The 57,671-nt window shown below is 35.9% G+C and carries 50 protein-coding genes, 1 pseudogene and 1 riboswitch (2 of these 52 only partly in view); of the genes and pseudogenes, 13 read left to right on the plus strand and 38 right to left on the minus strand.

The window, feature by feature from the left end; all coding sequences use genetic code 11:
• The 32 genes and pseudogenes from ribB to BLW74_RS01455 form a co-directional block, all read right to left on the minus strand.
• On the minus strand, positions 1-354 hold the 5' portion of the coding sequence (gene ribB / locus BLW74_RS01305; protein WP_089689666.1) for a 3,4-dihydroxy-2-butanone-4-phosphate synthase. 294 nt of this gene lie to the left of the window's left edge; the window shows 354 of its 648 coding nt (coding positions 1-354); the start codon lies at positions 352-354; the stop codon falls past the left edge of the window.
• Between the two features lie 92 nt (positions 355-446).
• A riboswitch (FMN riboswitch) is annotated at positions 447-572 on the minus strand.
• A gap of 124 nt (positions 573-696) precedes the next feature.
• On the minus strand, positions 697-1,227 hold the full coding sequence (locus BLW74_RS01310; protein ID WP_089689667.1) for a hypothetical protein: 531 nt from the start codon (positions 1,225-1,227) through the stop codon (positions 697-699).
• A gap of 14 nt (positions 1,228-1,241) precedes the next feature.
• Positions 1,242-1,595, minus strand: coding sequence for a DUF2200 domain-containing protein (locus BLW74_RS01315; protein ID WP_089689668.1), 354 nt, complete (start codon positions 1,593-1,595; stop codon positions 1,242-1,244).
• 9 nt (positions 1,596-1,604) lie between these two features.
• On the minus strand, positions 1,605-2,381 hold the full coding sequence (locus tag BLW74_RS01320; protein ID WP_089689669.1) for an alpha/beta fold hydrolase: 777 nt from the start codon (positions 2,379-2,381) through the stop codon (positions 1,605-1,607).
• 125 nt (positions 2,382-2,506) lie between these two features.
• Complete coding sequence (locus BLW74_RS01325) at positions 2,507-3,319, minus strand: hypothetical protein (RefSeq protein ID WP_139265676.1); 813 nt, start codon at positions 3,317-3,319, stop codon at positions 2,507-2,509.
• A gap of 629 nt (positions 3,320-3,948) precedes the next feature.
• The gene (locus BLW74_RS01330; protein WP_089689671.1) at positions 3,949-4,452 is read right to left on the minus strand and encodes a DinB family protein; all 504 of its coding nucleotides are present in this window, start codon (positions 4,450-4,452) and stop codon (positions 3,949-3,951) included.
• Positions 4,453-4,484: 32 nt separating this feature from the next.
• Positions 4,485-4,868, minus strand: coding sequence for a 5-carboxymethyl-2-hydroxymuconate Delta-isomerase (locus BLW74_RS01335; RefSeq protein ID WP_089689672.1), 384 nt, complete (start codon positions 4,866-4,868; stop codon positions 4,485-4,487).
• A gap of 132 nt (positions 4,869-5,000) precedes the next feature.
• Complete coding sequence (locus tag BLW74_RS01340; RefSeq protein WP_089689673.1) at positions 5,001-6,605, minus strand: serine hydrolase; 1,605 nt, start codon at positions 6,603-6,605, stop codon at positions 5,001-5,003.
• A gap of 130 nt (positions 6,606-6,735) precedes the next feature.
• Positions 6,736-7,110, minus strand: a complete 375-nt coding sequence (locus tag BLW74_RS01345) for a VOC family protein (protein WP_089689674.1) — start codon at positions 7,108-7,110, stop codon at positions 6,736-6,738.
• Entirely contained in the window at positions 7,107-7,667 is a 561-nt protein-coding gene (locus tag BLW74_RS01350) for a dihydrofolate reductase family protein (RefSeq protein WP_089689675.1), read from the minus strand. Before BLW74_RS01350 ends, BLW74_RS01345 begins: the two co-directional genes overlap by 4 nt.
• A gap of 47 nt (positions 7,668-7,714) precedes the next feature.
• Positions 7,715-8,194: a hypothetical protein gene (locus BLW74_RS01355; protein ID WP_139265677.1), complete on the minus strand. Its 480-nt coding sequence runs from the start codon at positions 8,192-8,194 to the stop codon at positions 7,715-7,717.
• A gap of 115 nt (positions 8,195-8,309) precedes the next feature.
• Positions 8,310-8,969, minus strand: coding sequence for a DUF2461 domain-containing protein (locus BLW74_RS01360; RefSeq protein ID WP_185116332.1), 660 nt, complete (start codon positions 8,967-8,969; stop codon positions 8,310-8,312).
• A gap of 240 nt (positions 8,970-9,209) precedes the next feature.
• Complete coding sequence (locus tag BLW74_RS01365; RefSeq protein ID WP_139265678.1) at positions 9,210-9,725, minus strand: hypothetical protein; 516 nt, start codon at positions 9,723-9,725, stop codon at positions 9,210-9,212.
• A gap of 252 nt (positions 9,726-9,977) precedes the next feature.
• Complete coding sequence (locus BLW74_RS01370; RefSeq protein WP_089689679.1) at positions 9,978-11,072, minus strand: hypothetical protein; 1,095 nt, start codon at positions 11,070-11,072, stop codon at positions 9,978-9,980.
• A 34-nt stretch (positions 11,073-11,106) separates the two neighbouring features.
• Positions 11,107-11,760 (minus strand): DUF4919 domain-containing protein, encoded by a 654-nt coding sequence (locus BLW74_RS01375; RefSeq protein WP_089689680.1) that lies wholly within the window; start codon positions 11,758-11,760, stop codon positions 11,107-11,109.
• 51 nt (positions 11,761-11,811) lie between these two features.
• The gene (locus tag BLW74_RS01380; protein ID WP_139265679.1) at positions 11,812-12,984 is read right to left on the minus strand and encodes a T9SS C-terminal target domain-containing protein; all 1,173 of its coding nucleotides are present in this window, start codon (positions 12,982-12,984) and stop codon (positions 11,812-11,814) included.
• A 401-nt stretch (positions 12,985-13,385) separates the two neighbouring features.
• Positions 13,386-13,793, minus strand: coding sequence for a helix-turn-helix transcriptional regulator (locus BLW74_RS01385; RefSeq protein WP_089689682.1), 408 nt, complete (start codon positions 13,791-13,793; stop codon positions 13,386-13,388).
• A gap of 202 nt (positions 13,794-13,995) precedes the next feature.
• On the minus strand, positions 13,996-14,487 hold the full coding sequence (locus BLW74_RS01390; protein ID WP_139265680.1) for a hypothetical protein: 492 nt from the start codon (positions 14,485-14,487) through the stop codon (positions 13,996-13,998).
• Between the two features lie 29 nt (positions 14,488-14,516).
• Entirely contained in the window at positions 14,517-15,821 is a 1,305-nt protein-coding gene (locus tag BLW74_RS01395) for an AAA family ATPase (RefSeq protein WP_089689684.1), read from the minus strand.
• 226 nt (positions 15,822-16,047) lie between these two features.
• A pseudogene (gene groEL, locus BLW74_RS22205) lies at positions 16,048-16,224 on the minus strand (chaperonin GroEL); the annotation flags it as partial.
• Positions 16,225-16,234: 10 nt separating this feature from the next.
• Positions 16,235-17,611 (minus strand): AAA family ATPase, encoded by a 1,377-nt coding sequence (locus BLW74_RS01400; protein ID WP_089689685.1) that lies wholly within the window; start codon positions 17,609-17,611, stop codon positions 16,235-16,237.
• Positions 17,612-17,946: 335 nt separating this feature from the next.
• A complete protein-coding gene (locus BLW74_RS01405; protein ID WP_089689686.1) occupies positions 17,947-18,561 on the minus strand; it encodes a hypothetical protein in 615 nt (204 codons plus the stop codon).
• A 184-nt stretch (positions 18,562-18,745) separates the two neighbouring features.
• On the minus strand, positions 18,746-19,738 hold the full coding sequence (locus BLW74_RS01410; RefSeq protein ID WP_089689687.1) for a phosphotransferase: 993 nt from the start codon (positions 19,736-19,738) through the stop codon (positions 18,746-18,748).
• Positions 19,739-19,800: 62 nt separating this feature from the next.
• On the minus strand, positions 19,801-20,145 hold the full coding sequence (locus BLW74_RS01415; RefSeq protein WP_227413144.1) for a putative quinol monooxygenase: 345 nt from the start codon (positions 20,143-20,145) through the stop codon (positions 19,801-19,803).
• 328 nt (positions 20,146-20,473) lie between these two features.
• Positions 20,474-21,247, minus strand: coding sequence for a hypothetical protein (locus BLW74_RS01420; RefSeq protein ID WP_089689688.1), 774 nt, complete (start codon positions 21,245-21,247; stop codon positions 20,474-20,476).
• 141 nt (positions 21,248-21,388) lie between these two features.
• Positions 21,389-23,014: a chaperonin GroEL gene (groL, locus tag BLW74_RS01425; protein WP_089689689.1), complete on the minus strand. Its 1,626-nt coding sequence runs from the start codon at positions 23,012-23,014 to the stop codon at positions 21,389-21,391.
• Between the two features lie 53 nt (positions 23,015-23,067).
• Positions 23,068-23,427, minus strand: coding sequence for a four helix bundle protein (locus BLW74_RS01430; protein ID WP_089689690.1), 360 nt, complete (start codon positions 23,425-23,427; stop codon positions 23,068-23,070).
• 34 nt (positions 23,428-23,461) lie between these two features.
• Positions 23,462-23,740 (minus strand): co-chaperone GroES, encoded by a 279-nt coding sequence (locus tag BLW74_RS01435; RefSeq protein ID WP_034696138.1) that lies wholly within the window; start codon positions 23,738-23,740, stop codon positions 23,462-23,464.
• A 116-nt stretch (positions 23,741-23,856) separates the two neighbouring features.
• Positions 23,857-24,648, minus strand: a complete 792-nt coding sequence (locus BLW74_RS01440; RefSeq protein WP_089689691.1) for a TerC family protein — start codon at positions 24,646-24,648, stop codon at positions 23,857-23,859.
• A complete protein-coding gene (locus BLW74_RS01445; protein WP_089689692.1) occupies positions 24,635-25,846 on the minus strand; it encodes a cation:dicarboxylate symporter family transporter in 1,212 nt (403 codons plus the stop codon). Before BLW74_RS01445 ends, BLW74_RS01440 begins: the two co-directional genes overlap by 14 nt.
• A 43-nt stretch (positions 25,847-25,889) precedes the next feature.
• Positions 25,890-27,176 carry a CitMHS family transporter gene (locus BLW74_RS01450; protein WP_089689693.1) on the minus strand — a complete coding sequence of 429 codons (1,287 nt, stop codon included), beginning with the start codon at positions 27,174-27,176 and terminating at the stop codon, positions 25,890-25,892.
• A gap of 27 nt (positions 27,177-27,203) precedes the next feature.
• Positions 27,204-27,896: a DUF2490 domain-containing protein gene (locus BLW74_RS01455; protein ID WP_089689694.1), complete on the minus strand. Its 693-nt coding sequence runs from the start codon at positions 27,894-27,896 to the stop codon at positions 27,204-27,206.
• Between the two features lie 295 nt (positions 27,897-28,191).
• Here BLW74_RS01455 and BLW74_RS01460 point away from each other — a divergent pair, with 295 nt between their 5' ends.
• Both BLW74_RS01460 and BLW74_RS01465 read left to right on the plus strand, forming a co-directional pair.
• A complete protein-coding gene (locus BLW74_RS01460; RefSeq protein ID WP_228424722.1) occupies positions 28,192-29,160 on the plus strand; it encodes a sensor histidine kinase in 969 nt (322 codons plus the stop codon).
• The gene (locus BLW74_RS01465; protein WP_089689695.1) at positions 29,153-29,851 is read left to right on the plus strand and encodes a LytR/AlgR family response regulator transcription factor; all 699 of its coding nucleotides are present in this window, start codon (positions 29,153-29,155) and stop codon (positions 29,849-29,851) included. The genes BLW74_RS01460 and BLW74_RS01465 overlap by 8 nt, the downstream gene beginning before the upstream one ends.
• A gap of 58 nt (positions 29,852-29,909) precedes the next feature.
• Here the strand turns inward: BLW74_RS01465 and BLW74_RS22765 are convergent, their stop codons facing one another.
• From BLW74_RS22765 to BLW74_RS01480, 3 genes are all read right to left on the minus strand, one after another.
• Positions 29,910-30,044, minus strand: a complete 135-nt coding sequence (locus tag BLW74_RS22765; protein ID WP_262484685.1) for a hypothetical protein — start codon at positions 30,042-30,044, stop codon at positions 29,910-29,912.
• Positions 30,045-30,507: 463 nt separating this feature from the next.
• A complete protein-coding gene (locus BLW74_RS01475; RefSeq protein ID WP_089689697.1) occupies positions 30,508-32,895 on the minus strand; it encodes a M1 family metallopeptidase in 2,388 nt (795 codons plus the stop codon).
• Positions 32,896-32,963: 68 nt separating this feature from the next.
• Positions 32,964-33,542, minus strand: a complete 579-nt coding sequence (locus BLW74_RS01480; protein WP_089689698.1) for a HupE/UreJ family protein — start codon at positions 33,540-33,542, stop codon at positions 32,964-32,966.
• A gap of 151 nt (positions 33,543-33,693) precedes the next feature.
• Here BLW74_RS01480 and BLW74_RS01485 point away from each other — a divergent pair, with 151 nt between their 5' ends.
• On the plus strand, positions 33,694-36,912 hold the full coding sequence (locus tag BLW74_RS01485; protein WP_089689699.1) for a S8/S53 family peptidase: 3,219 nt from the start codon (positions 33,694-33,696) through the stop codon (positions 36,910-36,912).
• An 81-nt stretch (positions 36,913-36,993) separates the two neighbouring features.
• Positions 36,994-37,509 carry a DUF6702 family protein gene (locus BLW74_RS01490; protein WP_089689700.1) on the plus strand — a complete coding sequence of 172 codons (516 nt, stop codon included), beginning with the start codon at positions 36,994-36,996 and terminating at the stop codon, positions 37,507-37,509.
• A gap of 248 nt (positions 37,510-37,757) precedes the next feature.
• Here BLW74_RS01490 and BLW74_RS01495 read toward each other — a convergent pair whose 3' ends face one another.
• A complete protein-coding gene (locus BLW74_RS01495) occupies positions 37,758-38,351 on the minus strand; it encodes an acyl carrier protein phosphodiesterase (RefSeq protein WP_089689701.1) in 594 nt (197 codons plus the stop codon).
• Between the two features lie 122 nt (positions 38,352-38,473).
• Positions 38,474-39,823: a DNA repair protein RadA gene (gene radA, locus BLW74_RS01500; protein ID WP_089689702.1), complete on the minus strand. Its 1,350-nt coding sequence runs from the start codon at positions 39,821-39,823 to the stop codon at positions 38,474-38,476.
• 137 nt (positions 39,824-39,960) lie between these two features.
• Between radA and BLW74_RS01505 the strand changes: the two genes are divergently transcribed.
• The 3 genes from BLW74_RS01505 to yidC all read left to right on the plus strand — a co-directional run bounded on the left by BLW74_RS01505 (position 39,961) and on the right by yidC (position 44,368).
• The gene (locus tag BLW74_RS01505) at positions 39,961-40,530 is read left to right on the plus strand and encodes a YceI family protein (protein WP_089689703.1); all 570 of its coding nucleotides are present in this window, start codon (positions 39,961-39,963) and stop codon (positions 40,528-40,530) included.
• Between the two features lie 252 nt (positions 40,531-40,782).
• Entirely contained in the window at positions 40,783-42,390 is a 1,608-nt protein-coding gene (locus BLW74_RS01510) for a CTP synthase (protein ID WP_089689704.1), read from the plus strand.
• Between the two features lie 178 nt (positions 42,391-42,568).
• The gene (gene yidC, locus BLW74_RS01515) at positions 42,569-44,368 is read left to right on the plus strand and encodes a membrane protein insertase YidC (protein ID WP_089689705.1); all 1,800 of its coding nucleotides are present in this window, start codon (positions 42,569-42,571) and stop codon (positions 44,366-44,368) included.
• Positions 44,369-44,500: 132 nt separating this feature from the next.
• Here the strand turns inward: yidC and BLW74_RS01520 are convergent, their stop codons facing one another.
• Positions 44,501-45,085, minus strand: a complete 585-nt coding sequence (locus BLW74_RS01520; protein ID WP_089689706.1) for a ribonuclease HII — start codon at positions 45,083-45,085, stop codon at positions 44,501-44,503.
• Between the two features lie 547 nt (positions 45,086-45,632).
• Here BLW74_RS01520 and BLW74_RS01525 point away from each other — a divergent pair.
• The 6 genes from BLW74_RS01525 to BLW74_RS01550 all read left to right on the plus strand — a co-directional run.
• Positions 45,633-48,638: a SusC/RagA family TonB-linked outer membrane protein gene (locus tag BLW74_RS01525; RefSeq protein WP_089689707.1), complete on the plus strand. Its 3,006-nt coding sequence runs from the start codon at positions 45,633-45,635 to the stop codon at positions 48,636-48,638.
• Positions 48,639-48,662: 24 nt separating this feature from the next.
• Positions 48,663-50,279 carry a SusD/RagB family nutrient-binding outer membrane lipoprotein gene (locus BLW74_RS01530; protein ID WP_089689708.1) on the plus strand — a complete coding sequence of 539 codons (1,617 nt, stop codon included), beginning with the start codon at positions 48,663-48,665 and terminating at the stop codon, positions 50,277-50,279.
• A 406-nt stretch (positions 50,280-50,685) separates the two neighbouring features.
• The gene (locus BLW74_RS01535; RefSeq protein WP_089689709.1) at positions 50,686-53,646 is read left to right on the plus strand and encodes a SusC/RagA family TonB-linked outer membrane protein; all 2,961 of its coding nucleotides are present in this window, start codon (positions 50,686-50,688) and stop codon (positions 53,644-53,646) included.
• A 4-nt stretch (positions 53,647-53,650) separates the two neighbouring features.
• Positions 53,651-55,111, plus strand: a complete 1,461-nt coding sequence (locus tag BLW74_RS01540; RefSeq protein WP_089689710.1) for a SusD/RagB family nutrient-binding outer membrane lipoprotein — start codon at positions 53,651-53,653, stop codon at positions 55,109-55,111.
• A 56-nt stretch (positions 55,112-55,167) separates the two neighbouring features.
• Positions 55,168-55,614, plus strand: coding sequence for a lipocalin-like domain-containing protein (locus BLW74_RS01545; RefSeq protein ID WP_167358360.1), 447 nt, complete (start codon positions 55,168-55,170; stop codon positions 55,612-55,614).
• Positions 55,615-55,945: 331 nt separating this feature from the next.
• Positions 55,946-57,671: the 5' portion of a SusC/RagA family TonB-linked outer membrane protein gene (locus tag BLW74_RS01550; RefSeq protein ID WP_089689712.1), read on the plus strand. The gene runs 1,283 nt beyond the window's last position; the window shows 1,726 of its 3,009 coding nt (coding positions 1-1,726); its start codon is at positions 55,946-55,948; the stop codon falls past the right edge of the window.

The raw sequence follows: 57,671 nt of genomic DNA on the forward strand, positions 1-57,671 counted from the left end.
GATGGTAGTTACACGGTCTTTTGCAGAAACTCCTGATTCCACACCTTCTCTGGCTTCAATGGAAATGGTAAATGCAGTTTGATTTTTTGAATTGTTGTTTTCCACCATCGGACGAAGGTTCAGATGGCGGCTTTTTTCCTCAGAAATACATAAGCAGACGATACCGCTGCATTCGCGGATCAGAAGTGCCATGTCCTGTTCTGTAATGGTGGAAGCGGGAAATATGATGTCGCCTTCGTTTTCGCGGTTTTCATCATCTACTAACAGAATGCCTTTTCCCTGTTGTAATGTCTGAAGTGCTTTTTCTACACGTTCTTTGGAGGTAGCTCCGAATTGTTCTAATAATTTTTCCATGTTATTTTACTTTTAAAAGTTAAAATAGTCTTCGGTACATGGAAATGAAATACAACGCAACAAGAGTCCACAAGGAATCTTATTGGTCATCTCATTTTCTTCTCCCATCCAGACTTTAACTGTCGGTTCCGGAATTTCACCAGATCAGTCCTTTCCGAAGAAAGGAGTCGCGGACTGTAACCGCCGGTAGGGAATTGCACCCTGCCCCGAAGAAAACTTATACTAAGTTTTACTGTATGTTGTAATTTAAATTTTTATTTCATTGAATCGTATTTAACGCACAGACCGCTAATTTCGGGAAGTTTTTTGAATTGGGAAAAAGAATGGTGTACTTTTTACCCTTTAAAAAGGATAGCTGAAATTCTTATATTGCCTGTCAAAGGAGCTTAGATCATGGTCATCATTTCTTCTGTTGAACGTTCCTGCAGACAGATTAATCTCTCCCAGTCCGAAATAGTACCTTTCGCTTTCATACAGCCTTATCTGATAATGTTTCACAATATCTATCATCATATCAGACTGATACGAATGTTTTATCTTTTCTTTGTTTAGCCAGAAGAAAGAATGGTCTGAATTTATTCCTCCTGTCTTGATCTGAGCATGTTCAAAATCAAGCTGGCTTATTATTTCTTCAAATTCACGAATGAAGTTTTGTAATTCCCTTGTATCGTCGATAAGCCATTTTTCTGTTCTTCCAAAGGTAATAAGAATATTGTCATAATAATATGCGGGTTCCTGAGTAGCACGGGAGAAAATTTCCGGATGAAAATAAAAATATTTCTGATCCCGCATTTTATTGTTGATGAAGTTGAGAAAACCGCTATAGTCCTCATCCAGCATGATAGCTCCGTAAAAATAATTCCACTCGTACATTGAAATTTTATTTTTTAAATTTTTCTTTTAATTTTTTCCATCTTCTTTCCTTTCGCCAGCTCATCAATCAATTTATCCAGATAGCGTATATTTCTCATTAGTTCATCTTCTATTTCTTCCACACGATATCCGCAAATGACTCCCTTTATTAATGAAACATTGGGATGGATTCGAGGTGCCTGTTCAAAGAACGTTTTACAATCGGCTTTATGATCAAGAACTTCCTTCAGGGTTTTTTCATTATATCCCGTAAGCCAGAAGATGATTTCATCTACCTCTTCTTTGGTACGGCCCTTTTTTTCAGCTTTTTGAATGTAGTGGGGATACACACTGGAAAATGGTGTAGTAAAAATTCTGGTATTCTGCATTGTTAAATATCAAATCAGCTTTTGGATAACTTTATCAAGAATGGCATTAAATTCATCCGGCCTTTCCAGCATAGGATAGTGCCCAACGCCTTCCATGGTAACATAATCATAGGTTTTCAAATACTTTCTGTTGTTTTCCAGATGGGTAGGAGAAGCATCGGAATTGATGGCGGTTACAGGAATTTGAATCTGTTTTGCAAATGGCCTGAAATCTGTCTTGTATAAAGGACGGAGAGTATTAATTGCCAATTCGGGCTCATGCTGTAGAAATTCACTTTGTACTCTTTCTTTTACGGCAGGCGGCGTGCCGTCTGCGAACAGAAATTGCGGCAGGATGTTTTCCACAGTGTATTTGAAATCATTTTTATACTGAGAAAGGACTTCTTCAGCCTGTTCCGGGGTAAAAGATTCTTCCATATTTTTCATGGTGTCTATAAGAATTAATGCCTTTACCCGTGGAATTTTTAAAGATGCTTCCAAAACATAAGCTCCGGACATGGAATGTCCTACAAGAATGATCTCATTTGAATTGACGGCATCTGCTACAGCTTTAATATCATCTGCATATCCGGCGCTTGTCCATTCCTTTCTTGAAGAACCGGATTTTCCGTGTCCTGCAAGATCCATTTGTACAATGTTGTACTTGCTGTTTAAATATTTTTGCTGAATATCCCACCATGCGGTATTACCAAGCCATCCATGCATGAAAATGAGAGTGGTATTTCCGCTTCCGGATTCTTTGTAATGAATTCTCTGACCGTCTGATGATACTGCATATTTTTCCATATAAATTGGTAAGTATTGGTGATTTTTAACGTTGTAATTTACAAAATGAGCTGTAAATAGGATGATTTTATTGCTTGTTACCGTATGAAAAAATAACACCACATTGAAGCAGTGTTTATTATGGGTTATTTTTTTGATTTGATGCTGAAAATAATGGCACCGTACGGATTTCCGGAATTATCCCTGATCTCACATTTGAAATAAAGAAGATTCTTTAAATATCTTTGGTGAAATACCTCCGTCAGAAATGTAATTCCCGTGGGAAGTGCATTGGAAGCATATCCTTCAAAACTTTCTATCTCATACGATATTTCATTCCCAAGGAAACTGAAGATCTCTTTTAAAATACAGTGCGTTATGAATACAAATGGAACTATAGGATGGTTTTCAAAATGTCCTTTGCATTGATCAGGCGTAAAAGGCTCTGTAACAATGGTAAAATGATGAGGTGTTTCTGTATTGAGTATTTTACTTTCAGGAAGGTTTTTGTCATGATATTCTACCGGAACTGCAGTGAAAAGATCTTTGTAAAAAACTTCAAATGCTTCTCTGGTAATAATATAGTAATCCAGTTCTGCAGAAAACAGCGGATCCCCGGAATGACGATCTGTTATCTGGAGGTGAGATTTTCCTTTTCTTTCAGATTCTAGAAAGCTTTCACTGGTAATTATAACTGATTTTGGTTCCCTGTAAGATAATTTTCTGATCCTGATTTTTTCGCCAAGGAAATAGATTTTCTCTTTACTGTCATCATTCAGTATTTTATACAGGCTGAGGCTTCCCAGTGAAAATAGTAATTTGATCAGCTGCGAATAATTTTCATTCTCAAAATTCCACTCCCTGATCTCTGTTTCGATCTTATGATCTCTGAAAATGCTGTTTTCGGGAATTGAAAAGTACGGTGCTGATTCCCCAAGGTAAGGGATGATGTTTTCCATGATGTCCGTTGTTGTCATTTGAATGAGGGTATTGGGTTATTAAATTTGTTTTCATTGTGGATAACTTTTTCATCATAGTGTATAATAACATTTGTGGATATCTGCAGGTTTGTGTTTTTTGATTTTTAATTGAGCATTCAGGAATGGTCAATTAAATATATCAATATGGAAGTCTGTTTTGTTAATGTGTTTTTAATTTATTGAATATAATTTAGTTATATATTTTATTTCTTTAATCTGTGATTTGTTTTTAATGCAATTTATAAAAAAATACTTATAATGAATGATGAATGTTGTTCGTTATTTGAAAAGTAATACTGTAAAAAAGTGTTGATAAGTTATCCCCATAACTTATCAACACTTTTTTCTATTGTGAAAATCTAATGAAAATGGATAAGTCTTGTAAATTAAAGATAATTAGCTGTTTACAAGATTTGTTTCAATGGTTTAAAAACTTATCCATAGTTTATCCACAGAAGGAAATTAGGAAATGAAAAGTTATCCACAAATAATTGAATATGTGGATAATTGTTGGTTTTTAATTTAAATTATTTAAAATCAGTAATTTAAAAGGATGTTGATTGGTGCTCTGAAATTCTCTTTCAAAGTTATCCACAAAATTGTTGGTTTTATTGCTGGTCTTTATAAATATTCCAGAAGTTGAAATCCGTCATAGGAGCGTCAGTAATTCCGATATTTCTTCCCATGGTCACGATTTGTCCTCTGTGGTAAGTTCCGTGGAGGATCGCATGCTGGATATATTCATACTTGGAAAAATCACATTGAAACCATTGTGATTCAATCTTTACATTTTTTAAGAGATCTTCTTCGGATAAGCTTTCCACATAGTCTGCCAGCATTTGTGAATTGGTTCTTATCGCGTTGAAAACATCTTCTTTGCTGTTGGTCTCTGCAGTTTTGGTAACATCAAAATCATTCTTTTCAGCAATGTAGCTCCACCAGTATTCCTGAGTTTGCCAGATGTGGTGTAAGGTTTTTAAAATGGTCGGAAAACTGGAAATGGTTTCCTGGTTCAGTTGTTCGTCAGACTTTGTGGATAACCAGTCGATGTATTTGTTGACTACCCAGTTATTGTACTGTACGGTTTTGCTGACTAATGCTTTTAGGCTCATAATATTAATATTTAGTGGTTTGAAAGAGGGTGCTATAATCCGAAATGCCTGTCTTTATCTATATTCTGTGGATTAATGAGTGCTTTGTTGCTGTAAGTTGCCGTTTCAAAATCACTGATGTTCACAGAAAGAAAAGAGATCTCCGGCAGTAATTCTGAAAGCCTTGTACTGATCTGTTTGGAAAGATGAGCTTTTTGTTCCGTACTTCGCCCCTGCATAATGTACCCAAATACATGCAGAAAGTTTTTTTTGTCTTCTCCTAATCTGTAATACTGATAGGGCTGCAGTCTTACTTTGATGTCATTGGGAGCAAACAAGCCTGTTGCATTAGCCACGTCATAAACGGCTTCCATTAATTCATCGGGTGTTCTTTCCTGAAGAATATCCTGAGAACAATCTATAATAAAATGAGGCATAGATTATATTTTGTGTTTTGATTTTGTGTGAGTTAAAAATAATAAAAAATATCAACGGTTATTAAAAATAAAAACCGTTCTGAAAACAAAACGGTTTTAAAATATGTATTTTTTACTTTATGAATGTCTGTTTTATGGATTTGATTTTTTAATACTGTATTGCGGTTGTGCAATGTTAGTCATGTCAAGAATAATATCATAAACTCCATCTTCATGAATGGGAAAATCATAGGCATCAAAGGCAATACTTTTATTATCATTATTCAGTCCAAGGTTGTATCCCCAGTCATTATTAAACCTGAATTTCATATTTCCTTTTTTCAGGGTATAATTTTTCAAAAAATAAATATTGGGATTTTTAGGATCTGTCTGCAGAGGAATATCTTTTCCATCCCAGCCGCTCGGAGTGGCATTTCCAATAATTCCCCAGGTAGGATTATCTGTATTTCTTTTAGCTGTTTTTACAGTTCCGTCCCAGAAATGAATGATAACAGTATCTATTTTCCCGTTTTGATCAGGCTGGAAGGTACAGGTGAATTTCTCATCCAGCTGAAATGACGTTTTGCTTAATGGTAATAAAGCGTTTCTGGGATAACTGCCTTCTTTGAAAATAAGCTGCCCATCAATACTTTTAATATAAAAATTTGATTTTTCTGAAGAATAGACACCTTCCAGCTTGTTTAGATCTTCCGCACCTACTTTTGCAATAGCTGGAATACTATAAGGTTTATTGTACAGTATTTTTTCAACTTGAGGAATAATAAAATCGGAGTGCGAAAGTTCTGAAATTAAAATCACACAAATATCGTCATCCAGAACTCTGTAATATCTGCTTCTGTAACCAGGTCCTCCGCCATCATGACCCACTCGTTTTTTGTCAAAATCCTTCGAAATCTGGAAACCTAAACCATAATGATCTTTAAGGTAAGGAGTAAATGCTTTTTCTGTTGTTTCTTTTTTCAGCAGCGTGTAGTTTTTTAGCGCTTCATTAAATTTAAAAAGATCTTCCACTGTTGAATACATGGCTCCGGCACCGAAAGGATGGTCGGTCTTAAAACGTAATGCTTCGTTATATCTTTTATCCGATAAAAATTCATATCCAAATGCTTTGTTTTCATCCGTCAAATCATTGAAATGAAATCCACTATGGTTCATTTTCAGGGGTTTCAGAATACTATTTTTAATGACTTCATCGTAATCCAGACCGGTTACTTTCTTAATGATATAGCCAAGAATATAATATCCGGAATTGGAGTAATCCCAATCTTTACCCGGTGAAAAATTCAAAGGTTTTGCTGCAATATATTTTATAAATGTTGCTTCATCTACCGTGTACTCAGAGTTGGTATCATTGGGAATTCCTGACGTGTGGGACAGCAGATGGGCAATGGTAATGCTGTCGCCTTTCGGAAAGTCAGGATAATATTTTGACAGTTTGTCATTCAGGGATAGTTTTCCCTGTTCTTCCAGCTGAAAAATAACAGTTGCCGTGAACATTTTTGTAGTAGAGAAAACCCGATAAAGGCTGTTATTGGTATTTTTCTCTTTTTTCTGAGCATTCCTGTAACCATAGCTTTTTTCGAAAATAATTTTTCCTTTTTCAGCAATCAGAACAGAACCACTGAACAATCCCGCTTTTTCATAGGTTTCGAATAATTGTTCCAGTTTTTTAGATTTCTGTGAAAAAAGAGGATTCATTGCAAGCAATAAAACGATGCAGCTTATAATAGATTTCATGTACTTTTTTTAAATAAGACACTTTTAGGTGTGATAATATTACATGGGATTTGAAAAAAATATTCTGTGTTGATATCAATTTTTAATCAACTCTTTTTATAGGCTTTAATTCCGCTTCGGAGAGAATATTTTACTTTTTGCTTTTTAGCTGGAATACATTTCCTTCAGGATCAGTTCCGTCACAAAGCCAGAACGGGTAGTTTTCAAAGGTTTTGATATCTCTCATGGTAACATTTTTTGAAATCAGCTCATTTCTTGCGGATTCTATGTCAATGTCAATTTCAAAAACAAGTTTAGTATTATTGTCGAAAGTATAATCTGCTTCTAATTTTTCAAGATACTGATCTCCGATTGTATGCAACCCGATGTAAAGTCCTCCCGCGTCCAACAAAGCCCAAACCGGATCTTCTTCGATCACTTTCAGATTAAAGTTTTTCTCATAAAAATCTTTGAGCAACTGTACATTTTTCACATACAAAATGATGGTGCTGAGCCGAGCATTCATATCTTTTCATTTTTAGTTTGAGCCTCATAAATGAGCTGTACAACACCGGATCTGAAAACATGGGTTTTCACCAGTTTTAAGTGTAATCGTTCCGTCAAATCTTCAAAAAGAGGCTTTCCCTTCCCGAGAGCAATCGGATGAACAGATATTCTGTAGATGTCGATAAGATTTTCCTGAATAAATGTTTTGATAAGGCTTGCTCCTCCATACAGCCAGATATCTTTTCCTCCCTGGTTTTTTATTTCCGAAACGTTTTCCACAATGTCTGAACTGATAAAAACAGCATTTTCATCTTCCCGGTTTTGACTGGAAAAAACAAATTTATTCTTTGAATGAACTGCTTCCCACAGTTTCTGTTCTTCCGGACCTGCATTATCTTCGGGCTGATAATTTCCCCATGCGTCATAGCTTACTCTTCCGTAAAAAATAGTGTCTATTCCTGAGAGAAACCCGTCAAAATCCATATCATCATCCATAATGCACCAGTCGGTTTCTCCGTTGGGTCCTTCGATAAAACCGTCTAGGGTAGTGGCCAGATCTAAGATTATTTTTTTCATATTAAGGATAAGTGATTTGTTTTTACAGATATTAAAAATATAAAAAGTTAGTGGGAAAACCGTAAAGTATGAATTGCTTTTAAAAGTTCAGTCTGACTTTCTTTGTTCAGGTTTTTTCCATATAAATTGAATCTGATTTTTCCCAAAGATCCAGTTTTGAGGCTGTCAATATAAATTCCTGTCATCCCTTTTCCAGTCTGTTTGGGTTCCAGTATTTTTGCTTGATACCCATCAATTTTTTTATAGGTTAGTTTACTTAGGATAAAATCTTCAATGTTTTCATTTTCATTAATAATAACAAAATTAGTAGTGTCAGATGTCGGGTTTACCATGAGAAGTTCTGACAAATCTTGTCTGCTGATAATAGGTTTTGAAGGTTCTTCCAGAGGGTTAGAATAAGGTCCGTAATCATAGAAAATAGAATCATTGTTTTTCGTGACAATAATTCCTGCGTTGCTGTCATAAGCCTTCGTGCTTATCGTCCTCCAATCTTTAGGAGCCTGAAATTCAAAACTGCGAAAATCCATGGATTGTTTTTTGGAAGAACTTTCTGAACAGCTTAACAATATAAAAGAAACGCAAAGGAATAATACATTACTTTTCATGGTTGTTATATTTGTTTTTAAAACATCAGCTTGATTTTTAAAACAAAGGTTCTCCATTCATATCCGTGGTAAGAATTTCAGTCATATAATCAAAAAAAGGACGCATCGCCAGCAAAGTCAGGATTGCTTCTTTTTGAAAACTGTCAGATAAAACTTCTTTATCAGTGAACTTTCTCATCATTAGGAATTGCTTTTTTCTGATTAAATCTATAGCCGGATGATTTTTATCAAAACCTCGTGGTGCTGTTTTTACTGAATCTCCTTGAAGCTCTCCAAAATATTTTACAAAAATTTTGTCTGAGATAATTTTTTCAATTTCTGTACTGCTGATTTCAAATTCTTTGCGGATACGAAGTAAATCCTTGGCTTCCGGACCCCAAAAACCACCTCCCACAAAGCTGTTACCCGGTTCAAGCTGAATATAATATCCACCTCTTAACATAGGCTTCGCACGGGAGTATCCAACTCCGAAATTAGTTTTATAAGGGAGCTTGTTTTTGGAAAAACGGACATCATTGTAAATTCTGAAAATGTGAATTCCATTGAGCTGATCATGCTCCTGAAGCTCATGATAGATCTGGGTAAAAAAAACTTTGTTTTCTTTTACAATAGCGTCGTATTCTGGCTTGTGTTCCGCAAACCATTCCCGATTGTTATTTTCTTTCAGATGGGTAAGAAATTCAAAGGCTTTTTTCATATGTTTTATTTTTTGGAAAACTATATTCTTCGTTTTTCAAGATGGCTTTTATCACATCAGCAATTTCAAATAATTTTCCATTGTAGCTGTTCCCCAATAGAATAATGGTCAGTTTTTCATTCAGATCAGAAATTCGCGAATTTTAGCAAATCAGTTGTCGTTAAGAAAGTGCCGCCAACCCAAAAATCTGGTTTATCTTCTATCATTTTGTTATTAAACCCTTTGGCAACAAATTTTCCATCATTTCTTTGGCGAATCCTCAGAGATACCGGAGGTTATGATGATTCCGTAATCTTTATCTTTAATCTTATATTGAGCGGATAATTCTTTTTGCTTTATAATATCAATTTTTTTGAAAACCTTATCATCAATCATTGCCAGTTCTCCTTCAAAATTATTGGTAAGAATTTTTCCGTTAAGGATATACTGAAAAGTATTGTCATCTCCTTTAGAATCTAATAATTTCGAAAATTCTCTCGATTTAGATTTGAAATATCTCTGAAATCTTTTTTTACTGAAGCCCCTTGTTTCAATATAGACGGCTCCGTCTTTTCCTTCTTCTCCTACGATATCCTTCGCTTCGTTGGGATCATAAACGGTCATTAAAGTAATCAGATTTGAATCAAATCTTAAGATTTCTGGTTTACTCACTTTTACACTGTCAATATACGTTACAGGATTACTGCCCAACTTTTCCAGCCCGGACTGAGCAAAGCTCATCGCAAAGCCAAAAAATGTAAAAAATAGATATTTCATAAATTGAAAGATTAGTTTTTTTATTTTAAGTGTGCTAATTTACATAAATGTTACTCAGATTTTGTGAATGCAAAAGAGGAAAGTGAGGCCGATAAATTCTCAGATGTAAATGTTTAGTGGTCCACAAATAATTTAAACTTGACGATTTCACCTGAAGATTCTACAAGGATCCAGTAAAAATGATCTTCTTTATTGATAACTTGATACCTGTATTGATCTCCTTTTTCTGCTAAGTTTTAAATGGTATGAATCTTATTTGATTCTGCTTAATGCCACTACATTTTGATGACCTCCGATTGCTTCAAATACTTCATTCTGAGATTGTACCTGCGACCATCCTTTGCTGGCTAGTTCTGCTCTGATTTCTTCCTCTGATTTATTTTTAACGACATGATAAAATGCAAAATCAACAACTTCAGCAGGTACTCTTTCAATGACGTATTTTGTGAGTGCAGAGACTAATCTGAAGTAAACGAAAAGACCTGTGAGCCCAAGCTGTACAATCCATATGATGATCCATCCAATCCATCCCAAATTTATTTTGTTGACTGTAAAGCCGTGTAAAAATCGTATTTTCAGAAAATTCCAGAATCCAATTCTTTCAAGATTATTGGTATTCAGAATGATCTCATATTGAAAATATTCATTAGAAACATATGTGAGCAAAATCATTCCTCCCAGCAGATACAGGAGTTTGGTAAGATCAGTATAATTTGAAAATCTGATGAGATATTTCATGGTAAAAACAAGCGCTGCTGCGACAAGAAACTCAAACAATCCAATAAAGTAAAGCCCTTTCATTGAAAGCAATGCGAAGAGAAATCCTATGATTAAAGCACTGCATATACCTCCAATCAACGGTATCATTATGTTGGGAGTTCTTACCGATCTGGGTTGTGGTAACGTTTCAGGGATTAGATAGTCATCCCAGTTATTTTTCCTTTCTATTTCCTTTTCGAGATCTTTAAGCGCCTGTATATTGAATGTTTTTAAGGTCTCCTGATAAGCATAAATAAATAATTTAACCCGTTTAGAATTTTTACCATTATCCCATATTTCGTTCCCTAAAGATTCGCTTTTTACGGAGACCTCACCATTTTTATAGTTGGCGGTGATAATTTCTGTCCAGCGTTCATTCATCCAGCCTACATCCTTACGCTTCGCTTCTATGCTGTGGTCATCTTTATAAACCAGGTCCCAGCCCAGTTTTTCGATTGTTTTTTCTGCAATGGCAATGAAGAGTGTTTCGTTGACAAACGTTCTGAATTCTTCCCTGTATTTAGGAGTAAAACCAATACTGTGCTTTTTGGTTATTGTGTCTTCGTAGGCTGTAAAGATATTTTTCATTTGTAGTGTTCAGGTATTGCTGGCAGGCTGAGGATTAAAAAAAATATCCGCCCACTAATTTTACAAAAACTTCCCGATCTCCAATATGATAAATTGTCAGGATGCTTCCGTCTGAAAGTTGTTTCATTTTTTGGCTGAATTCTGCTCTTGGCCCTGAAGCAGCCAGTTTTTCAAGTTGCTCTAAAACTTCTCCGGCGGTTAAAACACAAATTGCTGTCTCTTCACTCTTCCCGTCACCACTTTTTTCTATGGTTTGAATAATCAGATCCTTTTGTTTAGAGCAGAGTTCTTCTTTTTGTTTTTCATCCAGGGCACGATAAATATTCATCATATCATCCAGCAAATTCTTATGGAGAGGATTGACGGCATATTTTGATTCGGCTTCAGAAACCATTTTTTCTGCTTTGCTTTTTGGCAGTCTTTTTTGAGCTGGTTTCCAGAATGTCCCGGATTCACTGTTATAATTCCCAATGGTATACTTTATTTTTACGAATTTGCTTCCGTAATACAGCTGGTTCATTTGTTCCTGTGTCAATTCAGAAGGATTTACTTTAAACGTGTTCAGAAGTTGATAAAAGTTTTCCTGTGGATTTTCGGTGACCTTCTTTTTAATCAGATCTGTATTTATTTGGGCATACCATACCTGAAAGGCTAAAATTAAAAGACCTGAAATGATATATTTTCTCATTGTTTTATGATGTGAATTTAATGGTTACTGATGTCATAAATGTAGGTAAGGTTACCTGAAAATTCTAATCTGCTGCAACACCCCTTTCTCATTTTTATAAGTAAAAATGTAAGTTCCGCGCTGTACTTTAGATAAATCTATGGTTTTGTTATAGTAGGCAAAGCCTTTGCTTACCTGCCTGCCATCTGTGGAGTAAACAGTGAATTCAAACTGGTTGCTGTTATTTTCATTACTGATGACAAAACCGTCTCTGGATGCGCTGGTATATACTTTTGTTTCCGGCACACGGTTTTCGCTGGCTGTATTGGCGAGTATATTCTCGCTGATATCTGCTGCCTGTATGCTTTTAATAGCTGATTTGGTTAAAGATGTGGTACTTCCTCCAATGATGTACAGTTTATCGTTATAAACTTCCGCTGCAGCATGTCTTCTGGGAATCATATTGGATGTTAGCTGATGTACCTTATGGGTGGTGGTATCAAAATAAGCCAGAAAAGTTTGATTGTTATAACCTCCTGCTATAAAAATCTTATCTCCGGATACCGCTAGTGAATGTCCGGAAATCCCGGCAGGCATTGTATATTGATTGGTCCAGCGATTGGAGTTGAGGTCAAAGACATTAATCAGGCGGGATGAAGTTCCGTTAAAACCGCCAATTACATACAGCTTATCATTCACAATTTTCCCTTTTGCTTCTCTGGCAGTGGGCATATCGGGTAGTGGGTGCCATGTATCTGAAGCGATATCATAATACTGGAATCTATTGGAAAATACAGTAGTGGCGGCGCCATTGAGCCCGCTGCCGCCGAATACATATATTTTTCCGTTATGGATGGCAGAGCCTGCATTTCCTGTGTAGGAACGGTTAACAGCCCCTTTTGTTACTTTTTGCGTTTCAAGGTCTACAATCTCAAGATGGCTGTTTCCCCAGCCGTTAAAAATGTAAATTTTATGACCGTAAGTCTCCGAATTAGCAAATTTCCTGGGGCTCAGCGTAGCATTAAGAACACTCCATTTGTTATCCGTAATATTATATTTTTCGATGTAATTGGCCATACCTCCGGTTTCCTGATATCCATTGCTCACATAGATATTATCATCCACAATGACACTGGTGATGGCACCTCTGCCCACCGACATATTGGCGAGACTTTTAAAAGAAAGCGTTTGTGCATGGGCTAGTATTGAGCCTAAAAAGGAAAGGAATAATAATTTTGTTTTCAAGGATATTAGTGTTTAATATTTAAGTTTCTTTCGTTGAATATGATGGTTTAAAGATAAGAAAAAGTCGAAAAGAATTTTCTAAAAAGCCTATTACTTCAATCATGTTCTGTAATCTACTACAGACCTAGCTATCCATTTAGGTAAGTGGTTGCATAAGGGGCGATACCCAGTTGATTAACGCACTACAGGCCTCTCCAAAGGGTGTTAAAGGGACTTTGTGAAGTGGCTTCAGTTAGCTTGGAAGAAATGGTAGATGGTTGTGATAGTGGCTGGAGAGGGTTGTAGAAGAGGGTAGGCTGCTATCCGAAGTCTCCTGACTTCGGATTTTGTTTTTTTAATGCGCAAAGTCGGGAGACTTTGTGGAGCAGGGAAATGAAATTAGTGAAGTATTTATACCAATCTTATTTTTGAATTAGCTGCTCCAGTCTGGCCATCATTTCATCTTTTTCTTTCAGCATTCTTTCGTACAGCGCAATTTTTTCTTCGTGCAGTTGTAAAACCTTATCTATAGGATGAAATGAAGGATTATGATTTATACCATTAAGTATAGAACCATTATCAAATGTGTTAGCAATAATATTTACTGCTTGTTCCTCATCCATATTCTCAATGGCTTCCACAGGAACTTTTAGAATCTGGGAAATCTTTTCTAAAATATCCTCTTCAATAGTTTCTTTCTGTTCCAAAAGCGAAATCTTCTTCTGGTTCCAGTCTTCACCAAGATCAAAAGCCAAAGCCTCCTGCTTGATGCCCAACATCTCCCGAAAACGCTTGATATTTCTCCCCTGATGTATTTTTTTGTTTTGCATATTTGTGTACGTTATAGAAACAAATATAAGTAAAAGTTGGGGGATAGGAAATGGGAGAGTGAGGGTATTTTAGATGATGTGAGGATATAAAGAATCCGAAGTGGGAGACTTCGGATTTTATTTAAATATTCTAATAGTATGATCTAAAAGTTTATGCCACACGATGCAATTGTGCGGAAGCGGGGGACGATTTTCAAAAATATCATTGATTAGCAAAAAGTATACTTATAATTTGTCTTTGATTATTATTTGTATTTGTTGTTGGCAGACATAAATCACAAAAATTAGAATCACATAAAAGAGTTTTATTTGTTATTCTTGAGTATATTTTAGGTTTCTTGTTTGCGGGCGAAAAAAAAGAATTATGCCTGAAAAATGGGTAAGCTCTTGAATCTAATGAACAGATTAGTTTACATTTAGAAACTCTCAGGAGAGCTACTAAGTGTTGATCATCGAAATCTATATGTTCTACAATTTTAGAAATATGATCTTCTTCTTCATCTACTAAATTATTTGAAATGTAAATTGCTTTACCTATTTTTCTTAATTCTCCAAATAACTTTGAATATTTAAAATTCTCTTTTATATATTTTGTTCCACCATATATTATTTTCCCTTTTCCCTCAAATATCCATTCTTTTACAGGCTTAAATTCTTCATGATTTGCATTTGAAGAATCAAATACACATTTCATTACATTGGTATCTATTATTATACACATAATTAAATAGCTAATAAGTCAATTTGCTCTCTTACAAAAAAATCTCTAAATTCACTTGGTTGATTATCACTGAGTGTTCCATCATTATTAATTGGAATACAGAATAAATTATTCTTTCCATCTTTTTTATGGAAGAAAACGATTTGACTTTGAATGTCTTTAATTTCTTCTTTGTTTTGAGTTTTATTTAATTTCAACCTAAATCTATCTATAGTAAAATCACTATGTGTTTCGATTATGAAATTTTTCTTCTCTTTTGTTGCTGATTTTAAAATAAAATCGCCAAATGCAGCTTGTCCTCTAGGATGTAGATGGATTTCGGGTTGTTGAATGGCAAACCAAGTCCCATCTTGTCTAGCAATAATTTCTATTATAATAGGTAAGACTTGAGATACTCCATATCCTACATTTGTAATTTTTAATTTGTTACTATTTAATACTATTTCTAGTTCAAATGGAGATGTTTGTTCTTTTCCTAAAGGGATTATATTTATTTTTTCAAATAAGCCACTATCTGCTCCAAATCTTTGGATGATATTATTATAGTGGTTTTTTTCATTAGAATTTTCTAGTAATTTCTTTAAAAGATATGGAGCGTGAGCACCGTCTGGGTTAAAATTTAGCTTATGTAAATCATATGTTCTTTTTGGCTCAGTTCTTATTGGGGCTAACCATGCAACATCTTTTAAAAAGTTTGGTAGTTCTAAGGAATATTTTGTTTTTCTTTTTACTCTAGTAATTTCTGCGACTATTGATTGGATATATAAAATTAGAGCACCTTTAAACAAGAATGATTCGTCCTCTTCACTTTTTAAAAATTTCTTCTTTGATAATGTATTTTTTTCAACCCAAATTTTAAAATATTTAACTTTATTTAATTCAGTTATATTTGAAATATTAACTTCTTGATATCTATATTTTATATATTCATCTTCAACTATTGCCTGTATATTATAATCATTAATTATTAAAGATATTTCTTTTAGAAAAGGGATGCCTTCTTTTTCAATAAATTTTAATTTAACTGCACTAATATTAGATTTTTTATCAGATTCATTTCCCAAAATGGCAATTTCAAAATATTTTTTGTTAGAGGAGATATTGGCAATTTCTTTATAATACCCTAAATCAGCTTCATCAGATGAAAATAATTGATTAAACCAAAACCTTTGATCCGAAAGAACTTTAATCAACTTTAATACTGATGTTTTCCCTGAGCTATTCTCTCCAACAAAAAAGTTTACATTATTTAATGGTAAAAAGGTTTTATTAAAGCCCTTAAAATTATCAAAGTATATTACAGGCATATTGTATTTTTTTTGAATTGTACATAATTAAAAGTTTTTATGATTTTCTAAATTAATGAAAAGTAAAACAATAGAAGAAGATTCTGATATGGTTGTAATTTTTAAAAAAAATATTGTTTTGCTAAATTATAATATTAGTATAATATCTCCTTACGGGAAACCATAATACAAAAGTCCGCCCCATAAAGTAGAACGGTTAGTATATTAATTGTCTTAGCTTACGCTGTTACATCATTCCTGGCATTCCATCACCCATTGGCATAGCTGGTTCGTCTTTTTTCACTTCAGTGATTACACATTCAGTGGTAAGAAGCATTCCAGATACAGAAGCTACATTTTTAAGGGCGGCTCTTGTTACTTTAGTTGGAACAGTGATTGCTGCTTCAAGCATGTGAATATACTTGTTTGTACCATTAGACAGGAGATGGTTGTTGACAAAGTTCAATAAGTAATTTTATAGATGTTTCTATTTCTTCCTCTGAATAACTATGAATTTGATCAGGATGATCAATACAATTTCTAATATATGTTGAAAGACTATTATAAGTTGTAGTTCCTCTGGAATGATTATATGTATATACTTTTTGATGTTCAGCTGTATTATAAAATTGAGTTTGATTTATAATATATTCATCAGTATCTTTTACTTTAAGTAACCGAAATTTTTCTTGTAGATACCCATAGAGTTCAATATGGTAGTCTGTGGAAATTATATTGAAAGCGAGATAATTTGTTTCCGCATTGGTGATAGAGGGTAAGACAGAAGGTGCGTTTATTTTTTTTGATTCTATTGTACCTTGCTTGTCTTCTAATATTATTACAATGTGATTTTCTTTTTTAGTTAGGGCACTGTTTAAAACATGTTCAGAGTGTGTAGAAAAGAACATCTGTGAACTCAAAATGCCATTTATTGTAAATAAATTTTCGTAATATTTTAAAATATTCTTTTGCCATTTCGGATGCATACTTAGTTCCGGCTCATCAATAAATATTATTGCCTTATCTAAATTTTTTATATTTCGTAATAAATAAGAACCTCTAAATACAATTTGTTTTTCCCCAGTACTTAAATTATCAATTGGTATTAAATGCTCATTCTTTTTGAAAAATATTGTTTTTTCACCTTTAAAATCTTCAACTTTTTCATAGGTCATTTTTGGAAAAAAACTATTAAACGCATTAGAAAATCTAAAAGACTTTGAATTTGGATAGAAATCTCTCCAATAATCTAATGGAGGATTATCTCCCTGATTTTTGTTTAATATAGTATAGTCTCCATTGTCTTGGTTATCAATGTCTACTAAAAGTTGCTTTATAGCTGTGAAATTTTCTTCTTGATCATTATCAAATTTTTCTAGATCAAGTTGCTTAACTGTTGTTGATGTAATTTTTTCTGTTCTAAAATCTGCTCTAGCTTTTGAGAACACTGCCCCATTATAACTTATAGTAAGGGGATTTTCATCAGATTCTTTAACACCAATACCTGGATAGATCGTAGAACTGTTTTCACCATCAATAATATTATAATAAATGAACTTTGGGTGTTGCTGGACTGTGGGTTGAATCGCTTTTAATATTTTACCATTTGTTTCATATTCAATAAATTCAAAAAACTCAAATGAACCAAAATTTATAAATGTTGAAATTGATTCAATAATAGATGTTTTGCCAACTCCATTTTCTCCTGCGAGAATAATGCCGTCAAAAGGTGTGTTATCTTCTCTTAAGAAGTCCAATTCAAGGTTTCCTAATATTGGATGATCTTTCCATTTTACTTTACGAATTTTCATTATTGTGATATTAATAGTTTTATTTTGAAATTATTATTTATTTTCCTGTGTGTTTAAACAAGTACCAAGATAATATATATAGACAATATTTCTCTACGGGAAACCATAATATCAAAAAGCCACCTTACAAAGTAGAACGGTTAGTATATTAAATTGTCTTAGCTACAAGCTACTACATCATTTTTGGCATTCCACGACTTATTAACATAGCTGGTTCAGCGCTCTTTACTTCAGTGATCACATATTCAGTGGTAAGAAGCATTCCAGATACAGAAGCTGCATTTTCAAGAATAATTCTTGTTGCTTTAGTGGAAAAAATTTTGATAAAAGAAATTTTAATCCCGTTCCATTATCCGATACCAATTTTTTTCTAATTTCCAATTATAGTCGGGTTTTGCTTTTATTTGTTCTTCATATTGTTTTTGTGTCTCATTATCGTTTGTAAATATAAAATAAGTTTGTGGTGATTCGAAAAAGCCCCGAGAAATCCAAAATTTGATAGTTTTTGTACCTTCTGCTTTATTTTGACAAATCCAGATGTCGTTTCCACCATTTGAAATAATTGGGAAGTCAAATGAAAGTTTGCAAATGCCATTATTCATTGGTGTATTGGGTTTCAATTTTTCTGACATAACATCTTTCACTATTTGATTTCGCTTATTGTAAGAAATGTACCAGTCAATTTTTTCAATAATTAAGTTCGGGATTTTGTTGAAATTGTAAAACGTTAGAACAAATAAAATTAATGTTACTGAAAGATTTATTATTCTGTTTACCTTTATATTTTTCTTTTCTTTGATTAATTTTATTACTTGTCTTACTGTTAAAATTAGCAAGATTATACACACTAAAAGCCAAGAAAATGGTTGGATAAAATAGGGAAGATAAAAGTAGTCTGCAAAAGTAAAAATTAACCAGATTATTACCATAATTGCTGTTTTTCTTGTCATTCAGTTCTTATTAAATTTACATTACTTTATTGGATTGTTCTACCCTCCAAATTTGTGAATTGTTCCAAACCTGCAATTATAAATAAATTTTCAAGTAAAAGCTTATTGAATCTATTATAAAAACAAAAAACCGACCCGCAAAAGCAGAGCGGTTAGTATATTAATCTGTATCGTTCGATGACCATTATTCAATTTCAATATTGTTGTATGCTATCCAGCGTTTTAAATTTCCAACCATTCTTTTTAAATGATCTTCATTGAGGAAAATATTCGTCCAATAGTCAAATCTGTCGCATTGTACACTGATGTAGTAGATCATAATGGCTAAACAGGCGAAGGGTAAAAACTGCTTTTCTTCGTTGCTGATCTGAGTAACTGTTTCGTAACCCTTCAAAAAGCTTTCTGCTTTTTCTTGATATTCTTCTTCGTTTAAATGAGTGGCAAGTAACTGGAACATAAAATAAGAAATGTCAAAACATAGATACCCGTTACCACAGAAATCAAAGTCAAAAAATGTTATTCCCTTTTCATCATCAATGTGTAAGTTATCAAACCAAACGTCCAGATGAACACTCCCATGTCTCAGTTTCAATAGGTCGGTATTTTGGATTTTCAGCGTTAAAAAAGCAGAGAGTTTTTCTAAAAATTCAATTTCGCTGATGTTTTTATGAAAGAATTCTTTTATCCTGGCAACAGGTTTTATAAGCAGGTTATCAGTATTGTAAGACATCCTTTCCAGTTGAAAACCTTCAGTGGATTGATGTACTTTGGCCAATGCCTGCCCAATCATAAAACTGGTTTGAGATGAGAATTTTGCGGTCTTTGTTCCTTTGGCATATGAAAACAAAACTCCAAATCTTTTTCCTTCCGGTGCTTCGATTTCCTGAATGTACTCGTTTGATTTGTCTTTTATTGGATAAGCAACTTGCCGGTTATTTTTTTTTAAATGAAGTAAAAGTTTTAGCTCTTCATTAATTTGTGATTTTGTCCGCCAATCACAAGTATAAACTCTAAAAACATATTTGTCTTCATTGTCGTGAACAATGTATAAATGGTTCATGGCAAGCCGAAATATGCTGCATTCGGTTCTGTTACTTAGTCCATATTGTTGTTGGATAAGTTTTCCGAGTGCGTTTGGGGAAAGCGTGCTATTTATTGTGGGAAATTTCTCTGGCATCAATTCTTCTTTATCTATGGTTGTTGTTAGTTTTATATGGATATTACGCCTACACTTGTTTTTTATAATCCAGCGCCTCCTACAATTTCCAGTTCTTGTCCTTTCGTTGGCTGTCCTTCTAATATTGGCATTGCTTTCATGATGAGCTCCCTTACCCCTTCAATTTTTAAAGAATTGTCATGATCGTCTTTACTCTCCCAAATTTCTGTAACATAAACAGAATTTGCATCATCCTTGTCATTACTAACTGCATACAGTTTACAACCTGTAGCCGTTGATACAAGTTGAGATGCTTGCAGTAAAATCTCAGCAAGCTCCTCTTTATGTCCTGATTTTGCTGTTAGCTTTCCATGAAGTAAATATTTGTTTTCCATATTTTCTGTAATTGTCTTTACAAATATATCCATTTATGTAGCAATTTTGAATGGATTGCTTTTTAACAGTAAACAAAAAACCGTCCTACAAAGTAGAACGATTAGTATATTAATTTGTCTTAGCGACACGCTATTACATCATTCCTGACATTCCACCACCCATTGGCATAGCTGGTTCAGCGCTCTTCACTTCAGTGATAACACATTCAGTTGTTAAAAGCATTCCAGATACAGAAGCTGCGTTTTCAAGGGCAACTCTTGTTACTTTAGTTGGGTCAATGATTTCTGCTTAAGGCATTTAAATATATTCGTCAGTTCTTGTAGTATATATGAGTTTGAGTACATTGCACATTGAGATTGATCAGTCAAGAATTTTTTTCATAATTTCAATTGCTTCTGCACGTGGCTCTTCAAAATTCTCAAATCTTTTTCTAAAAAAATAGAATAATGCATTATTGTACATTGGAAAACTAATAAAAATATATTGAGTGGGTAAATGGAAAAATTCAAAATGAGGCTCTTTAGTACTGAAAATTACTAAAGAATTCAATCTTGATGATTTATCTTTAATACTGATGTTACGTTGGGTAAACTTAATATTACTCAATGCTTTAAAAGGTTTCATTTCCCAAAAGTGATTCATCCAAGAAACCGGAAGTGTTCCAAACTCAGAGAAAGGTTCATTGGCATATTTTATATATTTTAATCTAGTAGAAAATACTTGGAGTTTATACTCCAAAATCTCAAGCCATCGGATAATATTTGCTAAATCATTATCGTCATAATATTCATTTTTTTCAAGATTTTCTAAAATATGTATTATTTTTTTTTCGATCTCTGCTAAAATTGAATTGTTGCAATTTTCACATGCTGGAACAACACTTTTTATATAAGGAATTGATTGCTGATTTACTTCTATTTCGAATCCAATATTTGTTTTATTTTGAAACAACCATTTTGGGAGAACATGTTCTTTTGTTAATTTTTTCTGTACTTTACAAAATACACAAATCTCTGAACCTACATTTAATGTTGCTGGGTGAAACCTATAAAAAACATCTTCAGCAATTTCAGGTCCATGTTTCCTGAAATTTACTCTGAGAGGAATGAATAGAGAGTTTATTTTTTTTGACATTTTATAATTAGGGCAATATCATAGTAGATTTAGCTAATTTAAAATATTATCATAAAGTTCTACTACGGGAAACCATAAAACAAAAAACCGCTCCACAAAAGTAGAACGGTTAGTATATTAATCTGCCGCGGTCGCTGACCGTTACATCATTCCTGGCATTCCGCCACCCATTGGCATAGCCGGTTCGTCTTTTTTCACTTCAGTGATCACACATTCAGTGGTAAGAAGCATTCCAGATACAGAAGCTGCATTTTCAAGAGCAACTCTTGTTACTTTAGTTGGGTCAATGATACCTGCTTCAAGCATTTGAACGTACTCGTCAGTTTTCGCGTTGTATCCGAAGTCTCCAGATCCTTCTGCTACTTTCGCAACAATTACAGAACCTTCACCCCCTGCGTTGGCAACGATTTGTCTTAATGGCTCCTCGATCGCTCTTTTCACGATTTTAATCCCTGTATTTTCGTCAGCGTTAGCACCAGAAAGTTCGTTTAGTGAAGAGATTGCTCTTACTAAAGCAACACCACCACCAGCAACGATACCTTCTTCTACAGCAGCTCTTGTAGCGTGTAGCGCATCATCTACTCTGTCTTTTTTCTCTTTCATTTCTACTTCAGAAGCAGCACCTACGTAAAGTACGGCAACACCACCAGCTAACTTAGCTAATCTTTCCTGAAGTTTCTCTCTGTCGTAGTCAGAGGTTGTAGTTTCCATCTGAGCTTTGATCTGAGCTACTCTTCCTTTGATTTTCGCTTCATCACCACCACCGTTTACAACCGTTGTATTGTCTTTGTCGATGGTTACTTTCTCAGCAGTTCCAAGCATATCTAAAGAGATGTTTTCCATTGTGAAACCTTGCTCTTCAGAAATTACCTGTCCACCTGTAAGGATCGCGATATCTTCTAACATTGCTTTTCTTCTGTCTCCGAATCCCGGAGCTTTTACAGCAGCAATTTTAAGAGAACCTCTTAGTTTGTTTACCACCAAAGTAGCTAAAGCTTCACCTTCAACTTCTTCAGAGATAATTAATAGAGACTTACCACCTTGTGCAATTGGCTCAAGAACCGGTAACAATTCTTTCATTGAAGAGATTTTCTTCTCTACTAAAAGGATATATGGGTTTTCTAGTTCAGCTAACATTTTCTCAGGGTTAGTCACAAAGTAAGGTGACTGGTAACCTCTGTCGAACTGCATACCTTCTACAACATCTACCGTTGTATCAATACCTTTAGCTTCTTCTACAGTAATTACACCTTCTTTTCCAACTTTTCCGAAAGCTTCAGCGATTAACGCACCGATTGTTTCGTCATTGTTAGCAGATACAGAAGCTACTTGCTTCACTTTATCTGTAGAATCTCCCACAGCCTGAGACTGTGCTTTTAGGTTTTCAACCACTGCACTTACAGCTTTGTCGATCCCTCTTTTAAGATCCATTGGGTTAGCACCTGCAGCTACGTTCTTAAGACCTTCTCTTACGATAGCCTGTGCCAATACAGTAGCGGTAGTAGTACCGTCTCCTGCGATATCATTAGTTTTGGAAGCAACTTCTTTTACCATTTGAGCTCCCATATTTTCTACTCTGTCTTCAAGTTCGATTTCTTTTGCAACAGACACACCATCCTTAGTTACGTGTGGAGCACCGAAAGATTTTTCGATTACTACGTTTCTTCCTTTAGGTCCTAAAGTTACTTTTACTGCATTAGCCAATGCATCTACCCCTCTCTTTAGAGCGTCTCTTGATTCAATATCGAATTTTATTTCTTTTGCCATAATTTTAAGCTTTAGGCTATAGGCTTTAAGCAATAAGCTTTTACCTTTAGCAATTAATTATTGTTTAATAATTTTTTTCTGAGTTGTATAAGTTTTTGTCTGGTTAAATTCAGTGTTGCATTAAGATCTGCTATTTTATCTTTAGAAGTGAAACCTAAATCACAAGAAAGTAAAAGAAGGTATTCCGTTTCGTTTGTAGAACCTATACTTATATCTAAAAATCTTGCGAATTCTTTGTCTGTGAATCTTCCACAACCTTCTGCGATATTGGTAGGAATAGAAACTGCTGCTCTTCTTATTTGAGAAGCAAGACCAAAAAGCTCTGATTTAGGAAAATTTTCAGAAATAGTATAAATTTCTTTTACCAATTCATGAGCAATTTTCCAGGTATCATATTTTTTGTAGTCTCTCATTGCCTACTGCTTATAGCTTAATGCTTACTGCATTTTACCCAATAATTCCTAATAAATCAGCTTCTCTTACGATTAAGTAATCTTTACCTTCCAATTTTAATTCAGCACCTGAATATTTACCGTAAAGAACTTTGTCACCTACCTGAACCGTTGTAGGTTCGTCTTTTTTACCAGGACCTACTGCTACTACAGTACCTTCTTGCGGCTTTTCCTTTGCAGTATCCGGGATAATAATACCTGAAGCTGTTTTAGTTTCTGCTGCTATTGGCTCTACCAGAACTCTGTCTGCCAATGGTTTAAAGTTTACTGACATAATATATTTAATTTTTTAATTATTTCTGTCTTCTAATTCTCTAAATGTATGCCATGAGACGTTGATGGCTGAAATGGCAGACTTTTAATTCCGAATGTGAAAATTTGGCAGAAAAATTAGTTTTTGCGGGCCGGAAATCCGAAAAGATAACTTGTGGCTACCGGCACTATAAATAAGAGAACAGTAATGGCAGAAACCAGAATTTCCATGGTATGGCTGGCTAAGAACTGAGCAAATGCCGTAGCAGGGTAGAAGTGCTCATATAACGAAAGACTTAGTTTAATACCTAAAATAGCAATGACAATAAAAGCGGCAGTCTCCAGGAAAGGGAATATCTGCATTAAACGAACAAACCACTGTGCAATAAAACGCATTGCTAAAATCCCTATAAATACCCCAATGGTAATCAGAAGTAAGTTATCTGAAAAAGCTACTGCGGCAAAAACATTGTCTATGGAGAACGCAAGATCCATTACTTCTACAATAGCAACTGTTGCCCAGAAATGGCCCAAAAGCCCGATTGAATTTTTATACAGCCAGCTGGATTCTTTGTCAGGATTTTCGTCCTGATTTTCCTCATCATTTGTGTTTTTTATTTTTTTGATAAACCAGTCGGCAGAAATATAGATCAGGTACAGTCCTCCCAGTGGTTTCAGCCACCATACAGAGATCAATACCGATGCAAAAATAAGAGCCAGTCCGCGGAATACATATGCTCCGAGAATTCCGTATTTCAGGGCTTTTTTTCTTTGATGTTCGGGCAGATCCATAACGATGGTTGCCAGTACAGCTGCATTGTCTACAGAGAGAAGGCTTTCGATAAGGATAAGATTGCCGATAATAGCAAGCGATTTTGCAGGATTTTCTAATAGATCATTCAGGAGATGTGTGAAATCAGGAAATATCATTTTTTAAGGAGATAGAATTTTGGTTAAGTTTTGAAATAATGGCAGCAGAAACTGAAATGCCGATGAAGTTGGTAACAGATCTGGCTTCGTTCATAAAACGGTCTATGCTGTATAACAGGGCAAGATCTGTGGTAGGAATTTTTCCGAAGCGGCTTAAGGTAAACATCAAAGCAAGGAAGCCCGAACCGGGTACTCCCGAAGCCGTTTTTGAGGCAATTGAAATGGTGATAAAAAGCCAGAAATAATCTTGCAGCGTCAGATGAATATTATAAAACTGGATCAGGAAAATACATGAGATTGAAAGATAAATACACGCTCCTGCCAGATTAAAATTGTACCCGAGCGGAATAATAAGACGGAGAATTTTCCGGTCGTACCCTTGTGATTCCATCTTGTCGAAGATCATTGGGAAAGCGGTCTTTGAAGAAGATGTTGCTACAACAAGGATAATTTCTTCTTTGATGCTGATCAGAAAATCCCAGAGGTTAATTTTAAAGTAAGCCGTTATAACGCCTAAGACTCCGAAGATAAAGAACACACTGGTAAGATACACCGTGGCAACAATTTTACTTAATGGCAGTAAGGTATTAATACCATATACTGAAATTCCATAAGCAATGTTAGAAAAGATAACTATCGGAAGAAATAAATAAACATATTTGATAAGCTTGAAAAACAGGTTTCTTCCTATATCTATAGTTTTAAGAATATTATTTTTCTTCTTTGAAAGACCAATGGCAACGCCTGCAGATAGGGATATGATAAGGAAAAGAACATAGTTGCTGATATGTAAAGGATTTGAAGTTTGTGTTAAAAATCTCTCCGGAAGCGCTTTGTGGGAAGAAATAATAATGCCTGTATTAGCGCCCGGTTTCAAAAGAAGACCGGATCCGATTCCCAATACAATACTAACAGAGGTGATGATTACAAAATACAAAATCATCTGGGTTACAATTTTAAAAGCGTTTTTTGTGCTGAAAATATAGCTTACTCCATACGTTACGGCAATGAAAATAACAGGAATGATTAAAACTTCAAGAAGCATGAAAAAATAACTGCTCACTGTTTCCAGGTGCTTGCTTACTTCAGGGAAATAATAGCCGGTTAATGCTCCGCAGATAATCGCTGTGAAGACATAAAGCGTGAGATTTCTCAGATAAGAGTCTGTAAATGTTTTTTGCTTAGCCGTTTTCATCATTTACTTTTTTAGAGGTAAGATTACAAGATCCAAAGATATAATCTTAAATAATACCAAGAGCCAATGCGCTCAGCAACATTACGATTGATGATCCGATAGCCCATTTCAGGGTAAATTTAAGATGGTCAGAAAATTCAACACCCGCTAATGAGACCAACAGATATGTGGAAGGTACCAAAGGACTTAAGAGGTGAGAAGCCTGCCCCACAAGACTGGCGCGTCCCAAAATATCCGGAGGAATGTTCAGCTGGCTGCCTGTGGCTGTAATAACCGGCAGTATTCCGAAATAATAAGCATCGTTAGTAAGGAAAAAGGTAAGCGGCACACTGAATACAGCAGTAATAACGTTCAGGTAGCTTCCCCAGGTTTTAGGAACAATACTGATAATGCTGTTTCCCATAGAGCTCATAATTCCAGTACCGTTCAGAATTCCTGTGAAAATACCTGCCCCGAAAATCATTCCCGCTACAGATAGCGCATTTCCTGCATGTTTTGAGATGATTTTCTGCTGGTCCTTCAGTTTCGGATAATTGATTACAGAAGCAATACAGAAAGCAATCATAAAAGCAACTCCCAAAGGAATAATATCCAGAATCATCACGCAAAGGAGAACAATGGTCAGGATTAAATTGATAATGATAAGTTTAGGACGTCTTAACGCAGGGTCATTCTCACCGGCAATATCCTGTCCGCTGTATTTAGTATATTTCCCATGCCTGCTGATTCTTTTTTTCTCCCGTACTCCCAGGATATAGGCAACAAAAAATACCCATACCAACCCGATCACCATGACAGGAATCATAGGAACGAATATTTCAGTATGTCCCAGTTTAAGAGAACTCATTACTCTGGCAGTAGGACCGCCCCAGGGTAAAATATTCATAATACCGCCTGCAAGCATGATAATGCAGGTGAGAACCAGAGGATTCATTCCCTGTTTTTTATAAAGCGGAAGTAATGCTGCCACTACAATAATATAAGTGGAAGAGCCATCGCCGTCCAGAGAAACCAATGTGGTGAGAAGGGCAGTTCCGATGGTTGTTTTTACAGGATTATCTCCCACAGCTTTTAATATAGCATTCACGAGCGGCTCAAAAAGCCCGGTGTCAATCATCAGGCTGAAGTACAGGATGGCAAAAATCAGCATAACCCCTGTAAGTGCTATTTCTTTTACGCCCTCTTTCATCATTTTCCCAAGATCGGGCCCGAATCCTGCCACTACAGCAATCAATACAGGTACAAGGACTAAAGCGGTAAGCGGAGTCATCTTTTTGTTCATGATGAGAATCATGAAGATGAAAATCATTAAAAAACCAAGAAATGTAAGCATAGTTTTATGTAAATAGTATTGAGGTTATTATTGTTTCTTTTTTCTCCAGTCAAAACTGTTTCTGAAACCTATAAATCCATAATTGCTTGTTTTTTTGGTTTCCAGCTGATTGATAAAGGCAAGTTCCAGTGCAGAACTTTTGCCTAATTTTATTCCGAGGCCTGCCGTAATACGATTGCTGTCGAAAGGTTCCAGCTTATCCACATTCATTCGTATTTCATTTTTAAGAATACCATAGAGTTTTTCTTTTTCTCCTTTTTTATTGAAAGGAATTCTCACAGAAATAAGATATCGGATCCTTACCTCGAATTCGTCAGGATTGCTGATGAAACGTTCTTCCACTCTAAGCCGGTTAGAGATGGAGGTTCTGCCAATGTAATAATCAGCAGTTACCTGTTGGAAAGGTCTTTTTTCATATCTTATCTTTTTAGAATCGTCGGCGTTATAAGATTCGAGGATCAAAAACATAGCCCCCGCGGCAGGTCTTATATTTTCTGCCACTTCATAGTCTACATACGCGTTTACCAGGAAAAGCCTTGTGTCGTAAGCCAGGTCAAAGGACCGGTATTGGGTAAGCGCGGTTAAAGTACTTTTATCGGTGATCTTCGCAGACATCAGGTATTGAAACCACATATTGTAATTGTCTTTACTCTGACTGCGCAAATGGCTGCCTAGCAGGCAAAATGATAAAATAAGCGTTAATTGTATATTAAGTTTCATGTAATATTTGATTAATATTGCGGTTTCTCAAATATATTTATTCGAAGGAGCGGGCTTAGATTTTTTCAATCAATGACAGTTTTTCTCAACGAACTGCATTTTGAGACAAAAAGATATTATATTTGATGCGTTTCAAAATACGGTACGAACTATGTTTTTAATCATTAATTTTATCATTATATTATTGATTATCAGGATTTTATTTAGCGGTAAAATTCTGGAAAGTCTTATGAGGTACCGTTGGAAGTTTTTGTTGAGGTTTCAGCATATATTTTTCCTTTTTATCTTCATTTTGATGACTTATTTCACCGAAAACTACTTCCTGGATTCTGCTCAGCTGGTGGTAAGCATTATTTTGAATACAATTTTCAATATTGGAATTTATTATCTCGTCTACTATTATCTTGTTCCCAGATTCTATTTATCCAACAAGTATCCGGAGTTTATCCTCTATGCGCTAATCTGTTTTCTGGTGTCCAGTCTTTTCAGGATTCTGTGGGAGCCGGCAGTTTTTCAGATAGATTTCAGCGAAAAGGGGTACCACGTAGGTTTTCTCTATAATGTGTATATCTCGCAGGGGATCATAATTCTGGTGGGATCTTTTTTAGGAATTACCAAAGACAAATTTTTAATAGAGCAGGATGTGATCAGCCTTGGAGAAGAGAAAGACCAGCTTTATCTTGATCTGCTGAAATCTAAACTGAATCCGCACTTTCTGCTGAATACCCTTAATAACATCTATGCCAACAGTTTTACCCAGTCGGAAAAGACATCGGATTCTATTTTGCAGTTGAGCAAACTACTGAAATATATTATTTATGACAGCGGAAAAGAAAAAGTAACCGTTTCCCAGGAGTTTTCTTCCCTGAAAGCGCTTGCCGCTCTATACCAGCTTAAGTATAATAACCAGCTTGATATTGTAATGGATATTGAGGAGCAGGAAGCATTTGACATTGCTGAGATTCCGTCTGCTATATTGCTTACTTTATTCGAAAATGCCCTAAAGCATTCGGCAATAGGGGAAGAAGCTCATAGTTTTATAAAACTGTTCTGTAAAATTGAGCGCTCCGAACTGTATTTTGAAATTATAAACTCTGTCGGGAAAGATAGAATTCAGCCGGTTGAATCCAATTATCACGGGTTGGGTAATGAAGCAATTATTCATATATTAGAAAAATTTTATCTGGATCAGTATGAGTTTTATTCCGGCCCGAAAGAAAATGATCAATATAAAATTGCTTTAACAATTACTATCAATGGCTAAGCTTACTATTGTAAATGTAGATGATGAGTATCCTGCATTGCAGCTTGTAAAACAATATTGTGATCAGCTTGACGATGTTGAGCTGCTGGCTTCGTTTCAGAAACCGGAAGAAGCACTGGCTTTTTTGAAAGCCAATAAAGTAGATCTGGTTGTTTTCGATATCAATATGCCCGGGATTAATGGAGTAGAGTTGTTACAGCAGCTTCCGGATCCGCCCCTGTGTATTTTTCTTACTTTGGAAACAAAATATGCGGTGAAGGCCTTTGAACTGGATGTTGTGCATTATCTTATAAAGCCAGTAGATTTTGATACCTTTAAAAAAGCAGTCAATAAAGCAAGAGATTTTGTTCAGTTCAGAAGCTCGGCCAGCAGCCAGCATCAGGAAGATTATATCATGTTCAAATCCAACTATGTGATGAACAAGGTTTTTCTTAAGGATATTTTATGGATACAGGGATTTGGAGAATATATTGTGCTGATGACCCCATTGAAAAAATATATGATTTTGGAGAGAATGTCTAATTTTGAGGAGAAATTTCAGCATTTCGGGTTTATCAGAATCCATAAGTCCTATATTGTATTATCCGATCATATTAATTCTTATAATGCCGGCCAGGTTTTCCTTAAAAACGGAGAAGAGCTTCCGCTGGGGAGAACCTATAAAAAGAATCTAAAAGCTCACTTAAGCTAAAAAAAGAAAAGCCGGAAAAAGTCCGGCTTTTCAAAAATTGTTATCTGATGGTTACATACTAAGGGCAATATTGTCCCGGTCCGATCCACAGGATGCACTGTCCTTTGTAATTGTACTCACAGCAGAAACGTCCTGCTGCTCCGCCATTGATTGATTTCTGGGCGTCTCTGCTTAATAATTTAGCATTTTTCATAGTTATAATATTTTGATTGTACGTTCCTGAGCATTTAAAGTCAATCAGGATTTTGACATTTGGTGTAAAAGAAGTAAATCAAAGATACTGTTTTTCCTTATAATGTGATATATATTGTTGCGTTTTTTTTGAAATAAAATTTTGATTATCAACGGCTAATGATTTTAAGTTGGTCGTGTAATCAAAAAAGCCGGAAACGTCCGGCTTTTTCAAAATGGTTATCAGGTTAGCAGAACCCGAGACAGTTTTGACCCAGTCCAAGTCTGGCTGCAGATCCGACATTAATGGGCTTTTGAGTTTCTGTTATTTTTAAGCAGAATATTATATTTTATCGAAAGAAAGATAAAAGTGATTAAAGTCTTTATCAAAAAAATGAGCACTACTTATTATTGAAGAGAAAAAATTTAAGTTCTTTTTAATAATAAGTAGTGCTATTATGTTGTCAGTTACAGCTTAGGTATTTTTAGCTCTTTCCTGCGGCCTGCATCGGATTAACCTTACCGGTTGAGCCTCCTCGTACAGAACCTGCTTCCTGCTTTTGCTTAAAGAGCTGGAATTTTGAAGTTTCAGCACCGGATCCGGCGCTGCTCCAGAAGTTATTGGTCGTATCAATATCAGCTGTTTCTCTCATCGGATCCAGTTGTATAGATGTTACTTTTTTATTAAAATAGTATGTTTTGGAGACTTTTTGTTCATTCAGTCTCCAGATCTGTGCGGCAGATTTATCATACACTTTGGATCCGTCTTCAAAAGTAAACTCAAGGATAATCGGCATTACCAGTCCGCCTTTGTTCACAAAATCAATCTGATATCCGGTAATATTTTTAAATTTTTCTTTATCCTTGGCATCTAAAGGAAGACCCGCCTCTGTTTTGATGGTGTATTCCTTATTATGATCTACCTTTTCCTGACCTCTGTCATATCGGTAATAGAAATCCTGAGCGTCCTTATCACCGTCAACATAGAATTTGATATTTTTGTCTTCTCTGTTCCTGATTTTGGAAAGATCTTCAAAACTGTTTACCAAAGGCTTTTCCACCTGATATTTTACTTCAGCGGCAGCTTTTGGATCTGTCTCAAGATTAGGAACTGCTACCGTTACTTTATCAATCGCAATATCTACAGGGTCTGTACCATAGAACCATCCTCTCCAGAACCAGTCAAGGTCTTCACCGCTGGCATCTTCCATGGTGCGGAATAAATCTGCAGGTTCAGGATGTTTGAAAGCCCATCTTTTGGCATATGTTTTAAATGCTTTGTCGAAAAGCTCTCGTCCCATGATGGTTTCACGAAGAATATTCAGTCCTGTAGCCGGTTTTGAATAAGCATTCGGGCCGTACTGAACAATATTTTCAGAATTGCTCATGATAGGCTCCAGCTGGTCTTTCGGCAGTTTCATATAATCTACGATCGTCCACGCAGGACCTCTTTTCGATGGAAATTTATTATCCCATTTTTCTTCTGTAAGATATTCTGTAAACGTATTCAGCCCTTCATCCATCCAAGCCCACTGTCTTTCATCAGAATTGATGATCATGGGGAAGAAGTTGTGGCCCACTTCATGGATAATTACCCCGATCATTCCGTTTTTGGTACCTTCAGAATAGGTTCCGTCTTTCTCAGTTCTTCCGAAGTTGAAACAGATCATCGGGTATTCCATCCCGTTGGCAGCTTCTACAGACTGCGCTACAGGATAAGGATATGGAATGGTAAACTCCGAATAGGTTTTGATAGTATGCGCTACTGCTTTGGTAGAAAATTTTCTGTACAGTCCATAAGATTCTTTCGGATAGAAACTCATGGCCATTACCTTATTATTATTTTCAGGAATCGTTACACGCATTCCGTCCCATACAAACTTTCTGGAAGAAGTCCATGCAAAATCGCGAACATCTTTCGCCTCAAATACCCATGTTTTTCTTTGCTTTGAATGATTTTTTTCGGCTTTTTTGGCCTCATCCAAAGTTACAATTTCAATAGGTTCAGCCGCATTTTCAGCTTTTTTATATCTTGAAAGCTGATCAGATGTCAATACCTGATCATAGTTTTTACACTCACCGGTTCCTCCTACAATATGATCGGCAGGAACATTCATAGAAACTTTAAAATCTCCGAAAACCAGAGCAAATTCTCCTCTTCCGGTAAACTGATGGTTTTGCCATCCCTGGAAGTCGCTGTAAACGCACATTCTTGGATACCACTGTGCCATCGTATACAGATCATTGCCGTCTTCAGGGAAATTTTCGTAACCTCCCCGGCCTCCCATCTTGATTCGGTTGGAAATATTATAGTTCCAGTCTACCTTAAAAATGAATTTTTCCCCCTTTTTCAAAGCTTTAGGAAGGTCAATACGCATCATCGTCTTATTGACTGTGTACTTCAAGGGATTACCAGAAGCATCAGTTACTTTTTCAAGATTCACTCCATAGCCATTGTCTTTTACAGGAAGCTCAGAAACCTTAAGCTGCTGGTCTGTAGTGGAGGGACGGAGTACAGAAGAATTGTCATAACCTGCATTTCTGATGCTTGAGTGTTCATTTTCATCAAGCTGCAGCCAGATATAATCCAGTTCATCCGGAGAATTGTTGTAGTAAGTTACAGTTTCTGAACCTTTCAGATTTCTTTTGTCTTCATCCAGATAAGCAGAAATGTTGTAATCGGCTCTGTTTTGCCAGTATCCGTGTCCCGGAGCTCCTGAAGCCGTTCTGTAGATGTTGGGTGTGGGCAGAATGGTTCCCAGCTGCTCAAACTTGTTGCCATGATTGCTGCCCGGGTTATTCTGAATATTTTGTGCGGTGAAACCTGTATATGCAAATACAGAAAGTGAAAGTATAACAACTTTTAGTTTCATAACCGAAAATGATTTATTAATGATCAAAGATAGGAATAAGCAGTTGAAATAATAAAAATATTTAACTTTTAAAACGGAATTCTTTCCAAAGTCATTTTTAGCGAAAGCGCAAATACCCCGGAAGAAACAAACAGAATCCAGTCTTTTTTATTCACTTTAAAAAGATTGAGCAGGATAAAGAGAACAATTAAAATAGCAGTCACAATTACGATCTGACCCAGCTCAAGACCAATATTGAAGCCAAGCAGAGGCAGAGCAATACTCTGGCTTTTTGCAATCATTACCCTGGCGGTATTGGCAAAACCCATTCCGTGCACAAGCCCGAAGATCAATGCAAGGTAATAATTAGCCCGCATTAAAGTCTGCTTCTGATTTTTCATCAGGATATTATCCAGTGATGTCACAACAATAGTCAGAGGAATTAGAAATTCAACCCAATCAGAAGGAACCCGAAAAACATCCAGAACGCTTAAAGCTAATGTAATAGAGTGCCCGATCGTAAATGCAGTGACAAGAATCAGAATTTTTTTCCAGTCACTGTAAGAATACACGGCAATTAACGCAAGAACAAAAAGCTGATGGTCTAAGGCATCCAAAGAAATGATATGTTCCCATCCTAGATGTAAATAAAAAAGAAAATCCTGCATTTTGGTTAAAAAATTTTATATTTTAAAGGTTTTGTTAAAATGATGTTAATTTTATTATTTAATTTAATTTTTAAGCATAATAATTATTAATGATTTGCTTTATTTTGATTCTAAATAAAAATTGTATAATTGTATTGCTTAAAAATGAATTATGGATATTAAAAAATTATTCTCTACAAAAGTACACATTTCGCCCGGAGGAACGAAAGTTCTGCGAAATGCAGCCGCAGCATTTCTGGGATTATATTCCTATGCTTTTTACGGACAGGTTCAAAAATTAGATTCCCGGTTTGATATTTTATTGAAAAATAAAGAAAGTATCACTAACGGAAGATCTGTAAAAGAACTGGAACGTCCTGATATGAAGCTTGACCAGCATTTGGTAGTGACCTCAAAAGGGGCACAAACCATGTACTCATGTATTATCTACACTAAAGAACCTGAAAAACTGAAAGCCGATGGTTTTCTTGTACAAAGCCAGCTTCCGACCTTTTCTACAGCCTTAGTTACTATTGAAGATATTGAAAGACTTACGAAGCTGCCTTATGTAACTTCTGTAATGTCACCGGAATTTGATGAGCTTCATAATGATGTGAGCAGAGCGCAGTCCGGGGCCAGTCTTTTGCAGGACGGAGTCTTTAATAACACAGCCTATAACGGTACAGGTGTACTAGTAGGGATTTACGACAGTGGAATAGACTGGAAGCATCCCGATTTCAGAAAAGCTGATGACCAGACTAAAAGCAGAATTGTTTCCATCTGGGATCAGACATTAACCGCACAGGCAGGAGAAACAGCACCGACAGGATTTTCAACAGGTGTGGAATATACCAGAGCACAGATTGAAGATGAACTGGACGGAACTCCGGCAGGTTTCGTTCGTGAAAATGATATCAACGGCCATGGAACCCATGTTTCCGGTACTGCCGCAGGAAATGGCGCTGCTTTTGCCGACAAAAGGCATAAAGGATTTTCTTCTGATGCAGACATTGTCTTTGTAAAAGGAGGTAACGGATCTTTTCCTACCACCAATACCATTAATGCTTTAACTTATTTCAAAAATGTAGCGACTGCACTCAACAAACCTATCGTTGTCAATATGAGTATTGGCGGGCAGGGAACTGCGCATGACGGAACTTCCAGTCATGAAGTGGCGGTTAACAGTTTTACCACCTCCGGAGCAGGAAGAGTAGTAGTGATCTCAGCAGGAAATGATTATGGGGCTAATCTTCACAGAAAAGTGGATATTGCAGCCAATGCCTCTCAGACCTATAATTTTACTGTAGCCAGCAATACTTCTGCAGCAAATGTATTTTCATTCATTATGTATGCCAATGACAATACTCCGGTTACCGCAAAGTTAACAACTCCTGACGGGCAGCAGTATACTCAAAATATAAGCACCAATACTGCTCATAGCATATTGGGTGGCGGTATTACGGCTACCATGTATAATTACTGGGGAAATGATAATAACAAAAGATATGTTCAGCTGGTTGTTGCCAGAAATTCAGGTACTACCAATGTTCAGGGAAATTATACGTTGGAGATTACCAATAACGGAACACAGCAGATTACAACTCACGGATGGCTGTACAGCCAGGGCGTAGCAACCACATTGCAAAACGGAGATAATGAATATATCGTAGGATCTCCGGGAAATGCTTCTAATGCAATTACAGTGGCTTCATACATGGGAAGAGCTAGCTGGTATAGCGGAACAAGCGGCTATTTTACGCTTACTCCACAGGAATCTATCTCTTCATTCAGCGCACAGGGACCTAGGGTAGATGGTGTTCAGAAGCCTGAGATTGCCGGTTCAGGACAAAATGTTATTTCATCCAGATCCTCTGATTCTTCTCCCGGTACTACGGATATTATTGCCGGAACCAATTATTATGTGAAAAATCAGGGAACAAGTATGTCCTCACCTGGAGTAGCCGGCGCGGTAGGGTTACTGCTTCAGGCCAATCCTTCATTAACGGCTGCACAGGTGAAAGCCCGTCTTACGGCCAATGCAAGAATGGACGGTGCAACAGGTACGGTTCCGAACATGAGATGGGGATATGGAAAACTGGATATCTATAAGGCCGTTACTGATGAATTGGGCTGTGTGAAATCCAATTTTGAGACGATAGGCTATGATGAGCCTTATATAATTGCGAATACGGAATCTAATTATTATTTTGATAATATAGCCCTGGCAGTAAGATATACCCCTACATTAACCGGAAAGCTGGGAGGTTTTTCTTTCTTAACGGGTACTACACTTTCTTCGGATATCCCGGTAGATATTCAGATCAGAAAAGTGAATGCCAATGGTAACCCGGGAGATATTATTGCTACCAAAACCATTACATCATGGCTTAATAATACACAAAGATTTACCTGGAATTATGTAAATCTTTCCGATTTGAATGTACAAATGGTAACCGGAAAAGAATTTTATATCGTAGTTAACGGATTAGGCGGAAGAATTGCCATGAAAGCCGAGAGTGCTGTGGTGAACAACAGGTCTAAAACCTCTGCAGATGGAACCACCTGGACATCCAGAACATTTGACCTTAAAATGAGAGCGACCGTGTTTGAAAATGTAGCTGAAGTAAAGAATTTAGCGACATCCAATCAAACGAAAGCCGGCACCGTAACCAGTGGAAACAATTATTTCACCAATGCCTGCCAGCTGATTGCAAGAGTTGAAAAAGAAACTGCAAGTACGGTTACGGGAAATGTGACCTCAAAAGTATGGGTGGATAATGCGCAGCCAAACTACGTGGCAAGAAGATACGAAATCAATTCTGATACTAATACTGCTGCCGCTACAGGTAAAGTAACTTTGTATTTCAAACAGGCTGATTTCGATGCTTATAATCTTACAAATGGTATAAAACTACCCACCTCACCTACGGATGTAGCCAATAAGGCAAACCTTCTTATTGAAAAATATGCAGGCACAAGTACTACTGGAACTGTAGCTTCCTTTGGAGGAACAGCCACAGTAATTACTCCTGATATTGCAGACATCATCTGGAATGATACATACCAATACTGGGAAGTAAGCTTCCAGACAACAGGTTTTGGCGGATATTTTGTTAAAACAGGAACCACCCTGGGAACAGCAGATGTTAAAATCAATTCAGAGGTTAGCATTACGCCTAATCCTGCGAAAGATTTTGTAAATGTAGCACTGGGAAGACATTCTAAAGCAGCTGTAACAATTTATGATGTTTCAGGAAAATTGGTGAAAACTGTAAATTTAGATGCTAATTCTGGCAGAATTAATGTTTCAGAACTGGTAAAAGGAACGTATCTGTTCACCATTGTACTGGAGGATCATACAAAAATTACGAAAAAAGTAATTAAAGAGTAAGACTTCATCATCAAATTCAAATAGTAAAGCAGCAGTTTCTATAACTGCTGCTTTTTTTATCTTTGCTGTAAAATAAGATACATGTCTCGTAAGTTTTTTTGGAGTTTTTTATTAGTGCTAATGATGGTTTTTCAGAGTTTTACGAAAGGTGAGGCCTTTCACCCTTACCATGTAGGTTCCGTAGAAATTAATTATAATGCGAAATCCAGAACATTTGAAGTAACAGGGAGATTCTTTCTTGATGACATGGAAAACAGTTTAGGAAAAAAATACGGAGGAGCGTTTCATTTTAATGATGAAAAATATAAAGCAAAACTGAATGATGCTCTACAGAAATACTGTGCAGAATATTTCAAATTAAAAGCTGATAACAAATTCATAAAAGTCAATTATATAGGATACGAAGAAGATCAGGAATCTGTAAATATCTTTATGGAGTCTGAGCCGGCGCCCGCGCCTAAAAAAGTGGAAACGGCAGTCAGTTTTTTATATAACCTTTTTGATGATCAGATCAATATTGTTCATATTATTGTGAACGGACAAAGAAACAGTGAAAAACTTACCTATCCCAACCGATATCTTTATAAGCAGTTTTAAACATATCATGATTCAGCTATAAAAGTTGAGTAGGTCTACAACTCTATTTGGATTATTTTAATTTAACGCAAAGATTTAGCCTATTGTTTTATCTGTGTTAAGGAAGCAGAGGTAAAATCAACTTCATTGATTCCTTCTAAGCATACTCATATCCATTCCGCTTATTCAGCGACTTTGTCGCTCCTTCTTAGCTCACTTCTAATAAGCTATTTTAATATCAACTTTGCGTTTTAAGCAAATCGGAAATATTAATTTTCCAACTGAATCAAGGTATTAATTCCTTTCGCATGAGCGAGTAAATCAGGGAAAAAGTCATCATAACACTGCTGAAGATGATCTTTATTCTTTAAAAAGGCTTCAAAAACAGGAATATCTTTATCAAGATACTTCGCTTTATTCAATACATTCTGAATGCTGAATTTAATGCCCCAGTCTTCACGGTAATGATAAAGCCAGTCATCATGCTCCATTTTGACAAGCATTTTTTTGAAATTTTCCGGCAGCCACTGCTCATTGGCATTCAAAACACTGTAAACATGAAGAGAGTGGGCTTTCCACTCTGCCAGGGAGTTTAACGACAAATCTCTGGCTACAAAGTGATCCATCGAAACATCTACAAAAGCACCTGCATAGAGTCTTACCAAAGGAGCAAATACTTTTTTGGCTTCATGAATGGCTGGGTGGGAATCCGTAAATGTATCAATGGCTCTGTGCAGAGTAATTCCGTCCTGAATATCTTTAGGAAAAGAAAAACGTTCCCTGTTTCGGATAAAATCTTCAAGAAACTGCCCTACGATCTGCCCGTCGGTAAAAGAAAGAAATGAATGAGCCAGATAATTCATAATTTAAAGGTATGAATTAAATGTGGATAGTGAAAGGTGAAAAGTGAATTCGCTTCGCTTGTGAATTTTTATCCACACTCCAATTGACGATTAACTTGCGGAGCAAAATTAACCATTCACCATTAAAAAAGCCTCTCATGAAAATCCTCAATCTTGCTCACTTCTTCAATCTTGATTCCGAATTTTCTCTTCGGGATTTTATTAAGATTGGAAACAAATATTTTCTCATAACCTAATTTTTCAGCTTCGGTAATTCTTTGTTCTACCTGCGCTACAGGACGTATCTCACCGCTTAATCCGATTTCTCCGGCAAAGCAGTAATGTTCTGAGATGGCAATATCTTCATTCGATGAAAGAACGGAAGCAATCACCGCCAGATCCAGTGCGGGATCATCTGTTTTTATTCCTCCGGTGATATTCAGGAAAACGTCTTTTGCTCCGAGTTGGAAACCTGCTCTTTTTTCCAGAACAGCCAAAAGCATATTCAGCCTTTTGGAATCAAATCCGGTAGAACTTCTTTGAGGGGTACCATAAACAGCTGTGCTTACCAATGCCTGAATTTCCAGAAGCATGGGACGGTTTCCTTCCAGGGTTACCGCTACGGAGTTTCCGGAAAGCTCTTCAAATTTCTTAGTGATCAGAATTTCTGAAGGATTTTTAATTTCCTTCAGTCCCTGAGAAACCATTTCATAGATGCCAATCTCAGAAGTAGACCCGAAACGGTTTTTATTCGCTCTTAGCAGTCTGAAAAGGTGATTTCTGTCTCCATCAAAATTCAGAACCACATCCACCATGTGTTCAAGAACTTTGGGCCCTGCAATTTGGCCGTCTTTGGTAATGTGGCCGACAAGAAATACAGGGGTATTGTTTTCTTTGGCATATTTGATAATCTCATTGGAACATTCCCTAATCTGAGATACGGTTCCCGGAGAACTTTCTATCAGCTGAGACTGCAGCGTCTGAATAGAATCTATAATCATAAAATCCGGCTCCAGTTTCTTTGCTTCATGAAGAATTTTCTCTAATGAAGTCTCCGTGAACAGAAAACAGTTCGGGTTTTGAATATCCGTCAGTCTGTCCGCTCTCATTTTAATCTGCGAAGCACTTTCTTCACCGGAAACATAGAAGATTTTTTTCTTCATTTTCAAAGCAAGCTGAAGCAGCAGGGTAGATTTTCCAATTCCCGGTTCACCGCCAATCAGGGTAACGGATCCTAAAACGATTCCGCCTCCTAAAACGCGGTTCAGCTCTTCAGAAGGTGTTTTTATTCTCGGTTCCTCACTCGTTTCCACTTCAACGATATTGATCACATGCTGTTTGGTTTTTGAGAAAGGAGGGGTTTTGTGAGAAGGTTTTTCCACCACCTCTTCTACTAAAGTATTCCATTGTCCGCAGTTTTTACACTGTCCCATCCATTGGGAGTATTGAGATCCGCAGTTTTGACAGAAATATGCTGTTTTCAGTTTTGCCATACTGCGAAGTTATAAAAAAGCATTTTTCTATCAGAATCTAAATGCATGTAATATTAAAAACTAATGTACTTATGGTCGGAATATCTTTCATATCTTAGCTTCATTCAACTAAAGTATTAATGTAAAATATCATTACAATGAAAAAAGTATTCTTATCTTTCATATTTACGCTTTTAAGTGTTGCAGCGTTTGCGCAAGGTACCTGGGAAGCAGACCACATGCATTCTTCTGTTAACTTTACGATTAAGCACATGGGAATTAGCTTTGTGCAGGGGAGGTTTGATAAATTTGACGGAAGGGCAGCTACCAGTGGTGCTGGTCTGGATAAGGCAGATTTAAGCTTCTCCGTAAGTGTTGCTACCATTAATACCGGAGTTAATGTAAGGGACAGACATTTGGTAAGTGAGGATTTTTTTGATGCGGAAAAATATCCAATAATTGAATTTAAAAGTTCTTCTGTAACCAAAGATAAAAACAATAATTATATCGTTAAAGGGAAACTGACCATGAGAGGAGTGGAAAAAGAAATTACTGCGCCTGTTACTTTTGGTGGAATTACGAAGAACAAAGATGGAAAAGAAGTGATGGGAATTCAGACGAAATTTACCGTAAACCGTCTGGATTATGGAATCAAATATGATCCAACAGCTGCTGGTATTGCAAAAGATGTTGAGGTAACGGCTTACTTTGAACTGGTAAAACAGTAACCTCTTAAAACATAAAATATAAAAAGGTTTTCCGCTCAAATGGAAAACCTTTTTGATTATAAAACCCTTGAATTTGCTTTGAATTTTTAATGAAAAAACAGGAAGATTACCACTTCATTTCTTTTGATTAGATTAAATACAGATAAAATTTTATCAGGTTTTATAATTGTTTGAAGGATGTTTTTCCATTTTCAAAATCTAAATAATTGCTTTGTATCTCTTTTTCCCCTAACTTTGCACAAACCTAATCTAATGAGTAAAAAGAATACAAAGTACATCTTTGTGACAGGAGGTGTAACTTCATCTTTGGGAAAGGGAATCGTTTCTGCTTCTCTGGGACTTCTACTAAAATCACGCGGCTTTAATGTAACGATCCAAAAATTAGATCCTTATATCAATATCGACCCAGGAACTTTGAATCCTTATGAACACGGAGAGTGTTATGTGACTGAAGATGGTGCGGAGACGGATCTGGATTTAGGCCACTACGAGCGTTATCTTGATGCTCCTACATCCCAAAACAACAACGTTACCACAGGAAAAATCTACCAGACTGTTATTGAAAAAGAAAGAAAAGGAGACTTCCTTGGAAAAACAGTTCAGGTAATTCCTCATATTACTAACGAAATCAAACGCAGAATTAAAATGCTTTCCAAGCAGAACTACGATATCATTATTACTGAGATCGGAGGAACTGTAGGGGATATTGAATCTTTACCGTACATTGAAACTGTTCGCCAGTTGAAATGGGAGTTAGGAGAGAAAAATTCTATGGTAATTCACCTTACTTTACTGCCTTATCTGGCTTCAAGTGGAGAATTGAAAACAAAACCATCTCAGCATTCCGTTCGTCAATTGATGGAAAGCGGAATTATGGCAGATGTTTTAGTTTGCAGAACAGAACATAAAATCCCTAAAGATCAGAGAGCGAAATTAGCTCAGTTCTGTAACGTTCCTTTAGATAACGTTATCGAATGTAAAGATCTTGAAACTATCTACGAAGTTCCAATGTATCTTCAGAAACAGAATTTCGATGATGTAGTACTGAAAGAACTGGATCTGAAAAGTGATAAAGACGCAGATCTTAAAGACTGGAAGAGTTTCCTTAAAAAATTCCAGAATCCTAAGAAAACCGTGGAAATTGCATTGGTGGGAAAATATGTTTCCCTTCAGGATTCTTATATTTCTATTGCCGAAGCATTCAAACATGCAGGAGCAGACCTTGAAACTGAAGTAAAAGTAAGATGGGTGTACAGTGGTGATATTACAGAAGAAAATATTAAAGATACACTGAAAGGTGTGAATGGTATTCTTGTGGCTCCAGGTTTCGGAGACAGAGGAATCGAAGGAAAAGTTCTTACTGCAAAATATGCCAGAGAAAATAAAATTCCAATGCTGGGGATCTGTTTAGGAATGCAGATCATGACCATTGAATTTGCCAGAAATATCTTAGGACACACAAAAGCCAACTCTATGGAATTTGATACCGCTACTCCTGATCCTGTAATTTCTTTAATGGAAGAACAGAAAAATGTAGTGGATAAAGGAGGAACAATGCGTCTTGGAGCATGGAAATGTACTTTGAAAAACGGATCTAAACTAAATGATATCTACGGAGCCAAAAATATTTCTGAAAGACACCGTCACCGCTATGAATTCAACAGTGATTATCTTCAGGAGTTTGAAAAAAATGGTTTCCTTGCCACAGGAACGAATCCTGAAACAGGATTGGTAGAAGCACTTGAGCTTCCTGATCATCCTTTCTATGTGGGAGTTCAGTATCATCCGGAATATAAAAGTACGGTAGCGACACCACATCCTCTGTTCAGAGCTTTCATCAAGGCTTGCGAAAAGAAATAAGGTAAAATTTTATCATAAACGTCTACACATAAACTCAGGCTGATTATTCTCAGCTTGAGTTTATTATATAGTAACAACGTAAAGCATAGAGTTTTGATAAAAAAACAGTATTTTTGTCAGCTCAAATTACGTACACCGGTACGTACATTTTAAATTTAAAATTTTAATATAAAATAAAATGCAACAAAACAACGGAATCGATAAGAAGCAAATGATTAGTTTCGCGGTTTTATGCCTGGTTCTCTTCGGTTTTATGTTCTACTTCCAGAACAAACAAATGAAAGAAGAGGAGTTAAAAGCTCAGCAGCAGAAAACGGAACAGGTAAAAAACGCCGTAAAACAAACTCAGGCAAACAATATCAATCCAAATGTAACTCCTAATGCTATCCAGACGGCAAGTCTTGGAAATAATGAGTTGAAACTTGAATTTTCAAGCTTGGGAGGACAGGTTTCTAAAGTAGAGCTTTTAAAGTACAAAGCTTACAACCATAAAACAGACAATGCAGATCAGCCTCTTTATCTGATCAATAAAAATAACTCGAACTACGGTTTTCAGTTTAAAGATAAAACCGGAAAGGTTATCAATACTAAAGATTTAGTTTTCTCACCTACTGTTAATGGCAATGCGGTAACCTTAACTGCAGATTACAATGGTGCTGTTATTCAGTTCATTTATACGCTGCTTCCAAAATATACTCTTGATTTCAAAGTTAGAACTCAGGGACTTTCTAAAATTACTTCAGACAATAAAGCAGATTTCATCTGGGATTATAACGTAAGAAACTTAGAAAAAGGGAGAGCTCAGGAGCAGTCTCACTCAGAATTTTCTTATGCCTTCAATAATTATAAAGACTATGATTATGATGGAAGAACCACCATGGATGAAGAAAAGGAAACCCTTAACTGGATTGGTGTAAAGCAACAGTTTTTCTCATCAGTAATTGAAGCTAAAAACGGATTTACCCAAAGTAAAGGAAATCAGGAAAATGTTGAAGAAGGAGAATATCTGAAGAAATTCAATTACGAAGGTTTTGTTCAGATGACCGGAAGTGAACTGAACCAGGATTTTACATGGTATTTCATGCCATTGGATTTACCGTTGCTTAAATCTTACGATAAAAACTTTGATGAAATTCTTCCGTTAGGATGGTCTTTCATTGGAGCGATGAACCGTTATTTCTTCATGTGGCTGTACAGTCTTATTGCTGCGTGGGGATTATCAGCAGGATGGGTAATTTTTGTAATGACTATCATTGTAAAACTGATCTTATCACCTATTATGTATAAGCAGCACAAATTAAGTGCAATGATGAAGGTGATCCGTCCGGAAATTGATGAGGTGAATGCGAAGTTCAAGGATGCTGATCCGATGAAGAAGCAGCAGGCTACGATGGAAGTGTACAGAAAAGCCGGAGTGAATCAGATGGCGGGATGTTTACCGGCTTTGGTTCAGATTCCGATTTTCTATGCTTTATTCCGTTTCTTCCCGAACTTTATCGACCTTAGAGGACAGGGGTTCTGGTTTGCGAAGGATTTAACAGCTTATGATGATTTGATCAAGCTTCCGTTTAAAGTTCCTTTCCTTGGAGATCACCTGAGTATTTTCGCATTAGCTTGTACGGTTGTTATTTTGATTTATACAGTGATGACTTCAGGAAATATGCAGCAGCCACAGCAGGAAGGAATGCCAAATATGAAAGTATTAATGTATATCTTCCCGATTACATTCCTGTTCTTCCTAAACACTTCCGCTTCAGGTCTTTCATGGTATTATTTTGTATCCAATGCGATTAATATCTTAATTATCCTTGTTATTAAGTATGTGATTCTGGATGAAAAGAAGATCCACGCCCAGATTCAGTCTAATAAAGAAAAGCCTAAAGCAGAAGGCAAGTTCCAGAAGAGAATGAGAGAAATGATGGAGAAAGCTCAGGAACAGCAAAAAGTACAGGAGCAGCAAAGAAATAAGAAGAAGTAATTCTTACAATTATAGCATAAAAAAGAGAAGCAGTTATTGAATTGCTTCTCTTTTTTATTTTGTGTTTTATTTAGAATGGTTTTAAATTTTCCGTTGATTTATAAGAATTCAATAATAGGAAATCAATTGTTTTTAGTCATATTTTAACCTAAATGACTGTCTGTGATATTGGGTTGGACCAAATTTAATAAGGGCTTCCTGATGCTTTTTTGTAGCATAGCCAAAATTGGTATCCCAGCCATACTCAGGATGCTCATCATGAAGCTGAATCATTAAGGTGTCCCTGTAGTTTTTAGCAAGAATTGAGGCTGCTGCAATAGATAATACCTTAGAGTCTCCTTTTATAATGCACTGGTGCGGAATGTAATTATAGGGATGGAATTTATTACCGTCAACCAAAATAAGCTCAGGTATAATTGTCAGCTTATCCAAAGCCCGGTGCATCGCATGAATACTTGCGTTAAGAATGTTATGTTCGTCAATAAAGGAAGGAGGAAGCTCTGCTATAGCATAATTCTTTACATTATCTTTGATATAGCTGTCCAGATCCATCCGTGTTTTAAACGTTAGTTTTTTTGAATCGTTAACCAGATTTTGCTCAAAATCGTCATTTAAAATGACCGCTGCTGCCACTACCGGTCCGCTTAAGCACCCTCTTCCCACTTCATCACATCCCGCTTCGATGTAGAGGTTTGACCAGTTTTTTATTAGTTCCATATTGCTCTTAAATAACTTTACAAAATTAAAAAAACAAATGTATAATTCATTGTTTGGCTGCATGATTCTGCCAAAATAATAACTAACAGTCATCTTTTCAACACACAATTTCCAAAATAAATCCAATGAGTTTTTCTTACTAAAAAGAAGTTTTTTTTGATAAGAATGATATTATTTGTGATTCTTTATGTTATTTCTCTTTTTGGTGAAGGTTAGGATATGAATTAATAATATTCTTAGAATTCAAATATTATTGTGTTTTTATAAATGAAACTTTGTTTAAGTGTTGTAAATCAGTATTTTATATTCTGTTCACTTAATGACTGTATTAATTATTTTCATTAAAAATAACATTATGGTATTAAAAAAATTATGATTTAATTTTTTTTTAACAATTGTTAAAAAGAACTTTTTTAACAAAAATTAATATTGTATTTGTTGTTTTTGTTGATAATAGTTAAAAATTTTATTTTTTTTTAAGAAAATCCTTTGTCTTTTTAAGAAAGTTTTACAAATTTGTAGCCTGTAAAAAATAATTGAATTTGATATGAAGAAATTAACTGCGAGTGTATTTGCGGTGGTACTATCGTCATCATTTATGATGGTATCAGCACAAAACACGAAGGATACTCTAAAAACCAAAAATATAGAGGAGATAGTTGTTACCGGAGCCTTAGGTATCAAAAGAAAGGCCGATGCGGTAACAAATACACAGCAAGTTGTAACGACGAAAGAATTAAATCAGGCGTCTGCACCAACCGCTGTACAGGCGTTGACGGGAAAGGTTTCAGGTTTACAAATCAATTTGACAAATAATGGGGTGGATCCTAGCTATAGAGTTGTCTTAAGAGGAGCTAAATCTATTACGGGTAATAACCAGGCATTAATTGTAATTGATAACGTTATTTCATCTGCTGATATCTTGCAGCAGATCCCACCAGAAGCAATCGAAAACATTAACGTAATTAAAGGTTTACAGGGAGCGGCTCTTTATGGTCAGCAAGGGGTAAACGGGGTAATTATCGTAACTACTAAAAGAGGTACGAAATCTGAAAAACTTCAGATGACGTTCAATTCATCTATTGATGTTTCTAACGTTTTTATGCTGCCAAAAGTTCAGCAAAAGTACGGGAAAGGAGTTCAGGATGAAGGATGGAGTGATGTGAGCTATGGTGGTACAAATTATGTACCATGGGAAAACATGTCCTGGGGAGCAGCTTATGACAATCCGGTTATCGGGGGCACTATGATGCCTTCGGGTCTTCCGCAGGCTGACGGATCATTTATTTATGAAAAATATGCTCCGGTAAAAAATCATATGAGTAAATTCTTTTCAACGGGAATACTGACTCAGAATGGAATTACAGCTACTGCAGGAGGATCTGATGCTTATGTGTCTTTCTCTGCTAACAGAACTGAAAATAATTTCGTAGTTGAAGGTGATAAACTTAGACAAAACAGTTTTATCTTTAAAGCTGGTAAAAAAATCGGAAAATTAAAAATTGATGGTAACATCAACTATATTAATAGAATCGTATCTAATACGAATTCATCTTTATATGATGATATTCTTCAGACACCTACAAATAATAACATTAAGCTGTATAGAAACAGTGGAATTGAAGGATATTATACAGGATATGCGGTAAATCCTTACTGGACTATCGATCATGAAAGATATGACAGACGTAGTGATTACTTCAGTGCTATCCTTGGTTTAGATTATGAATTAAATAAGAACATCAACATTACGTATACAGGTAACCTTACAACAAGAGGTATGACGTACATGAGACATAATGATGGTGCTGTTTTCAGTAAAACATACAATCTTCCGGGAACATCTATTGATGGAATTACTTTTGGTGATTTAGGACAGGGTGATATTACTTCTTGGTACTACGAAAGTACATCTAAAGAAAGAAATTATTATGGTGACTTAATGATTAACTTTAATTATGATTTATCAGATAAAATCAATTTAAAGCTAAACATTGGTAACAACATTCAGGATAGAACATATAATGTAACGTCTGTAGGAGGAAACAATCTTGACATCCCGGGATGGTATAATATTAAGAACGTTCTTAATCCAGATCCTTTCTCCAGCGCCAATTTGGATAACTATCAGACGAATAACAGAATTATTGCAGGATTTGCGAACTTGGATTTAAGTTATGATGACTATTTATTCTTAAACTCTACTTTCAGAATTGAGCAGTCTTCAGTAATGTCTACCATTCCTTATAATACTGGTAAGAGAACAAACCCGGTTTATCCATATTACTCTGTAGGTTTGTCTTTTGTTCCTACGAAAGCATTTGCTAACTTAAAAGGAGATATTCTTAACTACGCAAAAATTACTGGTTCATATACAAGAGTAGGTAATACCTCTGCAATCCCTCCGTATGCAACTGACGAAATTGGAGTATTCCCTACAGGATTCCCTTTCAATGGATTAAGTTCATATATCAACAACCAGACTCCTACAGCAGTAGATATCAAGCCTGAGTTTGTTAATACTGTAGATTTTGGAGTTTCTCTAGGGTTCCTAAAAGACAGAGTGAGATTAGATGCTTCAGTATATCAGTCCACGACAGATGATTTGATTACGGCTAAAACCACATCCAGTGCATCTGGTTTAACCAGCGTTCTTGATAACGTAGGTAAAATGAGATTAAGAGGTCTTGAATTGGATTTAGGATTAACACCTATTAAAACAAAAGACTTTACCTGGGATATGAAAGTATCATATTCTACTTACAGATCTAAAGTATTGGAATTAGCTGATGGTGCTGATGAAGTATCTCTATTGAGCAGTACTTCTGCTGCGGTAGGTATCTTCGCGGTAAAAGGGTCAGACTTCCCGGTAATCAAAGGAAGCGCATTCCAGAGAGATGATCAGGGAAGAATTATTGTTGACTCTAAAGGAAATCCTTTAACAACAAGTAACCTTCAGGTGTTAGGTAGAGCTACTCCTGATTATATTCTTGGATTCTCAACTAATATTAAATATAAAGGATTCACATTGTCTGCAATGGGAGACTTTAGACAAGGAGGCAAATTTGTGTCATTTACGAAAAACTTACTTGCCTTTACAGGAGGTTTAGAAGAATCTGCTGAGTTTGACAGAACACAAGGTTACATTGTTCCTAATTCTGTACAGAACACAGGTACAGCGGCAAATCCGGTATATACTCCGAATAATACTCCGGTAGGTGGTGCTGGAACGTATACTAACGTTACTAATTACTTCTCAAGTAGTGCTTACAGAGCTGTTGGAGAAAATTTAGTAGTGGATGCTACTGCATTAAAGATTAGAGAAATTGCATTAAGCTATGACATTCCAAAATCAGTCTTAAGTTCTACTTTCTTGAATTCCTTGACAGTAGGTGTTTACTCAAGAAACCCATTCTTTAAGTATGCGGATAACAACAGAAACTATGCGGATCCGGAAACGGCAAGTACAACTGGGAATGCTGCAGGTTTTGCTTATACAACGCAGTACCCATCAACTAGAAGCTTCGGTGTAAACCTTAAAGCCTCTTTCTAAACTTTAATTAATTATTACTTGAAAATGAAAAAATTTAAATATACAATACTAGGTTTAATTGTTGCCTCTATGACGTTGACTTCATGTGATCATTATTTGGATATTAATGAAAACCCAAATAACATCCATGCAGAAGCTATTACTCCAACTTTATTATTCCCTGGTGCTGTTGCTCAGACTTATAGAACTCAAGCTACATGGATGAATAGATTTGGGGGACTTATGATGAACTCTTATGCGGGTAACTCTTATTCTTTTGGATCTCCATTCGGTAATGAATATACGCTGAATGTAGACAGTTCTTTTTATCCACAGATCTGGGATGGTTTATACAGAAACGTAAGTAACTTTGTTGCTATTGAAAAGTTTGACAATTCAACGCATAAGTATGACAATTACTTAGCGGCTGCAAAAGTAATGAAGGCATTCTATATGCAGACCATCGTAGACTTATATGGTGATGCTCCGTACAGCGAGGCTTTCATGGGACAGGCAAATGCTACTCCAAAATATGATAATGATGAGGAAATTTACAGATCATTGATTCTGGGTATCAACGATGCAATTGCTATTATTGATAATGGAAATGCTGCAGCCCTTGAATTAGGTTCTACAGACATTGTTTTTCAGGGTGATATGGATAATTGGAAGCGTCTTGCTAATACCGTGAAATTAAGACTGTTAGTTAGAATGTCTAAAGTAACAGGTTCTATGGCTACTTTCAGAGATCAGCAGCTTCAGACTTTATCCGGAGCAGACTTTGTAGAAAGCGATGTTTTAGTAAATCCTGGATACAGTGCTGCGAACGATGATCAGCAAAATCCGTTTTTTGGATATTATGTAAGAAACAGTTCAAACTCTCAGTTGCAGAATAATACATTATTTACAGCATCTGAGCACGTTGCAACTTGTCTTAATGGTAATCCTTATAATATGACTGACAATGTTTATCAGAAATTTAATGGGATCATTGATGGAAGAAGAGGAAGAATGTTCTCATTAATTACTTACAATGGTCTTTCGGTTGTTAAAGGAGTAAGACAAGGTGCTACACCAGGTCAGCCTGGAGCTCCAACAGATCTTACTACCGTTTCAAGATTTGGAAATGGCTGGATCTTCGGTGCTGGCAGTCCTAGTAGTAACGCTCAGTTAACTTCTGTAGGATCTGCTAAAGCGGGTGTTATCATGACTCGTTCAGAAAGTGATTTCCTTCAGGCTGAAGCTGCGCTGAGATATCCAAGTGTATTCTCTTTTAACGGACAGGCTAAATTTGAAAGTGGTATCAAAGCTTCTTTCGATTATCTATATGCTGCAACTGGTGCTTCAGCTGCCTACATTACAGCAATTCAAAGCAAAGTTGGTTTAGGATGGACTGGTACTAACGATAATAAGATTGAAGCAATCATGACTCAAAAATGGTTAGCTACTGCAGGAATCAACCCTACAGAATCTTTTATTGATTATAACAGAACAGGTTTCCCTATTACACCTATGGCGACTACTTCTGCGAAGCCTAACAAACCATACAGATTGATGTATCCGTCTTCTGAGTACGTTGCTAACTCAGCAAACGTTCCTCAGATTTCAAATGCTCAATGTTTTACTAAGAACCAGACGACTCCATTCTGGAATCAGAACTAATTCTTATAATACAATTTTAATATATTTTACCGCCTTCGGGCGGTTTTTTTTGTTTTAAAACGTAATTATTTCTTCAGTTGTGGAAATATGCCTTGCATAGTATTTGTTGATGATTTTAGCTATTTTCTCTACTTTTTATTTTTAATTGATTGATATTCAATTTGTTTATAATTATAATTGAATTTGAAATATAGATTATATCAATTTAAGTGATTGTTATTATTTCTTAAAAAAATATAAGTTTTAAATGATGTGATTTTGTTAAATATCCTGTTTTTAACTTATTTTAGTAATTTATTGATTGTTTTTATTCTAAAATATTGAATAAGTTGCAATTTTTTCACATTTTGCTTTGTGGTATTAAGAAAGTTTTACAAATTTGTAAAGTCACAAAAATTAATTTGATATGAAGAAACTAACAGCAAGTCTTCTTGTTTTAGTAATGTCTTCTTCAATTGCTGTTGCCAACGCTCAGCAAAAGAATGACACTATTAAAACAAAAGAAATTGAGGGGGTGGTTGTAACCGCACTCGGGATTAAAAGAGAGAAAAAATCTCTTGGTTATGCTTCTGAAGAAGTTAAAGCTGCAGAATTAACCGGTGGAACTACCAATACCGGTAACGTAGCATCTCTTCTTTCAGGTAAGGTAGCCGGACTACAGGTAAATACAAACAACAACTTTGGCGGATCTGCCAACCTTTTGATCAGAGGATACAAATCTTTAAATGGTGGTTCTCCGCTTATTGTAATTGACGGTTCCCCTGTTAATAATACAACCGTAACAACAGGAGCCCCGTTTGATTACGGTAACTTCTTGTCAGATATCAACCAGGAAGATATTGAATCAATTAACGTACTAAAAGGAGCTGCAGCCTCTGCTTTATACGGAGAAAGAGGTAGCGACGGGGTTATTCTTATTGTTACCAAAAGTGGTAGAGGAAACAATGATGGTAGCTGGGGAGTTACTTTAAACTCAGGAATTACAGCTGGTTTCATTGATAAATCCACATTCCCTAAATATCAGACAAGATATGGAGCCGGATATGGAGGGGAATCCTGGAATGAAGATCCTGGTCCGGGAGGATATAATTATGCTAACTTTGGAGATGATGCATCGTACGGACCTGCATTTAATCCAAATTCACTCGTTTATCAATGGGACTCTTTTGACCCATCTTCACCTAACTACGGTAAAGCAACACCGTGGGTAGCCGCTAAAAACGGGCCAATCAAATTTTTTGAAACACCAGTCACTTATATTAATACCATCACCCTTGAAAAAGGGAATAAAACGTCAAACCTTTCCTTGTCATATTCCAATATGCTTTCCAATGGTTTGATGCCTAATTCAGAGCTAAGAAAAAATACAATCTCAGCAAAATTCAGCCACGATTTTACAGACAAACTACATGCCTCTGTTTTTACCACGTTAACTTTACAGGGTACAAGAGGACGTAATGAAACAGGTTATTCCGATAATATTGTTTCTGGTTTCAGACAATGGTGGCAAACCAACGTAGATGTATACGCATTAAGAAATGCCTATCAAAACAATGGTAACAGTAATTTTAGCTGGAACAGAACTTCAGCAGCTGATGGAACTCCTCAATATTGGAATAACCCGTATTTCCAAAGGTACCAGAGTTATCAGTCAGATGACAGAACAAGGGTTTTTAGCTATGCGCAATTGAAGTATGATGTTTCCAAGAACTTCGGGATCACAGGTAAATTATCTTATGATGATTTACAAATGGTGGTAGAAGAAAGATTAATGAACGGATCATTGCCTCAGGTATTTGGTGCATCCGGTCTTAATGTAGGGTCAGGATATGCAAGAACGAATGTTAAAAATTCTGAGATGAATTTTGATTTGTTCGCCAATTATAAATTTGACATCACCCCTGACTTGAATGTTAGCGGTATTGCCGGAGGAAACGTTAGAAGAAATCTGATTGATAACGTATATATGAGTACTGAAGGCGGTTTATCCAAACCGGGGCTTTTTGCTATTTCCAATTCAGTAAGAACAATACTTCCTCCTGATGAAAATTATGCAAAGTTTGTGACTTCAAGTTTATATGCAACAGCTTCTTTCGGATATAAGAACTTCTTATTTGTAGATGGAACCTTCCGTGTTGACCAGTCCTCTAACTTACCAAAAGGAAATAACAGTTACTCATATCCATCAGTAACAGGATCCCTTATCCTGTCAGAATTTGTGAAGCAGCCTTGGCTTAGTTTCTGGAAAATCAGAGGGAACTATGCTGAAGTAGGGTCTTCTACCAGCAACTACAGACTGGCTAATACCTTTAAAGCAAGAGGAGAAGGATTATTTGATCAGCCATACTTCCTTGCCAACCCTAATCTGAAACCTCAAAGGTCTAAAGAAACAGAATTTGGTATGGAAGCTCAGTTCTTCAAAAACAGATTAGGATTTGATATCGCTATCTATAAAACTAAAACGATTGATCAGATCATCAATTTACCGGTATCTTCCGCTACAGGGTACAGAACATTCTTAGTAAATGCCGGACAGATTGATAATAAAGGGATCGAAATTCAATTGAATGGTACCCCATTTAAATCTGATAACTTTACCTGGGACATTAACGTAAACTGGTCTAAAAACGAGAACAAGGTTATTTCACTGAATGGTAATTCACAGAATTATCTAATGGCAACCTATCAGAATGGGGTGTCTCTGAATGCTCGTGTTGGAGAGGCTTTTGGAGCATTGGTAGGATCAGACTATCAGTATGATGCCAATGGGAACAAAATTGTAGATCCTGTAAGCGGAAATTATCTCAGAAATAATAACCAGGTTATCGGAAATATTACACCAGATTGGGTAGGGGGAGTAAGAAACAGCTTCCGTTATAAAGATTTTTCTGTCAGCTTCCTTATTGATGTTAAGCAGGGTGGAGATGTCTATTCTCCGGATATGGCCTATGGTACAGCAACCGGACTATATGAAGAGACAGCTTATTACAGAGAAAGTGGTATTGTCAATCCGGGGGTTAATCCAAATGGAAATGTAAATACTACTGTTGCAGGTGATCCAACTTCAGCTGGTAGTGTAGACGGATATGGTGTTATGCCAAATAAGAGATTCGTATATGATGCTTCCTATGTGAAACTAAGAGAAGCTAGTATAGGGTACTCTCTGCCAAAATCTATTTTAGCGAATACTTCTATTCGGGATGCAAAAATATCTATTGTCGGTAGAAATCTATGGATTATCCATAAGAATTTACCATATGCCGATCCTGAAGCAGGTACCGGAAACGGATTAGCTGCAAAAGGGCAGTCTATCGGGGTGTTGCCTACGACTCGTGATATTGGAATAGATTTAACTTTAAAATTCTAAAAAAATGAAAAAAATATTTTTAATTATAGGCTTAGCTTCATTATCATTAACGTTTACGTCTTGTGAAAGAGAAATTACCTCTTTGAATGAAGATCCTAAGCATCCGACGGAAGTACCTTCCGGAGTGCTTTTTGCAAGTGCTGAACAGGTATTGCTTGATCAGATTTTGAACGTCAATGTTAACCGTAATATTTCAAGATTTTTTACTCAGCAGTGGTCAGAAACAACCTATATTGATGAATCAAGATATGATATGGTTTCCAGACCTATTCCCAGAAATCACTACAATCGTATGATGGCTTCGTCCTCTGCTACAGTAAATTCTCCGGGAGTTCTTTCAGCATTGAGAGATGCCAGAAAATTTCTTGACGGTGAAAGCGTGAGCCCTGTTGCGAAAAATAATAATATCGCCATGATTGAATTGGTAAATGTTTATGCATGGGCTAACTTAGTAGATACCTATGGAGATATTCCTTATTTCGGAGCTCTAAAGGCTACAGCAGAAAATCCTGGTAATTCAGAAATTCCTTATGATGATGCCAAGACTATTTATCTTGATTTAATCAAAAGGATAGATGCTGCTCTTGCTATGATTGATACTTCAGGTACAGGATATTCCAATGACCTGATTTATAAAGGAGATATGTCAAAATGGAAAAAGATGGGTAATTCTTTGAAGTTCAGACTGGCGGTTACACTTGCTGATGTGGAGCCGGCTTTGGCTAAAACTTATGCTGAAGCAGCCTATTCTGGAGGACTGTTTACGGAAAAATTAGATAACTTCGGATTACAGACATTCCCTTCCGGTTTATTGTCAAACCCTGTTTATCAGGATGTAATTCAGTCTGGTAGAAATGACTTTTTACCTTCCGATGTATTGGTGAATTTTATGAATAGTAAAAATGACCCGAGACGGGCTGTATGGTTTACAACTGTAGGTGGTGCCTATCTTGGCGGTAAATATGCTAAACAAAATGTATTTGGGCAGTATTCTCACTTTACCAACGTTATATCCGGAGAAAATGCGCAAGGATTCTTGTTAGACTATACAGAAATCATGTTTTTAAGAGCTGAAGCTGCACAGAGAGGATTTAGTGTTGGAGGTGCTGCTGCCACATTGTATGCTGATGCAATTATGGCTTCAATGACAGAATATGGAGTTAGTACAGCCAATGCTACTGCCTATGTTGCTGCTAATCCATATGATGCTGTCAATTGGAAAAAATCAATTGGAGAGCAATCATGGGTAGCCATGTTTAATAAAGGTTTCCAGGCATGGAACTTTGCAAGAAGACTAGACTTCCCGGTATTTGTAAACCCGTCAAACTCCAGAGTAGAAGCAGTTCCAATCAGAATGCGTTATTCTGATCAGGAATATCTTTTGAATTCAGCAAACGTAAATGCGGCGGCTGCAAAAATCGGAGGAGACAAAGTTTCAACGAAGATTTTCTGGGATAAGTTTTAATTTGAATAATAATCCGGCTGGTCATGCTGCCAGCCGGATGCAGGAAATACTTAATTATGAAATATTTTATAGGAATTCTTTTATTGATGGGAATTGTTTCGTGTTCCAATGATGAAGATAATAAGGTAGTGGTAAATGAAGTGGGTATCAATGGAACGTGGAAACCATTTAAATATGAATTCAGAGGTAAAAATATTGCACTGAATGATTGTGAAGATAAAGGGGTGATAATGATTAATGCAGATTTCTCCGGAGCCTATGACAGGTATGAAAAAGGAGTTTCCGGAAATTGTAATTTATCAGACTCCTTTGTAGGAAAATGGACTTATGATAGTTTATATAATACACTTACAATCACTTATACAGATGCTGGAGTTACTAAGACTTTGAAGAAAGAGGTTCAATCATTTTCTGATACCGAGCTTAGAATTAATGACAACAGCAAAGATCTGGATAATACTCCTGGGAATGACCAGGCAATCCTTGTTTTTAGAAAAGAATAAATATTCTTATTTTAATTATAAAAACCGCCATTTGGCGGTTTTTTTTATTTGTATTGTTTTTTTTATAGGAAATTGTGAATTAAATTTCATTTTTCAGAGTATATATATCAGTATTTCAGTGTTTTAAATATTTTTTTTATGGGTTAATTTTCATCACTTCAATACCTTAATTGAAGTGATTTTTTTTTATTGAATGCTTATTTTTTAACGTAATTTATTAATTATTTTATCTGTTTTTATATCAATATTGGTATTATTTATTATTTTATTTGGCTTTGTTTGTTAAGTTGTTAAAAAAAATACAAATTTGCTCCCTAAAAATTAATTTGATATGAAGAAACTAACAGCAAGTCTGCTTGTTTTGGTATTGTCTTCGTCTGTTGCAGTGGCAAATGCCCAGCAGAAGAAAAATGATTCCGCTACGCAGACAAAAGAGATTGAAGGTGTAGTGGTAACTGCACTAGGTATTAAGAGGGAAAAGAAATCTTTGGGGTATGCTTCACAGGAAGTAAAAGCAAGTGCACTTTCTGAAGGTACTACAAACACTGGTAATATTGCTGCACAACTATCTGGAAAAGTTGCTGGTCTTAATGTTACAACAAGTAATAATTTTGGAGGCTCTTCAAATTTATTAATTAGAGGTGTTAAATCATTAGGAGGAGGAAACCCATTAATCGTTATTGATGGTTCCCCAGTAAATAATACGTATACCCAAGAAAAAAATGTAGATTATGGAAATGCTTTATCTGATGTAAACCAAGAAGATATAGAATCTATAAATGTTTTAAAAGGTGCTGCTGCATCGGCTCTATATGGGGAAAGAGGATTAAATGGAGTAATTGTTATTACTACAAAAAATGGTAAAGGAAAAGATGATGGATCATGGGGAGTAACATTATCTTCTACTATGCAGGTTGGTTTTATTGATAAATCTACTTTCCCAGATTATCAAACCAGATATGGAGCGGGTTATTCACAAGTATTTGGATCAAAGAAAGCTAATGGTTTATACAATGCAAATTTTGGCGCAGACGCCTCATGGGGACCAAAATTTGATCCAAATTTAATGGTTTATCAATGGGATTCTTATGATCCTACATCTCCAAATTATGGCAAAGCAACCCCTTGGGTGGCCGCTAAAAATGGACCGATTACTTTTTTCCAGAATCCAACAACCTATACTAATGGTATTACTTTGGAAAAAGGACAAAAAGGTAAAAATATCAGCTTTACATATGACAATATGATGTCAGATGGTTTGATGCCTAATTCGCATATTAATAAAAATAACTTTTCCTTAAAAGTTAATTATGATCTAACTCCAAAGCTACATACTTCTTTTTATTCCACTATGACCTTACAAGATACTAAAGGGCGTAGTATAACGGGTTATTCTGATAATACTGTTGGTGGATTTAGACAATGGTGGCAAACAAATGTTGATTTAAAAGAGCAAGAAAGAGCATACCTTCAAAACATAGCTAATCCAAGTGCTGAGAACTATTACGGAAATATTTCTTGGAACAGGAAATCTGCTGCTAATGGTAGCCCGGCTTATTGGAATAATCCATATTTTCAAGCATATCAAAATTATACATCTGATAGAAGATTCAGAAATTTTACTTACGCACAGCTCACTTATGATTTATTAAAAAATATATCAATTACAGGTAAAGTATCTTATGACAGGTCTAACTTATTTGCTGAAAACAGAGTTGCAGTTGGATCTGTGGCACAATCATTCGGAAGATCAGGAAATGATGTTGGGTCAGGATATGCAAGAAGAGATGTGACAAGAACGGAAACCAATTATGATTTAATGGCAAATTATAAGTTTGACATTACAGATAATATTAATGTATCTGGAGTCGTTGGGGGAAATATTAGAAGAAACTATCTTAACTCTATATACGCTTCTACTGAAGGAGGTTTAGTCGTTCCTGGGATTTATTCATTGGCAAACTCTGTAAAACCTACTTTAGCACCAGAAGAAGATCAATATACCCTACAGACAAATTCAGGATATGTAACGGCTTCATTTGACTTCTATAAAATGT

Origin of the sequence: Chryseobacterium culicis (assembly GCF_900108365.1) — a bacterium.
Classification (GTDB): domain Bacteria; phylum Bacteroidota; class Bacteroidia; order Flavobacteriales; family Weeksellaceae; genus Chryseobacterium; species Chryseobacterium culicis.

Bases quoted from the DNA above. Each gene is read 5' to 3' on its own strand.
- BLW74_RS01310 (WP_089689667.1), bottom strand. From the start codon at position 1,227: ATGTACGAGTGGAATTATTTTTACGGAGCTATCATGCTGGATGAGGAC.
- BLW74_RS01315 (WP_089689668.1), bottom strand. From the start codon at position 1,595: ATGCAGAATACCAGAATTTTTACTACACCATTTTCCAGTGTGTATCCC.
- BLW74_RS01320 (WP_089689669.1), bottom strand. From the start codon at position 2,381: ATGGAAAAATATGCAGTATCATCAGACGGTCAGAGAATTCATTACAAA.
- BLW74_RS01325 (WP_139265676.1), bottom strand. From the start codon at position 3,319: ATGGAAAACATCATCCCTTACCTTGGGGAATCAGCACCGTACTTTTCA.
- BLW74_RS01330 (WP_089689671.1), bottom strand. From the start codon at position 4,452: ATGAGCCTAAAAGCATTAGTCAGCAAAACCGTACAGTACAATAACTGG.
- BLW74_RS01335 (WP_089689672.1), bottom strand. From the start codon at position 4,868: ATGCCTCATTTTATTATAGATTGTTCTCAGGATATTCTTCAGGAAAGA.
- BLW74_RS01340 (WP_089689673.1), bottom strand. From the start codon at position 6,605: ATGAAATCTATTATAAGCTGCATCGTTTTATTGCTTGCAATGAATCCT.
- BLW74_RS01345 (WP_089689674.1), bottom strand. From the start codon at position 7,110: ATGAATGCTCGGCTCAGCACCATCATTTTGTATGTGAAAAATGTACAG.
- BLW74_RS01350 (WP_089689675.1), bottom strand. From the start codon at position 7,667: ATGAAAAAAATAATCTTAGATCTGGCCACTACCCTAGACGGTTTTATC.
- BLW74_RS01355 (WP_139265677.1), bottom strand. From the start codon at position 8,194: ATGGATTTTCGCAGTTTTGAATTTCAGGCTCCTAAAGATTGGAGGACG.
- BLW74_RS01360 (WP_185116332.1), bottom strand. From the start codon at position 8,969: ATGAAAAAAGCCTTTGAATTTCTTACCCATCTGAAAGAAAATAACAAT.
- BLW74_RS01365 (WP_139265678.1), bottom strand. From the start codon at position 9,725: ATGAAATATCTATTTTTTACATTTTTTGGCTTTGCGATGAGCTTTGCT.
- BLW74_RS01370 (WP_089689679.1), bottom strand. From the start codon at position 11,072: ATGAAAAATATCTTTACAGCCTACGAAGACACAATAACCAAAAAGCAC.
- BLW74_RS01375 (WP_089689680.1), bottom strand. From the start codon at position 11,760: ATGAGAAAATATATCATTTCAGGTCTTTTAATTTTAGCCTTTCAGGTA.
- BLW74_RS01385 (WP_089689682.1), bottom strand. From the start codon at position 13,793: ATGCAAAACAAAAAAATACATCAGGGGAGAAATATCAAGCGTTTTCGG.
- BLW74_RS01390 (WP_139265680.1), bottom strand. From the start codon at position 14,487: ATGAAATGTGTATTTGATTCTTCAAATGCAAATCATGAAGAATTTAAG.
- BLW74_RS01395 (WP_089689684.1), bottom strand. From the start codon at position 15,821: ATGCCTGTAATATACTTTGATAATTTTAAGGGCTTTAATAAAACCTTT.
- BLW74_RS01400 (WP_089689685.1), bottom strand. From the start codon at position 17,611: ATGAAAATTCGTAAAGTAAAATGGAAAGATCATCCAATATTAGGAAAC.
- BLW74_RS01405 (WP_089689686.1), bottom strand. From the start codon at position 18,561: ATGACAAGAAAAACAGCAATTATGGTAATAATCTGGTTAATTTTTACT.
- BLW74_RS01410 (WP_089689687.1), bottom strand. From the start codon at position 19,738: ATGCCAGAGAAATTTCCCACAATAAATAGCACGCTTTCCCCAAACGCA.
- BLW74_RS01415 (WP_227413144.1), bottom strand. From the start codon at position 20,145: ATGGATATATTTGTAAAGACAATTACAGAAAATATGGAAAACAAATAT.
- BLW74_RS01420 (WP_089689688.1), bottom strand. From the start codon at position 21,247: ATGTCAAAAAAAATAAACTCTCTATTCATTCCTCTCAGAGTAAATTTC.
- groL (WP_089689689.1), bottom strand. From the start codon at position 23,014: ATGGCAAAAGAAATAAAATTCGATATTGAATCAAGAGACGCTCTAAAG.
- BLW74_RS01430 (WP_089689690.1), bottom strand. From the start codon at position 23,427: ATGAGAGACTACAAAAAATATGATACCTGGAAAATTGCTCATGAATTG.
- BLW74_RS01435 (WP_034696138.1), bottom strand. From the start codon at position 23,740: ATGTCAGTAAACTTTAAACCATTGGCAGACAGAGTTCTGGTAGAGCCA.
- BLW74_RS01440 (WP_089689691.1), bottom strand. From the start codon at position 24,648: ATGATATTTCCTGATTTCACACATCTCCTGAATGATCTATTAGAAAAT.
- BLW74_RS01445 (WP_089689692.1), bottom strand. From the start codon at position 25,846: ATGATGAAAACGGCTAAGCAAAAAACATTTACAGACTCTTATCTGAGA.
- BLW74_RS01450 (WP_089689693.1), bottom strand. From the start codon at position 27,176: ATGCTTACATTTCTTGGTTTTTTAATGATTTTCATCTTCATGATTCTC.
- BLW74_RS01455 (WP_089689694.1), bottom strand. From the start codon at position 27,896: ATGAAACTTAATATACAATTAACGCTTATTTTATCATTTTGCCTGCTA.
- BLW74_RS01460 (WP_228424722.1), top strand. From the start codon at position 28,192: ATGACTTATTTCACCGAAAACTACTTCCTGGATTCTGCTCAGCTGGTG.
- BLW74_RS01465 (WP_089689695.1), top strand. From the start codon at position 29,153: ATGGCTAAGCTTACTATTGTAAATGTAGATGATGAGTATCCTGCATTG.
- BLW74_RS22765 (WP_262484685.1), bottom strand. From the start codon at position 30,044: ATGAAAAATGCTAAATTATTAAGCAGAGACGCCCAGAAATCAATCAAT.
- BLW74_RS01475 (WP_089689697.1), bottom strand. From the start codon at position 32,895: ATGAAACTAAAAGTTGTTATACTTTCACTTTCTGTATTTGCATATACA.
- BLW74_RS01480 (WP_089689698.1), bottom strand. From the start codon at position 33,542: ATGCAGGATTTTCTTTTTTATTTACATCTAGGATGGGAACATATCATT.
- BLW74_RS01485 (WP_089689699.1), top strand. From the start codon at position 33,694: ATGGATATTAAAAAATTATTCTCTACAAAAGTACACATTTCGCCCGGA.
- BLW74_RS01490 (WP_089689700.1), top strand. From the start codon at position 36,994: ATGTCTCGTAAGTTTTTTTGGAGTTTTTTATTAGTGCTAATGATGGTT.
- BLW74_RS01495 (WP_089689701.1), bottom strand. From the start codon at position 38,351: ATGAATTATCTGGCTCATTCATTTCTTTCTTTTACCGACGGGCAGATC.
- radA (WP_089689702.1), bottom strand. From the start codon at position 39,823: ATGGCAAAACTGAAAACAGCATATTTCTGTCAAAACTGCGGATCTCAA.
- BLW74_RS01505 (WP_089689703.1), top strand. From the start codon at position 39,961: ATGAAAAAAGTATTCTTATCTTTCATATTTACGCTTTTAAGTGTTGCA.
- BLW74_RS01510 (WP_089689704.1), top strand. From the start codon at position 40,783: ATGAGTAAAAAGAATACAAAGTACATCTTTGTGACAGGAGGTGTAACT.
- yidC (WP_089689705.1), top strand. From the start codon at position 42,569: ATGCAACAAAACAACGGAATCGATAAGAAGCAAATGATTAGTTTCGCG.
- BLW74_RS01520 (WP_089689706.1), bottom strand. From the start codon at position 45,085: ATGGAACTAATAAAAAACTGGTCAAACCTCTACATCGAAGCGGGATGT.
- BLW74_RS01525 (WP_089689707.1), top strand. From the start codon at position 45,633: ATGAAGAAATTAACTGCGAGTGTATTTGCGGTGGTACTATCGTCATCA.
- BLW74_RS01530 (WP_089689708.1), top strand. From the start codon at position 48,663: ATGAAAAAATTTAAATATACAATACTAGGTTTAATTGTTGCCTCTATG.
- BLW74_RS01535 (WP_089689709.1), top strand. From the start codon at position 50,686: ATGAAGAAACTAACAGCAAGTCTTCTTGTTTTAGTAATGTCTTCTTCA.
- BLW74_RS01540 (WP_089689710.1), top strand. From the start codon at position 53,651: ATGAAAAAAATATTTTTAATTATAGGCTTAGCTTCATTATCATTAACG.
- BLW74_RS01545 (WP_167358360.1), top strand. From the start codon at position 55,168: ATGAAATATTTTATAGGAATTCTTTTATTGATGGGAATTGTTTCGTGT.